Origin of the sequence: Enterococcus pallens ATCC BAA-351 (assembly GCF_000407485.1) — a bacterium.
Lineage (GTDB): Bacteria > Bacillota > Bacilli > Lactobacillales > Enterococcaceae > Enterococcus_A > Enterococcus_A pallens.
The window spans coordinates 57,672-115,342 of the sequence record NZ_ASWD01000006.1 but is presented as its reverse complement, the minus strand read 5'-3'; the positions used below and the strand labels follow the sequence as shown (position 1 = coordinate 115,342).

The 57,671-nt window shown below is 39.5% G+C and carries 56 protein-coding genes (1 of these 56 only partly in view); 49 read left to right on the top strand and 7 right to left on the bottom strand.

Annotated features, from left to right (window positions below; genetic code table 11):
- Nucleotides 1-556, top strand: partial view of an MATE family efflux transporter gene (locus I588_RS22135; protein WP_010756797.1) — the 3' end only. 821 nt of this gene lie to the left of the window's left edge; 556 of the gene's 1,377 nt are visible here — the last part of the coding sequence; the start codon falls outside the window, past its left edge; its stop codon occupies nucleotides 554-556.
- A 47-nt stretch (nucleotides 557-603) separates the two neighbouring features.
- Here I588_RS22135 and I588_RS22130 read toward each other — a convergent pair whose 3' ends face one another.
- Nucleotides 604-1,218 (bottom strand): hypothetical protein, encoded by a 615-nt coding sequence (locus I588_RS22130; protein ID WP_010756798.1) that lies wholly within the window; start codon nucleotides 1,216-1,218, stop codon nucleotides 604-606.
- A gap of 322 nt (nucleotides 1,219-1,540) precedes the next feature.
- Between I588_RS22130 and I588_RS22125 the strand changes: the two genes are divergently transcribed.
- From I588_RS22125 to I588_RS22090, 8 genes are all read left to right on the top strand, one after another.
- Nucleotides 1,541-2,317 (top strand): TatD family hydrolase, encoded by a 777-nt coding sequence (locus I588_RS22125; RefSeq protein ID WP_010756799.1) that lies wholly within the window; start codon nucleotides 1,541-1,543, stop codon nucleotides 2,315-2,317.
- The gene (gene rnmV, locus I588_RS22120; RefSeq protein ID WP_010756800.1) at nucleotides 2,310-2,876 is read left to right on the top strand and encodes a ribonuclease M5; all 567 of its coding nucleotides are present in this window, start codon (nucleotides 2,310-2,312) and stop codon (nucleotides 2,874-2,876) included. The genes I588_RS22125 and rnmV overlap by 8 nt, the downstream gene beginning before the upstream one ends.
- Complete coding sequence (gene rsmA / locus I588_RS22115; RefSeq protein WP_010756801.1) at nucleotides 2,873-3,760, top strand: 16S rRNA (adenine(1518)-N(6)/adenine(1519)-N(6))-dimethyltransferase RsmA; 888 nt, start codon at nucleotides 2,873-2,875, stop codon at nucleotides 3,758-3,760. The genes rnmV and rsmA overlap by 4 nt, the downstream gene beginning before the upstream one ends.
- 91 nt (nucleotides 3,761-3,851) lie before the next feature.
- A complete protein-coding gene (locus I588_RS22110) occupies nucleotides 3,852-4,973 on the top strand; it encodes a DUF3089 domain-containing protein (RefSeq protein WP_010756802.1) in 1,122 nt (373 codons plus the stop codon).
- 143 nt (nucleotides 4,974-5,116) lie between these two features.
- On the top strand, nucleotides 5,117-6,061 hold the full coding sequence (gene trhO, locus I588_RS22105; RefSeq protein ID WP_010756803.1) for an oxygen-dependent tRNA uridine(34) hydroxylase TrhO: 945 nt from the start codon (nucleotides 5,117-5,119) through the stop codon (nucleotides 6,059-6,061).
- 105 nt (nucleotides 6,062-6,166) lie between these two features.
- The gene (locus tag I588_RS22100; RefSeq protein ID WP_010756804.1) at nucleotides 6,167-6,778 is read left to right on the top strand and encodes a hypothetical protein; all 612 of its coding nucleotides are present in this window, start codon (nucleotides 6,167-6,169) and stop codon (nucleotides 6,776-6,778) included.
- A 241-nt stretch (nucleotides 6,779-7,019) separates the two neighbouring features.
- Entirely contained in the window at nucleotides 7,020-7,703 is a 684-nt protein-coding gene (locus tag I588_RS22095) for a helix-turn-helix domain-containing protein (protein ID WP_010756805.1), read from the top strand.
- 114 nt (nucleotides 7,704-7,817) lie between these two features.
- Nucleotides 7,818-8,966, top strand: a complete 1,149-nt coding sequence (locus I588_RS22090) for a glycoside hydrolase family 3 N-terminal domain-containing protein (RefSeq protein WP_010756806.1) — start codon at nucleotides 7,818-7,820, stop codon at nucleotides 8,964-8,966.
- Between the two features lie 46 nt (nucleotides 8,967-9,012).
- Here the strand turns inward: I588_RS22090 and I588_RS22085 are convergent, their stop codons facing one another.
- Together I588_RS22085 and I588_RS22080 are read right to left on the bottom strand one after the other, a co-directional pair.
- On the bottom strand, nucleotides 9,013-10,776 hold the full coding sequence (locus I588_RS22085) for an ABC transporter ATP-binding protein (RefSeq protein WP_010756807.1): 1,764 nt from the start codon (nucleotides 10,774-10,776) through the stop codon (nucleotides 9,013-9,015).
- Nucleotides 10,769-12,496, bottom strand: a complete 1,728-nt coding sequence (locus I588_RS22080; RefSeq protein WP_010756808.1) for an ABC transporter ATP-binding protein — start codon at nucleotides 12,494-12,496, stop codon at nucleotides 10,769-10,771. Before I588_RS22080 ends, I588_RS22085 begins: the two co-directional genes overlap by 8 nt.
- A 124-nt stretch (nucleotides 12,497-12,620) precedes the next feature.
- On the opposite strand from I588_RS22080, the gene I588_RS22075 reads away from it, so the two are divergent.
- The 19 genes from I588_RS22075 (at nucleotide 12,621) to I588_RS21985 (ending at nucleotide 31,600) form a co-directional block, all read left to right on the top strand.
- On the top strand, nucleotides 12,621-13,436 hold the full coding sequence (locus tag I588_RS22075; protein ID WP_010756809.1) for a putative ABC transporter permease: 816 nt from the start codon (nucleotides 12,621-12,623) through the stop codon (nucleotides 13,434-13,436).
- Between the two features lie 128 nt (nucleotides 13,437-13,564).
- On the top strand, nucleotides 13,565-14,743 hold the full coding sequence (locus I588_RS22070; protein ID WP_010756810.1) for a 3D domain-containing protein: 1,179 nt from the start codon (nucleotides 13,565-13,567) through the stop codon (nucleotides 14,741-14,743).
- Nucleotides 14,744-15,703: 960 nt separating this feature from the next.
- Nucleotides 15,704-16,312, top strand: a complete 609-nt coding sequence (locus tag I588_RS22065) for a hypothetical protein (protein ID WP_010756811.1) — start codon at nucleotides 15,704-15,706, stop codon at nucleotides 16,310-16,312.
- Nucleotides 16,313-16,388: 76 nt separating this feature from the next.
- On the top strand, nucleotides 16,389-17,000 hold the full coding sequence (locus I588_RS22060; protein ID WP_010756812.1) for a class D sortase: 612 nt from the start codon (nucleotides 16,389-16,391) through the stop codon (nucleotides 16,998-17,000).
- A gap of 9 nt (nucleotides 17,001-17,009) precedes the next feature.
- Nucleotides 17,010-17,858 carry an energy-coupling factor transporter transmembrane component T family protein gene (locus I588_RS22055; protein WP_010756813.1) on the top strand — a complete coding sequence of 283 codons (849 nt, stop codon included), beginning with the start codon at nucleotides 17,010-17,012 and terminating at the stop codon, nucleotides 17,856-17,858.
- Between the two features lies 1 nt (nucleotide 17,859).
- Nucleotides 17,860-18,651 carry a YveK family protein gene (locus tag I588_RS27405; protein WP_010756814.1) on the top strand — a complete coding sequence of 264 codons (792 nt, stop codon included), beginning with the start codon at nucleotides 17,860-17,862 and terminating at the stop codon, nucleotides 18,649-18,651.
- 9 nt (nucleotides 18,652-18,660) lie between these two features.
- The gene (locus tag I588_RS27400; protein ID WP_010756815.1) at nucleotides 18,661-19,347 is read left to right on the top strand and encodes a CpsD/CapB family tyrosine-protein kinase; all 687 of its coding nucleotides are present in this window, start codon (nucleotides 18,661-18,663) and stop codon (nucleotides 19,345-19,347) included.
- Between the two features lie 11 nt (nucleotides 19,348-19,358).
- Nucleotides 19,359-20,099, top strand: coding sequence for a tyrosine-protein phosphatase (locus I588_RS22040; RefSeq protein ID WP_010756816.1), 741 nt, complete (start codon nucleotides 19,359-19,361; stop codon nucleotides 20,097-20,099).
- Between the two features lie 13 nt (nucleotides 20,100-20,112).
- Nucleotides 20,113-20,805 (top strand): sugar transferase, encoded by a 693-nt coding sequence (locus tag I588_RS22035; protein ID WP_010756817.1) that lies wholly within the window; start codon nucleotides 20,113-20,115, stop codon nucleotides 20,803-20,805.
- Nucleotides 20,806-20,839: 34 nt separating this feature from the next.
- A complete protein-coding gene (locus I588_RS22030) occupies nucleotides 20,840-21,964 on the top strand; it encodes a glycosyltransferase family 4 protein (protein WP_010756818.1) in 1,125 nt (374 codons plus the stop codon).
- Nucleotides 21,951-22,853, top strand: a complete 903-nt coding sequence (locus I588_RS22025) for an ATP-grasp fold amidoligase family protein (RefSeq protein WP_010756819.1) — start codon at nucleotides 21,951-21,953, stop codon at nucleotides 22,851-22,853. Before I588_RS22030 ends, I588_RS22025 begins: the two co-directional genes overlap by 14 nt.
- Nucleotide 22,854: 1 nt before the next feature.
- Nucleotides 22,855-23,970 (top strand): glycosyltransferase, encoded by a 1,116-nt coding sequence (locus I588_RS22020; RefSeq protein ID WP_010756820.1) that lies wholly within the window; start codon nucleotides 22,855-22,857, stop codon nucleotides 23,968-23,970.
- Nucleotides 23,971-23,974: 4 nt separating this feature from the next.
- Nucleotides 23,975-24,877: a glycosyltransferase family A protein gene (locus I588_RS22015; RefSeq protein WP_010756821.1), complete on the top strand. Its 903-nt coding sequence runs from the start codon at nucleotides 23,975-23,977 to the stop codon at nucleotides 24,875-24,877.
- 129 nt (nucleotides 24,878-25,006) lie between these two features.
- On the top strand, nucleotides 25,007-26,104 hold the full coding sequence (locus tag I588_RS22010) for a hypothetical protein (RefSeq protein ID WP_034706228.1): 1,098 nt from the start codon (nucleotides 25,007-25,009) through the stop codon (nucleotides 26,102-26,104).
- A 10-nt stretch (nucleotides 26,105-26,114) separates the two neighbouring features.
- Nucleotides 26,115-27,221 (top strand): glycosyltransferase family 2 protein, encoded by a 1,107-nt coding sequence (locus I588_RS22005; protein WP_010756823.1) that lies wholly within the window; start codon nucleotides 26,115-26,117, stop codon nucleotides 27,219-27,221.
- Nucleotides 27,214-28,629 (top strand): oligosaccharide flippase family protein, encoded by a 1,416-nt coding sequence (locus I588_RS22000; RefSeq protein WP_010756824.1) that lies wholly within the window; start codon nucleotides 27,214-27,216, stop codon nucleotides 28,627-28,629. The genes I588_RS22005 and I588_RS22000 overlap by 8 nt, the downstream gene beginning before the upstream one ends.
- A 52-nt stretch (nucleotides 28,630-28,681) precedes the next feature.
- Entirely contained in the window at nucleotides 28,682-29,689 is a 1,008-nt protein-coding gene (locus I588_RS21995) for an NAD-dependent epimerase (RefSeq protein ID WP_010756825.1), read from the top strand.
- A gap of 70 nt (nucleotides 29,690-29,759) precedes the next feature.
- On the top strand, nucleotides 29,760-30,926 hold the full coding sequence (locus I588_RS21990) for a nucleotide sugar dehydrogenase (RefSeq protein WP_010756826.1): 1,167 nt from the start codon (nucleotides 29,760-29,762) through the stop codon (nucleotides 30,924-30,926).
- Between the two features lie 104 nt (nucleotides 30,927-31,030).
- A complete protein-coding gene (locus I588_RS21985; RefSeq protein ID WP_010756827.1) occupies nucleotides 31,031-31,600 on the top strand; it encodes a VanZ family protein in 570 nt (189 codons plus the stop codon).
- Nucleotides 31,601-31,625: 25 nt separating this feature from the next.
- Here I588_RS21985 and I588_RS21980 read toward each other — a convergent pair whose 3' ends face one another.
- Nucleotides 31,626-32,456, bottom strand: coding sequence for an AraC family transcriptional regulator (locus I588_RS21980; protein WP_010756828.1), 831 nt, complete (start codon nucleotides 32,454-32,456; stop codon nucleotides 31,626-31,628).
- Nucleotides 32,457-32,587: 131 nt separating this feature from the next.
- Between I588_RS21980 and I588_RS21975 the strand changes: the two genes are divergently transcribed.
- From I588_RS21975 to tnpA, 4 genes are all read left to right on the top strand, one after another.
- Nucleotides 32,588-34,066 (top strand): amino acid permease, encoded by a 1,479-nt coding sequence (locus I588_RS21975; RefSeq protein ID WP_211219414.1) that lies wholly within the window; start codon nucleotides 32,588-32,590, stop codon nucleotides 34,064-34,066.
- Nucleotides 34,059-37,031 (top strand): beta-galactosidase subunit alpha, encoded by a 2,973-nt coding sequence (gene ebgA / locus I588_RS21970; protein ID WP_034693098.1) that lies wholly within the window; start codon nucleotides 34,059-34,061, stop codon nucleotides 37,029-37,031. The genes I588_RS21975 and ebgA overlap by 8 nt, the downstream gene beginning before the upstream one ends.
- A gap of 63 nt (nucleotides 37,032-37,094) precedes the next feature.
- Nucleotides 37,095-37,433 carry a hypothetical protein gene (locus tag I588_RS21965; RefSeq protein WP_010756831.1) on the top strand — a complete coding sequence of 113 codons (339 nt, stop codon included), beginning with the start codon at nucleotides 37,095-37,097 and terminating at the stop codon, nucleotides 37,431-37,433.
- 149 nt (nucleotides 37,434-37,582) lie between these two features.
- Nucleotides 37,583-38,056 (top strand): IS200/IS605 family transposase, encoded by a 474-nt coding sequence (tnpA, locus tag I588_RS21960; protein WP_010755290.1) that lies wholly within the window; start codon nucleotides 37,583-37,585, stop codon nucleotides 38,054-38,056.
- 137 nt (nucleotides 38,057-38,193) lie between these two features.
- On the opposite strand, the gene I588_RS21955 is transcribed toward tnpA, so the two are convergent.
- Together I588_RS21955 and I588_RS21950 are read right to left on the bottom strand one after the other, a co-directional pair.
- Nucleotides 38,194-39,084: a GH25 family lysozyme gene (locus tag I588_RS21955; RefSeq protein WP_010756832.1), complete on the bottom strand. Its 891-nt coding sequence runs from the start codon at nucleotides 39,082-39,084 to the stop codon at nucleotides 38,194-38,196.
- A 170-nt stretch (nucleotides 39,085-39,254) separates the two neighbouring features.
- Nucleotides 39,255-40,721, bottom strand: a complete 1,467-nt coding sequence (locus I588_RS21950) for an AcpB/EbpR/MafR family transcriptional regulator (protein ID WP_034693101.1) — start codon at nucleotides 40,719-40,721, stop codon at nucleotides 39,255-39,257.
- A gap of 500 nt (nucleotides 40,722-41,221) precedes the next feature.
- Here I588_RS21950 and I588_RS21945 point away from each other — a divergent pair, with 500 nt between their 5' ends.
- From I588_RS21945 to I588_RS21930, 4 genes are all read left to right on the top strand, one after another.
- Nucleotides 41,222-41,971: a helix-turn-helix domain-containing protein gene (locus I588_RS21945; protein ID WP_010756834.1), complete on the top strand. Its 750-nt coding sequence runs from the start codon at nucleotides 41,222-41,224 to the stop codon at nucleotides 41,969-41,971.
- Nucleotides 41,972-42,351: 380 nt separating this feature from the next.
- Entirely contained in the window at nucleotides 42,352-42,672 is a 321-nt protein-coding gene (locus tag I588_RS21940) for a DsrE/DsrF/TusD sulfur relay family protein (protein ID WP_010756835.1), read from the top strand.
- An 83-nt stretch (nucleotides 42,673-42,755) separates the two neighbouring features.
- Complete coding sequence (locus I588_RS21935) at nucleotides 42,756-43,358, top strand: alpha/beta hydrolase (protein WP_010756836.1); 603 nt, start codon at nucleotides 42,756-42,758, stop codon at nucleotides 43,356-43,358.
- 61 nt (nucleotides 43,359-43,419) lie between these two features.
- Nucleotides 43,420-43,641: a hypothetical protein gene (locus tag I588_RS21930; RefSeq protein ID WP_010756837.1), complete on the top strand. Its 222-nt coding sequence runs from the start codon at nucleotides 43,420-43,422 to the stop codon at nucleotides 43,639-43,641.
- Between the two features lie 130 nt (nucleotides 43,642-43,771).
- On the opposite strand, the gene I588_RS21925 is transcribed toward I588_RS21930, so the two are convergent.
- Nucleotides 43,772-44,665: an LCP family protein gene (locus I588_RS21925; protein WP_010756838.1), complete on the bottom strand. Its 894-nt coding sequence runs from the start codon at nucleotides 44,663-44,665 to the stop codon at nucleotides 43,772-43,774.
- A gap of 196 nt (nucleotides 44,666-44,861) precedes the next feature.
- Here I588_RS21925 and I588_RS21920 point away from each other — a divergent pair, with 196 nt between their 5' ends.
- The 13 genes from I588_RS21920 (at nucleotide 44,862) to I588_RS21860 (ending at nucleotide 57,557) form a co-directional block, all read left to right on the top strand.
- Nucleotides 44,862-45,896, top strand: a complete 1,035-nt coding sequence (locus tag I588_RS21920) for an aspartate-semialdehyde dehydrogenase (RefSeq protein WP_010756839.1) — start codon at nucleotides 44,862-44,864, stop codon at nucleotides 45,894-45,896.
- Nucleotides 45,897-46,508: 612 nt separating this feature from the next.
- Nucleotides 46,509-47,123 (top strand): signal peptidase I, encoded by a 615-nt coding sequence (locus tag I588_RS21915; RefSeq protein ID WP_010756840.1) that lies wholly within the window; start codon nucleotides 46,509-46,511, stop codon nucleotides 47,121-47,123.
- A 33-nt stretch (nucleotides 47,124-47,156) separates the two neighbouring features.
- Complete coding sequence (locus tag I588_RS21910) at nucleotides 47,157-48,032, top strand: hypothetical protein (RefSeq protein WP_010756841.1); 876 nt, start codon at nucleotides 47,157-47,159, stop codon at nucleotides 48,030-48,032.
- Between the two features lie 89 nt (nucleotides 48,033-48,121).
- Nucleotides 48,122-48,925: a hypothetical protein gene (locus tag I588_RS21905; protein ID WP_034706225.1), complete on the top strand. Its 804-nt coding sequence runs from the start codon at nucleotides 48,122-48,124 to the stop codon at nucleotides 48,923-48,925.
- The gene (locus I588_RS21900; protein ID WP_010756843.1) at nucleotides 48,909-49,397 is read left to right on the top strand and encodes a signal peptidase I; all 489 of its coding nucleotides are present in this window, start codon (nucleotides 48,909-48,911) and stop codon (nucleotides 49,395-49,397) included. Before I588_RS21905 ends, I588_RS21900 begins: the two co-directional genes overlap by 17 nt.
- Nucleotides 49,398-49,563: 166 nt before the next feature.
- Nucleotides 49,564-50,079, top strand: a complete 516-nt coding sequence (locus tag I588_RS21895; protein WP_010756844.1) for a helix-turn-helix domain-containing protein — start codon at nucleotides 49,564-49,566, stop codon at nucleotides 50,077-50,079.
- Between the two features lie 127 nt (nucleotides 50,080-50,206).
- On the top strand, nucleotides 50,207-51,460 hold the full coding sequence (locus I588_RS21890) for a hypothetical protein (protein ID WP_010756845.1): 1,254 nt from the start codon (nucleotides 50,207-50,209) through the stop codon (nucleotides 51,458-51,460).
- Between the two features lie 135 nt (nucleotides 51,461-51,595).
- Nucleotides 51,596-52,198, top strand: a complete 603-nt coding sequence (locus I588_RS21885; RefSeq protein WP_010756846.1) for a GNAT family N-acetyltransferase — start codon at nucleotides 51,596-51,598, stop codon at nucleotides 52,196-52,198.
- A 248-nt stretch (nucleotides 52,199-52,446) separates the two neighbouring features.
- Nucleotides 52,447-54,126: a ribonuclease J gene (locus I588_RS21880; RefSeq protein ID WP_034693106.1), complete on the top strand. Its 1,680-nt coding sequence runs from the start codon at nucleotides 52,447-52,449 to the stop codon at nucleotides 54,124-54,126.
- Between the two features lie 248 nt (nucleotides 54,127-54,374).
- Nucleotides 54,375-55,415: an alcohol dehydrogenase catalytic domain-containing protein gene (locus I588_RS21875; RefSeq protein WP_010756848.1), complete on the top strand. Its 1,041-nt coding sequence runs from the start codon at nucleotides 54,375-54,377 to the stop codon at nucleotides 55,413-55,415.
- A 29-nt stretch (nucleotides 55,416-55,444) separates the two neighbouring features.
- Nucleotides 55,445-55,939: a PTS sugar transporter subunit IIA gene (locus I588_RS21870; RefSeq protein ID WP_010756849.1), complete on the top strand. Its 495-nt coding sequence runs from the start codon at nucleotides 55,445-55,447 to the stop codon at nucleotides 55,937-55,939.
- Nucleotides 55,940-55,961: 22 nt separating this feature from the next.
- Entirely contained in the window at nucleotides 55,962-56,255 is a 294-nt protein-coding gene (locus I588_RS21865; protein WP_010756850.1) for a PTS sugar transporter subunit IIB, read from the top strand.
- A 30-nt stretch (nucleotides 56,256-56,285) separates the two neighbouring features.
- Nucleotides 56,286-57,557 (top strand): PTS transporter subunit IIC, encoded by a 1,272-nt coding sequence (locus I588_RS21860; RefSeq protein ID WP_010756851.1) that lies wholly within the window; start codon nucleotides 56,286-56,288, stop codon nucleotides 57,555-57,557.
- The last annotated feature ends 114 nt before the right edge of the window (nucleotides 57,558-57,671 follow it).

The following is a 57,671-nucleotide window of genomic DNA, read 5'->3' as shown; positions in this document are numbered from 1 at the left end:
TGTTTCTGGTATGGGAATTGTTAATAGCATCCAAACGATTCTTTTAATGCCGATTACTGGTCTGGTGCAGGGAACGCAGCCAATCATCAGCTTTAACCATGGTGCGAAGAAATTTCAACGAGTCTGGCAAGCACAAAAGATTGCAATTACTTCGGCTACAGCGATTGTAGTCCTTGGCTGGATTATTACGCGCATAGCACCAGAACTGCTAGTTTCAATGTTTAACCGTGATCCTGAGCTGATGTCCTTTAGTGCCTTTGCCCTGCAGGCTTGGTTCTTCTGCCTGCCTGTTATCGGCTTTCAAATTGTTGCATCAAATTACTTTCAGGCAACTGGAAAAACCACTGTCGCGATTATTTTGACCTTAACTCGTCAGTTTTTAATGCTGTTGCCGGCAATCTTTATTTTTTCCAATATTTGGGGATTAGAAGGAATTCTGTATGCTGCACCGTTTTCTGATGCGGCTTCTGTTATACTAACAGGCAGCTTATACTTAATAGCAATGAAAAAGTTAAGACAGGAAATTCGACTGAATAACCAGCTGGATTTTGAATAATGCAAAAACATCCGTAAGCAAAAGGCCTGCGGATGTTTTTGTGTGGGTTAATAGCGAGTGGTTTTATTGATAGTCGGTCTTTTCTGATAGTCTGGTCCCTTAAAACGATTTTTGAAACGTTTAGGCAGCAGCAAGGACAGCAGCTCAAATGGTGTTGCCAGAATAGTCCAGGCAACTTGTCGAGCATTTGGGTGATAGCTGTAGACCTTTGTAAGACTGAAATGCAAAATGACTAAACCTGGAACCAGCAGTAAAGCGGTTTGCCAATGCTCGGTCCAGCCGGTAAAGTGCTGCAAAATACTCAGACCTAACGGATACAGGTAAAAAAGAGTGGTAATCATATTTACGCGCCAGCTTCTAGTCAACAACCGGATGTTTAACAGAAAAAAGATCGCGGACAACACGATTCCTAATGGCGGAAAGAGACTAACTAGAAAAGAATAAGCAATGCCCCAAATAAGCAATCCGGGACCTTTGATTAAAGCTGTTACTACTATCAATAAACCGATTGTCCATAATTGATTCGGAATTGTTGCGACACTTAAGAAACTAAAAAGCGCCAAAACCACCCAATGCCAGATACTGCTTAAGGGCGCCTTTTCAGGAAATTTTTGCTTCAAAGCTTTGGCCGCATTTGGATAGTCACGCTGAAAATTATGCATAAAAAGCCTCCAATTCAGATAGTTTAACTAAACTGCCAGTTTCTAAACAAACAGACTGGCAGGCTACCCCATTATAGAAGCTTTTCCTCCAATGTACATCCGTCTAAAGATGTACGACTGATATTTTTCTCAGGGATAAAGAGTCCTGAATAAAGAAAACAACCGAGCGCTCTTCATTTCTAATTCAGACGTTTAATCTCGCCATAAATTAAAACTACCTATAGAAATCGGCCATTTCTGCATTTACTAGAAGATTGTAGTAAAATGGTAGTTGGACAAGAATGACCTGGAGAATTAGATAAAGGTAAGGAGCGAATAAATCATGCTTTTTGATTCACATACCCATTTAAACGCTGAACAATTTAAAGATGAAATACCTGAGACCGTTGAACGAGCAAAAGAGCTTGGAGTCACTGAGATGGCGGTGGTGGGCTTTGAAACACCAACAATTGAAAAAAGCTTGGAGCTGAGCCAAACCTATCAAGGAATTTACTCGATTATCGGCTGGCATCCTACTGAAGCCGGCAGCTACACAAAAGCTGTAGAGGAAAAGCTGATCCAGCAATTAACCTTGCCCAAGGTCGTTGCTTTAGGTGAAATCGGTTTGGATTATCACTGGATGGAGGACCCGAAAGACGTACAGGACATAGTTTTCCGCCGTCAGATTGCTATCGCTAAGGAGATGAAGCTGCCAATCAGTATTCATACTCGTGAGGCCTTGGAAGACACCTATAAAGTGTTAAAGGAAGAAGATATCCGCTCTATCGGGGGGATCATGCACAGCTTCAGCGGTGATGATGAGTGGGCGAAGCGTTTCTTAGATTTAGGGATGCACGTATCGTTTTCTGGTGTGGTCACCTTTAAAAATGCACCGGAAGTTCAAGCGGCAGCCAAGGTAGTGCCTTTGGATAAGCTGTTGGTCGAAACAGATGCGCCGTATTTGGCACCGATGCCTTACCGCGGCAAACGCAACGAACCTGGCTACACTCGCTACGTGGCAGAGAAGATAGCCGAGCTGCGAGAAATGCCGTTCACAGAAATTGCTCAGCAGACAACCGAAAATGCTCATCGTCTATTTAGGATTGGTGCCTATGACTGAGCCGGTATTTGAAGAAATTATTGTAGTAGAAGGCAAAGATGATACCAAACGATTAAAAGAAGTCTTTGGAGACGTGGATACCATCGAAACCCGGGGATCAGCAATCAACCAAGATATTCTGGAACAAATCGAGCACGCGCAGGAAACCCGCGGAGTCATTGTCTTCACCGATCCAGATTTCTCAGGAGAAAAAATTCGTAAAACGATTATGGCGGAAATTCCAGATGCTAAGCATGCCTTTTTGTCACGACGAATGGCCGCACCTGCTAAACGGGGCGCAAGCTTAGGGGTTGAACATGCCAGCGATGAGGCTATTATTGAAGCTTTGCGACAGGTTGTTACTCCTACAGAAACAAAAGGGACAAATATCCCTAGACAAACCTTGATGGAGTATGGTTTAATAGCGGGAGCTCAAGCCCGCGAAAAACGGGAACGTCTAGGCGAGGAGCTGCGCATCGGCTATACCAACGCGAAGCAATTAGAAAAGCGATTAGCCATGTTTCGGATTACAGAAGAAGAATTGCACACGGCGATGAAGAAAGTCGAGGAAACCTTGTGAACAAAGATATTGCAACACCCTCACGTACGAGAGAAATTTTAAAAAAGCACGGCTTTTCATTTAAAAAAAGCTTAGGCCAGAACTTTTTAACTGAGCCAAATATTTTACAAAAGATTGTGGAAACAGCTGGGATTGATGCTCACACCAACGTAATTGAGGTGGGACCAGGTATTGGAGCTTTGACTGAACACTTGGCTAGAGCAGCTCATCAAGTATTAGCCTTTGAAATTGATGACCGACTGATTCCTGTACTAGCGGACACCCTGAGCCCCTATGATAATGTTAAAGTGGTTCACCAGGATGTTTTGAAAGCAAATCTAGTACAAGAAGCTGAATACTTTGATCAAGCGGGTCCGCTTAAAGTAGTGGCGAATCTGCCTTATTACATTACGACACCAATTATGATGCATTTGCTGGATTCCGCATTGCCGATTGATGAAATGGTCGTGATGATGCAGCGAGAGGTTGCTGATCGTATTTCGGCTGAACCAGGAACAAAGGCATATGGTTCCTTAACAATTGCGGTGCAATATTATATGGAAGCAACTACTGCTTTTATTGTGCCTAAAACTGTCTTTATTCCACAGCCAAATGTGGATTCGGCAATTCTGCGCCTAGTCCGCCGGGAACAGCCAGCAGTTACGGTAACCAATGAAAAAGAGTTTTTCCGTTTAACAAAGGCAGCCTTTGCGTTGCGTCGGAAAACCCTTTGGAATAATTTACTGCACAGCTATGGTAAGGATGAAGTGACACGTGCTTGGTTAGAGCAGAGCCTGGAGCAAGCCGGAATTGATCCGAAGCGACGAGGTGAAACGTTATCTTTAGAAGAGTTTGCGAAGCTTTCTAATGCGATAGAAACCAATAAACCGATACGAGAAGAATAATTCTTTTCGTATTTTTTATTAAAAAGCAGCCGCAGCTCTGCTATCTTACGCAGAAATTATTTATACTGTGTGCAAGGAGGCAACACATCACATGAAAAAATTAATTTACGGCTCCATGGTTGGGCTATTGGCATTAGGTTTGCTGTCAGCTTGCAGTCAAAAAGACAAGAAAGAAGACACCAAACAATCAGCAGCAGTAGAAACGCCAGCTAAAAAAGGAGATACCATTGAAGCATCTGATTACCACGATGTGGATAATTGGTTGGCAAAGACAACCGATCCTACTGAACCAGCTGATGTATTTATTTTATATCCAACGGCTTACCAAAAACAGGGAAATCAATCACCTGTTTCGAAAATTGACAACTTAAGCATGCGGGCAGGAGCACAGGTTTTCCTAGCTAATCAAGGGTCCGCCTTTGAAAGCAGCGGAAATGTTTTTGCGCCATATTATCGTCAATTGGATGCAAACTGGTTGTTAAGTCAATCGAAGGAAAAACAAGAAGAATACGTTAACGGTGTACCTAAAGCCGATGTTCTAGCAGCATTCCATTACTATATCGAAAATTACAATAATGGCCGTCCGTTTATTTTAGTCGGACATTCTCAAGGAGCAGCCATGGTCAAAGAAATCCTATTTGACTATTTGAAAAAGAATCCTGAGGTCAATGAACGTATGGTAGCGGCCTATGTTTTAGGTCAATCCGTTACACAAGCAGAACTAGAAGCCAATCCGCAAGCAAAATTCGCCAGCGGACCAGACGATACCGGGGTAATTATTTCTTACAATACAGTTTCGGCTAACTTTAGCGGAGAGCTGTCTACCAGTGCTCCTGGGGCGATTGCGATTAATCCTATCACCTGGACCAGAGATGATACTCCAGCGCCAGTAGAGGCCAATTTAGGCTCTTATGTGCGTAATGATGAAGGGAACTATGAAAAAGCGATGGGCATAGCTGATGCTCGGGTAGACACATCTCGTGGGTTAGTTATTTGTTCAACCGCTGATGTCTCTCGCTATGGCATGCCTGAAAGTGCCAGAAAGATTTTCCCTGAAGGCTCCTTCCACAACAATGATATTAGTTTCTATTATTACAATTTGCAGCAAAATGCTGAAAACCGGGTGGCTCAATATTTGGCAGCCCATCCGCAAACGCCAGAAGCACCTGCACCAGCAGAAGCAACAGAAACGACTGGCGAACCAGTCCAATAATTTAAAGAACCAATCGAAAGCCGCTTAATCGCCGCTTAGATTGGTTCTTTTTTTTTACTGCGCTTGTACATCAATAAACAAGCAAAGGAGTCGTCAATTTTCTGAACTTTTCGTATAGTAAATAAAGAAAGTGGGGAATTAGGATGGATTACCGTGTTTTACTTTATTACCAATACACACCAATTACCGATCCGAAGCAGTTTGCTAAGGAACATTTGGCATTTTGCCGCTCCTTAGATTTAAAGGGACGTATTCTGGTGGCTGAAGAAGGGATCAACGGAACCTTATCAGGAACCAAAGAAGCGACAGATCAATATATGGACTTTATGCACCAAGACGAACGCTTTAAGGATACCTTTTTTAAGGTGGACGAGAGTGAAGAGCATGCGTTCAAAAAGATGTTTGTTCGTCCTCGTAAAGAATTAGTTTCTTTGAATTTAGAAGATGATATAGATCCTACGACGTTAACGGGAAATTACTTAGAGCCTGAAGAATTTAAAGCTGCTCTATTAGATGAAAATACTGTCGTCATTGATGCCAGAAATGATTACGAATACGATTTAGGGCATTTTCGTGGAGCCGTTCGCCCAGATATCCGAGCGTTTCGCGAATTACCAGAATGGATTCGTGCCAATAAAGAGAAATTTATGGATAAAAAGGTTGTAACTTATTGTACCGGTGGCATTCGCTGTGAAAAGTTTTCTGGCTGGATGCTGCGAGAAGGCTTTGAGGATGTCGCGCAGCTTCATGGAGGCATTGCTAATTACGGCAAAAATCCAGCCACCAAAGGAGAGCTTTGGGATGGAAAAATGTATGTCTTTGACGAGCGAATCAGTGTCGAAATCAATCAAGTAGACAAACAGGTAGTGGGAAAAGAATGGTTTGACGGAACGCCCTGTGAACGCTATATCAACTGCAGCAATCCGGAATGCAACCGCCAAATTCTAGTTTCAGAGGAAAATGAAGCTCGCTATTTAGGTGCATGCTCATACGATTGTGCCTGTCACGAACACAATCGCTATGCAGCTGAACATGGATTAACACAGGCTGAAAGACAACGTCGTTTAGCAAAAATAGTACAGATGTAGAAGCATGAAATTCATGCTTCTGTTTTTATGTCTTGACACATCGGATAGTTTGGACTAAACTGGAAAACAGTTACTTATGTCAAGACACATAAACAGGAGGAAATAATGAAAAATAATTCTGTGAAACATTTAACGATTTCAGCTTTATTAATTGGGTTAGGGGTATTGATCCCGATGGTCATGCCCAAAGTGGTAATTCCACCAGCATCCTTTACACTAGCTAGCCATGTACCCGTCTTTATCGCTATGTTTTTCTCGCCGGGGATGGCAGTAGCCGTTGTATTAGGAACTGCTTTTGGCTTTTTCATTTCTACCTCGCCAATTATTGCTTTACGGGCATTGTCTCATTTAGTTTTTGCTATATTAGGCGCTCGCTATTTACAAAAGCATCCAGAGCTGGTTTTCAAAAATGGGCAATTCACTTTGGCTAACGGCAAATTTCAACTATTCAATCTGATTATCGGTATTATTCATTCGGCAGTTGAAATGGTAGTTGTCAGTGTCTTTTACTTCATGGGGAACATGCCGGATACTTATTACTCACAAGGATATATATATACAGTCTTTATCCTGATGGGAATCGGCGGGGTAATTCACAGCTTGGTGGATTACAATATTGCCTACTTTATTGCTGGCACATTATACAAACACTTTAACTTACCAATTTTCGACAAGGCACTTAAACAAGAAAAGAAATTGAAAAAGATCATCGCCTAAATCGCAGTTTTTACTGCGATTTTTCTTTTCCTATTATTTGCAAAAAAACAAATTTTTTATGATTCTGTAAAAAATGTGGGAAAAGAAGGTATAAAGCTTATACTTAAAGGGATTCTGTCTCTTTAACAACAGCAATTGAACAAAAAAGAATTTTCTAAAAACACGAGACTATAATATTATTTTATTGTATAGTAATAGAAAGTTTAATTTTTACAAAATTAATAATCAAAAGAGGGGAAACATGATTAGAATACTATTACTAACCAAGAACGTGTTGTCTGAACAAGAATTGTTGCAAAAATTACAACGTTTGAACTTTGAGGTGTTCGCATCTTCAAGCACATTAGAGTTACTGTTAGCAGGAGATGAAGGTGCCGAATTGGCTGAATACTTTTCGGTCATAATTTTGAGTGAAACTATTTCCTGTCACGAAGTAGAAAGCATATTGCCGCGCCTTGTAAATGATGGACGTTTAATTTTCCGGAAAGCTGATCGTTCCTTTGTGGAGGAAGAAAAATCGATACTGAACCAAGAGCAGATTACAGGCTGGCTGCATTCTGATGCCTCAACTGAAGAAATCCGTGAATTAATTTCCCTGCCTTATTACAATTTGGGTGTAGAAAATCAAGGAAATCATTCATTTGCTTCAGGTCAGTTCTCAAAACTCGACAGCAAGCACATGGAAAATGTCTTGGCCTCCTTCTCCGCAAGTGAGTTCAAAGTCTTCCAAAAGCTTAAACAAGAACGAGGTCATACGGTATCAAGAGAAGAATTGTGCCAATTGTTATGGACAGAGTCCACGCAATCAAGAATGGTTCAACTATCTTCCCTGATCAAAAATATGCGTATGAAGTTTGAATCCAACGATATCGATGGAGAAATCATCCAAACTGTTTGGCGTAAAGGGTATATTTTAAAGCAATAAGCAACCAGGTCCGGCTTTAGCAGCTGGACTTTTTTTATTCCAATTATAGAGGAGCCTTTTTTTCGGAAAAGATAAAACGTTCATGGTAAAATGAAACGATTGAAGGAGGCACTCATGGGAAAAAAAGGATTTTATTTATTCGTCGTTGTGTTACTTGGAATGATCTTAAGTGCATGCAGCGCAGATTCTGAGACAGATACTACTAAAGAAAAGCAACAATCATCATCTGCATCTACAGCTGAAGAACCCAAAGCAGGTGAAAAAGGACAGGTGAAGAGGATGCTGGAGCAAATGACGATAGAAGAAAAAGTCGGTCAGCTCTTTTTGGTTCGCGTTCCATTGGAAAATCAACTAGACGATATCCAAACCTATCATTTAGGAGGCTATTTACTATTTGATCGTGACATGGAAGGAGAATCACCAGACTCTCTGAAGCAGAAAATCGCTAGCTATCAAGCAGTAAGCAAATACCCGATGTTAATCGGCTCTGATGAAGAAGGGGGAGTGGTTAGTCGACTAAGCCGTAATCAACTAGTGAACCCACCGTTTCTTAGTCCTCAAGAGTTGTATCAAAGGGACGGTTGGCAGGGAATAGTAGATGACATCGCCCGTAAAGGAACTATTTTTCATGAATTAGGGATACAGGTAGGAATGGCACCTGATGCGGATGTTTCCACGGATCCAGAATCATTTATCTACAATCGTACGATAGGGATGGATGCGGCTAGCACCAGTGAATATGTCACTAAAAGTGTAGAGGCAATGAAGCAAGCAAAAATCGGTTCTACCTTAAAGCATTTTCCTGGGTATGGCAATAACCGAGATTCTCACGTTGAAATCGTAACCGACGATCGTCCAATCGAGGAATTACGAAACAATGATTTTCTGCCTTTCCAAGCAGGCATTCAAGCAGGGGCAGACAGTCTGATGGTTTCGCATAATATTAGTAATGCTATTGACCCTGATCGTCCCGCATCAATCTCACCTAAGGTTCATGAGGTGATTCGTCAAGAATTGGGCTTTAATGGTGTTGTAATGACTGATGACATGGACATGGCTGGCTTGGCTGCCTTCACTTCTCAAGAAGAGGCTGGACTGCAAGCATTACAAGCAGGCAATGATCTTATCCTATCGTCTAGCTATGGCAGTCAAATCCCTTATATTTTGCAGGCCATTCAAGAGGGAAAATATAGCGAAGATCAGCTGAATCAATCTGTTGAACGAGTGCTGAACTGGAAGGCTGAACTTGGGTTGTTGAAATAAAAAATCTGCTCCTTTGCAAATAAGCTTGCAAACAGGAGCAGATTTTTTATATCCCTTGATTCGAAAATTGTGCTTCATACAGACGTTTGTAATAACCGCCCTTTTGCAGCAATTCATCATGCGTTCCGACTTCTACGATTTGTCCTTGATCCAGCACTAAGATCTGATCAGCATTTTGAATCGTTGATAAACGGTGGGCGATGACGAAGCTGGTGTGTCCAGTCATCATTTTTAAGAAAGCATTTTGAATATTTTTCTCAGTTAAAGTATCGACGGAGCTGGTAGCTTCATCTAAAATCAGCATAGGTGGCCGACTAATCATCGTTCGAGCAATCGTCAATAACTGTCGTTGCCCATCTGAAAGCTTCAAACCAGCTTCGCCGATTACGGTATCCAGTTTTTTCGGTAGCCGCATGACAAATTCATACATGTACGCATCCTTTAATGCTGCATAAATTTCTTCGTCTGTTGCTTCCTTGCGACCATAACGTAAATTAGCTCGCAAACTGCTGTCCATCAGCCAAGTTTCCTGCAACACCATACCAAAATGTTTTCGCAGACTTTCTCGTTGAATGTTACGAATATCAGTCCCATCAATGTTAATACTACCTTGATCCACTTCGTAAAAACGCATCAACAAGTTTACTAAGGTCGATTTTCCGGCACCGGTTTTACCAACAATCGCAATTGTTTCCCCAGGATTTACCTTCAAGTTAAAATCTTCAATTAGCTTTTGACCAGGTCGATAACTGAAGTACACATGATCAAATTCCACTTCGCCTTTTACCTGATCCAGGGCAATAGAATCAGCGGAGTCCGGTTTTTCAACGGGTTGATTTAATAGATCAAAGGAACGATCCAAACCAGCAACCGCTGTTTGCAGCTGAATCGTAATTCCTGACAATTCGATAAATGGTTTGGTGAATTGACTGGAATAAATGGTGAAGCTGGAAATCATCCCAATCGTAATTCCATGAGAACTTTGCAAGGCCAACAAGCCACCGACTAACCCTACCATTAAATAGCCTAGATGATCCACAAAGCGAGAAGATGGATTAGTCAAAGAAGAGGCGAACTGTGCCTTTTGTCCCCGGACATACAACTCTTGATTAATGGTTTCGAAATTTTGCTGGTTCACGTCTTCTCGTTGAAAAGCCTTCACGATTTTTTGATTGCCGACCATTTCAGTAATAAAACCTGAAATTTGTCCAACGATCCGTTGCTGACTAGTAAAGTATTTTTGTGAAGTTCGGGCTACGATATAAGTGATCAAGAAGATGATTGGCGTTGCCACTAATACAACCAGCGTCAGCAATGGACTAAGATAAAGCATGAAAATCAATGCAACCAATACAACTGACATGCCGGAAAACACTTGATTAAACACTGCCGAGACAGCTGTAGAAATGTTGTCCATATCATTGGTAAAACGACTGACGATATCTCCTTGCGAGGATTGATCGTAATAGCTTAAGGGCAGCTTGTTTAAATGCCGAAAGGTTTTATCCCGCAGGCTGGCGACTGAATCAAAGGCTACTTTGTTTCCGAGCCGTTGAATCAAGTATTGACTGACAACTGTTACTAAAAACAATCCAATAAAGAGCGACAAAATGTGGAAAAGACGACTAAAGTCAACCTGTCCAGCCGCTACCATTTGGTCCACACCAACACCAATATAATAAGTCATCATGACGGAGGTAACGCCGCTAGCAATACCTAAGACAACTGCAGCAGTCAATTCTTTTGGATAGGCAGCTAAGTAAGGGCCAAATAATTTAAGCGAACGAAAGAAATTCTTCTTTTTATTCATGCGCTGCACCTCCCTCTGCTTGTGACGCAGCCAGCTCCTGATACATTTCAGAATCTCGCATCAGCTGTTCATGGCTGCCCTTAGCTACTAATTTTCCATTGTCTAAAAGCAGAATTGTGGGTGCATCCTGGATTGAACGCAAACGTTGGGAAATAATAATGACCGAAGCATTCAAATCCTTCTTCAGAGCAGTTCGTAAATCCAAATCGGTTTGATAGTCCAAGGCAGAAAGCGAATCATCCAAAATTAATAGCTTAGGCTTGCGAATTAACGCTCTGGCAATGGTTAAACGTTGTCGCTGTCCACCAGAGAAGTTTTTCCCATTTTCGAAAATCGCTGTATCCAAGCCCTCAGGCAAACCTTTTACAAACTCTGTTGCTTGAGCAGTATCCAATGCCTGCCAGCAGTCTTCATCGGTGGCATCCGGTTTTCCCCACTGCAAGTTTTCCCGAATTGTACCAGTGAACAAAACAGCCGTTTGAGGAACCATCGCGATTTCATAGCGCAATTGCCTTAAAGGCCAAACTGTTACATCATTGCCTTCAACCAATACATGACCATCTGAAGCGTCATAAAATCGGGGAATTAACTGAATCAAGGTCGATTTTCCACTACCGGTTGCTCCAGTGATTCCTAAGATTTCATTTTCCGGCAAATCAAAGGTAATATCCTCTAAAGCCAAGCCGGAATCTTCTGTGTAACGGAAGTCAACATGGTCAAAGCGAACCAAAGGAGCTTTGACATCAGGCAGCACATCTTTTGACTCTTCAACTAATGAAGGTTTCGTGTCAAAAACTTCATTGATTCGATTGGCTGAGGCAGCAGCTCGTGTAAATAGAACAACTAAGTTAGAAACCACGATCAAAGCCAACAGCATCTGATTCATGTAATTAATTAAAGCCAATACCTGACCTTGCTCTAAATGACCAACATTTACCTTAAATCCGCCAAAATATAGCAATGCCACGACACCAATGTTCATAATCAAGGTTGTGCTAGGCGACAGCAAAGCAGAAATATTCGCAACTTTTTGGTTTAAGTCCGACAGCTCCACCGTCTTTTCGCCAAAATGATCTGTTTCTGTTTTGGTTCGAGCAAAGGCCCGAATAACTCTGACTCCGCTTAAGTTTTGCGTAACCAGCTGATTCAATTGATCCAGCTGATGCTGCACCTTGCGATACAAAGGAACCGAATAATGAATGATTAAATACAAAATCAAACAGAAAAAAGGCAGCAAAATCAAAAAGATCAAGCCCATCTGCCAATCGATGTAGAAGGCCATAATGACTGATCCGATACTTAAGAAAGGTGCTCGTACGACTAAGCGAATCAGCATGGCCAAGGCCTGCTGCATTTGATTAATATCATTGGTCATTCGTGTAATCAACGTATCTGTCCCAAAACGATTCAACTCTTTATGAGCAAAGCTGTTGATATGTTTCATCATTTGATTTCTTAATACGGTTCCAAAGCCTTGAGAGGCGATAGAGGCATAATATTGGCACACCAAAGCACAAAGCAACCCAAGGATGGATAAGCCGAACATCCACAAAGCCATTTCAATAACCTTCTCCGGATTATTCTTAGCGATCCCTTCATCCACTAGCCGCGCCATAAATAAGGGCAGAACTAGTTCAAAAACAGCTTCTAAAAATTTAAAAAATGGCCCAAGAATAACCTGTTTTCGGTATTCTTTGGCATAACGTAATAGCCGAACCATAGAAAAACTCCCTCCTTAAAAAATAGGGTTCCCTCCCATTGTAGCTCATTTTGTTAGAAAACGAACGAATTTTGATACGTGATTTGAAAGAAATCTGGTAGAATCAAACAAAAGGAGGGGGACGATGGAACGAGAATTTACAATTGTTGTGCTTTTATTTTTTTGTTATTCCTTGATTGGCTGGATATGGGAAACTATTTACTGTTCGATTAAAGCTAAGAAATTTGTGTATCGTGGTTTTCTATTGGGACCAATTACGCCTATTTACGGTTTTGGCGTGCTGGGGGTTTTATACTTTATAGCGCCGTATCAGAACAATGAACTGGTGGTTTTCTGTTTAGCATTTATTTTAGTAACCACATTAGAATATATTACCAGCCTTTTATTAGAGAAATTATTTCATGCCAGTCTTTGGGATTACAAAACTGTTCCCCTTAATATTAATGGAAGAGTAGCCGTTCCGGTTTCGATTTTTTGGGGACTTTGCTGCTTAGTGATTGTTGAAGTATTAAATCCGCGGCTAATGCTGCTGGTAGCAAGCTGGGGTGATCGCTTCGGTATTTTTCTACCAATTGGTTTATTAATGTTAATTAGCTTTGACTTAGGTTTTACCCTAAGCAGCGTTCCATCCTTCCGTCGTGGAATTAATGAATTGAATGCAGCAATTCAAGAGAAGAAGGACCAGCTGCAGCAAACAGTGGAGGAAAACAAGGATCTTTCCAGTCAGCGACTGTCAGAAATCAAACAACAGGTTTCCGATCGCTATGATTGGCTGACTGAGCTTCGCCAAAAAGACGAGGGAAGACGCTTGCCCCGTTTGAATTTGCAGGAACGCCGTTTCTTGTCAGGATTCCCTAATATGCAATCCAAAGAATTCACTACTTCAATAGAAGAAATCCGCAAGTTAGTAAAAGAACTGCGTAAAGACAAAAACGACTAGAAAGGTTAGTTACCGCTAATTTTTTATGAAATTTCATCTTTTTGTAACAAACTGTAACCTGCATGCAACATCACTGTTCCTTTCTTTGCGTATAATGACCAAAGGGAAGATAGAAAGGTGGAAATGCAGTGAAGGGGAAGACATTTGGTATCTTTGCGACAGTTTTGTTAAGCGCAAGTATGCTGACGCCAATATTCGCACAAGCCGAATCATTGGATAAGCTAGATGAAAAAGCCACAACTATCGCACGCCAAAGTGACAAAATCAGTGCAGAACTACAGTTGGCATTAAATGATGTAAACGAAACCTATCAAGAGGTAAACGGAATCCGCAGCGAGATTGAAGCCAATCAGCAAACAATCGAACAGACTAAGTCAGAGATTGCGGAAACGGAAAAGAATATAGAGCAGCGTAAAGAAGTTATCGCAGAACGAATGAAGGAAGTGCAGCTAAACAGCACGACCGATCGTACCATTACCGCTCTGCTTGAAGCAAAAGACTTCAATGACTTTTTGAATCGTGCGTATGCTATGTCGGTTATTCAAAAGGCTGAAAAAGAAAAAGTCATCAGTCTAAATGAAGCAAAAGCTAAGCTAGACGAATTGAAGGCAACACAAGAAGCAGCTCAGGCTAAACTGGTAGCTAACGAAAAAAGCTTGAAAACAGAATCTTCTCAGCTAGATAATAAAATGGCGAACCTGAAGACTGAACTGGCAGATAAGAAGTCCAGCCTAGAAGAAATTAGCCAGGCCAAAGAAGTAGAGCAAGCGCGTCTAACGGCAGAAAAGGCCCAAAAAGAAAAAGCTGAAAAAGAAGCGAAAGAAGCTGCTGAGAAAGCCGAAGCCCAAAAAACGGCCGAGACCAAAGCGCAGCAAGAACAAGCCGCTGCTTCACAAGCACAGCAAAGTTCTGCAGCATCCAGCACAACTTCAGAAACACAAACACAAGAATCAACGCAGCAATCTGCTGCTCCAGAGCAACCAGCTGCACCTGCTCCAGCACCAAGTACACCGACAACATCTGGGCGCACTATTCAGATGCAGTCAACAGCCTACTCTTGTGCTGAGTCAGTTAATACCTTCTACACTGCTTTAGGAATTGACCTTCGTCAAAATCCGCAGGTAGTTGCAGTTGATCCTTCAGTGGTTCCACTAGGGTCAATGGTAGAAGTTTCCGGCTACGGAATTGCGATTGCTGGTGATACCGGCGGAGCAATCAAAGGAAATATCGTGGACGTCCACTTCCCAACCGTCGAGCAATGTATTCAATGGGGACGTCGATCAGTAACACTAACTATCATCAGCTAAATACTAGAAGACTGAAAAGAAAACTCTTTTCGGTCTTTTTTTTATTGTTTAGAAATTGGAAACGAAAGAACATAAATGAGTTAAGCTGTCTAAGTTTCAAATGGCGTAGCGAATACGTTAGTTAAAAAATCAAGGAGCGAGTGTTAAGTAAATAAGTCTTCACTCGCTTGTTTCGAAATAATCTTGTAAATAGCAGAAAAAGTACTTCATGGTCCTCATAACTTTCGTTCTGGTAAACAAATTCTTTACCAAATCCTGTAAATGTAAAAGCAAACTCCTGCGTGCCAAGCTGATAACGTACACGTAAGTAAGTAATTTATTAAAAAGCCTAAGTATTGCCGTGAAAAGAAATTTTTTTATGATGCGTTAAAAAAAGTAATCTATTAGTTTAGTTTCTATGTAGTTTGTTTGATGAAATGAACCAAATTCCTTCATTTTGAGTGTTGACAAGCTTTTAGCAGCATAAATGTAAGGCAAATATGAGAGGCAGATTAGATGACAGATATTACAAAACACTTCACGAAAGAGAATTCTCTTTCGTTTTTTTGTTTTTTTATGAAAGGGCGCCTGAATTTTCAGAAAAAATAAAAAAGTTACTCAATTGAAATTGTTGTTATTTTCCAGGATTTCAAGGGGTAAAAGAAATATTTTTTCTTATTAGAATACATTTATCGCTTAAAAACCAGTAAACAAAGATAAACAATGTATAAAATAATAGATACAATGAAATTAACCAAATCGACTTACGATTATACAGCGTTTTTTAATCTGAAAGTTATAATAGTGTTGTTGTATTTTGAGCTAGATGAAAGTATAATGTGAACAGTGATTAATTAAAATGGCATAGTTTGGCCTGTGTACAATTTGGTCAGGGGGTTATTTTTACTTAATTGCGCATTAAATCACGGGATTCAGAGTCTAACTCTTTTCCAAATAAAACTAAAAAAGGAGGTCTGTCGAATGAAAAAACTTGTTAGTGTTGTTTTAGCAGTAATGGCAGTGTTCTTATTAGCTGCTCCTTCTGCACACGCGGATGGCGCGATCACAGCAGACGAGCAACGTATTTTAACAGAGATGGACAAAGGCGTTACTGTAAGTGGCAAGAATTTTGCTTTTGCAAGTTCAGATCGTGCACAAGCAGAAAACTACTTGAAGCAACACGATGTCTCTACTGCACAGGTTGATGCGGTTGTTGGTTACATTCAACAAGCACGCGCAATTGCAGCTGCTCAAAACGTGAATGTTTCAAATGTTAACTCATTACCTGAGTTAATCAAATTGTTCCCACGTAATGTGATCAATGATTTGAAGAACATTGTTTCTTCAGCAGCGAATGCGTTGGGTCTAACTGCAACTTTTGCTCCAGGTTCAGTAACTATTTCTGAAAGAACTGGAAACAACGGTGCAGCTAATGTTAAAACTGTAACTCCAGGCAAAAACACTGTTTATGCTTCTGGTGGCGCAGTGAAACAAACTGGCGCTAATTACGCGGTTAGTTTTGCATCATTCGGAAGTTTATTGGTACTCGCAGCAGGTGCGTTTGTCGTAGCTAAAAAGCGTGTTGCCTAAGAAAACTTCTTGGCTAAAGAGACTTGGGGCGGCAATCGTTGCCCCAGTTGTTTTTTTAGTAATCGGATACTCTCTCATGTACGTAATCGGAAAACCTGTCATTCAATTTGTGACATCAACCATACAATTATTCTTGCTAACAGATGCACCGACATTTGACGCTCAAGCTGCTGAAGATTTTACAGTTGTTAAAGAAGAAGAAGTTCAAGCAAAGGTTAATGAAAACAACGAACTTCCATCTAGTGAACTGACTTATCCAGTTGGCGGACAGCAGTATGGTAAGGTAGTTGTTTCACCCATCGATTTGAATGTTCCGTTGTATTTTGGAGATACTGATGAAATTTTACGTTTAGGTGCCGGACAATTTATGGGCTCGGTTTATCCTGGTGAACAGGGAACTAGCTTAATTGGCGGCCACAATGTTGATGGCTTTGGAAAATTAGCGATGATTAACGTCGGTGATGAGATCCAGATCCAGACAACCTATGGCAATTATGTATTTACTGTTTCCAATAAAGAAGTCGCAAATAAAGACGATAAAGCAATCAACGATTTGATCTATCAACGAGACAAACGGGTTGCACTTTTATATACCTGCTATCCAATTGATAGCTTAGGGATGACTGATGAGCGGTTGTTTATCACTGCAGACTACACATCAGGACCAATGATTAATGAGAATGAATAGGAGAGAAGCATGAGCACATCGAAAAAATTTGCCCGTTGGCTGTTAGCCTTCATCAGTTCTCTGTTACTATTCTCGTTGCTGGCCCTGACCTGTGTTAAGTCCACATTGTTCAACCAAGAGTTCATGGTTGATCAAATTCATCAAGCAGATTATGTAACACGAGTACAAAAAGACGTTACCCAACGCATTCAAGACTATGGACGAGGAAGTAATATTCCTCCAGATGAATTAGCTGAAGTGGTTCCCAGAGAAGTTGTCGAAGAGAATGTGGATAACTATATTCGCGGAATTTACACAGGTGTTCCATTTAACATAGTTGGTAAAGATAAGCTTAGTAAGAACATTCAAACAGCTGTTGATCGTTACGCAGCAGAAAAAGGAATCGATATTGACGAAGCAACCCAAGCGAATATTGATCAATTGAACGATACCGCTGCCGGAGCTTTCGAATCCTACGTCGCAATTCCTTACCTATTAGAATACGGACAAAAAGTGATGGCCTACAATCAAACATTGACGCTGTTAATGATCATTGTTGGGGTGGCCTTTTTACTTGTCTTTATAGGCTTAATGATTACGACTAAATGGCTGCATCGTCGTCTCCGTTTTGCCGGAGCTGTTATCGGTGGTGCGGGCTTAATGTTAACAGCTTTACCACTGTACATTTACTTTAGTGGGGTCATTGATCGTTTAGGGATCACATCTGAAGGAATGTATCATTTTATCACTAATTACTTGAAGGCTTTTGATCTCACTTTTGTTAAAGCTGGAATCATTAGTTTAGTCTTAGCAGTGATCTTAGTGCTGGTTAGTGAAGTTTTACGTCGCAAAAATGTTAGTCGGGTAAAGGGAGAATAAAATGGAAGAAACAATTAGCTTAGGGGAAATCTTTGACATCTTAAAGAAACGCATCGGCATGATACTTGTTAGTACGCTAGCAGGTATCTTAATCGCAGGTGCCGTTACTTTTTTCATTATTACCCCTAAATACAGTGCCTCAACACAGATGATTGTGCAATCGAGTGCCGCTGAAAATCCAAATACTAATCTACAAAATGATATCAATGGTAATGTTCTGCTGATTAATACATATAAAGATATGATTACCGGTGATTTAGTCATTGACACTGCTCGGGATCAACTCCAGGCAGAGAACAATTATAGCCTAACCAGTGAAGATCTAAGAGACATGATTGCTGTAGAGCAATCTCAAAACTCGCAAATGTTCCAAGTAATTGCGACTGCTCAACATCCACAAGAAGCAGCTGTTATTGCTAACAAAGTTTCACAAATTTTCCAAGATAAAGCTCAGGAAGTATTGGGTGTTAGTAAAGTAACAATTACGTCAAACGCTCAGACACCTACTAAGCCCGTTTCGCCCAACAATAAGCTGAATCTAGTAATTGGAGCTGCTTTAGGTATTATGTTAGGCATCGGTATTGCTTTCTTATTGGAGCTATTGGACAAAACAGTTAAAGACGAACGCTTTGTAATTGAAACATTGGACTTACCAATTTTAGGTCAAGTAACTGAAATGAACAAAAAAGAATTAAGTTACAGTCGAAATGCTCAAGGACCGCAAACAACGCACAAAGCACCAGCAAAAGCAGCCACAGCAGCTGGCAGACGACAATCAAGGAAACGTGTGTAGGAGGAAGTCATGGCAAAGAAAAAAACTGAAATATTACCGGTTGCCTTAGTAGCAGCCACCGATAACTTCTCAACTACCACCGAACAATATCGGACTATTCGAACCAATATCAGCTTTTCATCAGCGGATAAAGAAATTAAAACCCTAGTGGTTACTTCTTCTGGACCATCAGAAGGAAAATCAACTACTTCTGCAAATTTGGCAATCGTTTTTGCGAATGCTGGTAGTAAAGTTTTGTTAGTTGATGCCGACTTAAGAAAACCGAGTGTGGCGATTAGTTTCCGCTTACCGAATGCAACGGGGCTAAGCAACTTATTGACCAATCGAGAGGCTTCAATTGATCGTTATTATCAAGCAAGCTCAGTGGATAATTTATACGTAATGACCAGTGGGCCAAAGCCACCAAATCCATCTGAACTATTAGGATCACAAAGAATGCTGGACATTATGAATGTAATGAGCGAAGAGTTTGATGTAATTATTTTCGATATGCCGCCAGTAGCGACAGTAACAGATGCACAGATCTTAGCAGCTCACACGGATGGAACACTGTTGGTCGTTCGTGAGCGCAAGACAAAGAAACAAGATGTTATTAAAGCAAAAGAATTATTAACCAGAGCAAAAGCCAATATTCTAGGTGTAATTTACAACGGTAAGAAAAAAGGCGATTCAGCTGGTTATTATTATTACGGCTAGGAGGAACAAGGATGTTGGATTTACATTGTCATATATTACCGGGAGTCGATGACGGCGCTCAGACAATTGACGATAGTATAAAAATGGCGAAAAAAGCCGTTAAGCAAGGAATTACCCACATCCTTTGTACTCCACACCACAATAGACATTATCAAAATCCAAAGGACGAAGTGATTCCTGCAGTTGAGGAATTGCAAGCAGTTTTTGATGATAAGGGAATTCCAATAACTTTGTTTGAAGGACAAGAAGTACGTATACATGATCAACTCGTTCGAGAGATAGAAGAAGATCGTATCCTTTTCGCGGATGTATACGATCAATACGTATTAATCGAGTTTCCCACAGCAGAGATTCCACATTATGCAGAAACGGTGCTTTATGATTTACGACAAATGGATAAGATACCGATTATTGTGCACCCAGAGAGAAATCTTGGTTTTCAAGAAGAACCCAATCAATTATTGAACTTTTTAAATATGGGGTGTTTGGCTCAACTAACTGCGCCAAGTATTGTGGGTATTTTTGGAAAACCAGTTCAAAAGCTGAGTCACCGATTAGTCGAAAATGGGTTAGTACAAATGGTAGCATCGGATGCTCATCGCTTGAAGCAGCGGGACTTCTACTTGAAGGAAGCTTCGGAGTACATAGTAAAACATTTTGGGGAAAAACGTTGGGAACAAATGGATCAAATGTGCCGTGATATTATCAACGGCGATCCAGTAGCACCTTTTAATTACCAGGAGTTAATGTGAAGGAGCGGGGAAGATGGACAAGCATGTAGTTAAAGACGAAGTTCCGCCTGTTGAGAAGGTAGAAACAGTTTGGTTGGACGCAGATGAAATTAGTAGCCGCATTGGATTCCAATGTGTGAAACGAATAATAGATATTGTATTAAGTGCAGTGGGACTAGTTTGTCTAATACCTGTCTTCATTGTTGTTGCTATCTTGATGAAGAAGGAAGAGCCTAAGGGACCAATCTTTTTTAAACAGACACGGGTTGGGAGAAATGGTAAAGAATTTACTATGTACAAATTCCGTTCAATGTGTGTGGATGCAGAAGAAAAATTGGCCGAGCTATTAGCTGAAAATGAGATAAAGGGTGCCATGTTCAAGATGAAAGATGACCCTCGAGTAACGAAAATTGGGAAAGCTATTCGCCGTAATAGTATTGATGAGCTGCCACAATTACTTAATGTGCTTAAGGGAGATATGAGTCTGATTGGACCACGTCCGCCTTTACCAAGAGAGGTTAAGGAATACAGTCGGTATGATCTGCAAAGATTGTTAGTTAAACCAGGTTGCTCTGGACCTTGGCAAATTAGTGGTCGAAATGAAGTTAACTTTGCGGAAATGGTTGAACTGGATATTCAATATATTAGAGAGCAGAGTTTGATGAATGATATTAAGATTATTTGGAAGACTGTAAGGATTATGATTATTCCAAATGGAGCTTATTGATTACCAATTTTTTATAGATATGAAGAGGTAGCAGATGAAGATTGCAATGATTGGTCACAAACAAGTCCCTAACAGGAGTGGTGGAGTAGAGGTTGTCGTTGAAGAATTATCTCGAGAAATAAGTTCAATGGGGCACCAAGTTGTCATCTATAATAGAGGGAAACTTAATAAAATTATAGTGAATAATTTTTGTATTGAGAATAATATTAGAATAGTTGCCATCCCGACTCCTAAAAGAAGTAGTCTGAACGCATTAATTTATTCTATACTTGCAACTTTCCATGCAATCACTCAAAATTATGATGTTATTCATTATCATGCAGAAGGACCATCCGCAATGTGTTGGTTACCCAAGCTTTTTGGGATAAGAGTAATTGTAACAAATCATGGATTAGATTGGCAACGATCCAAATGGGGGGGACTTGCTAGGAAGTATCTTTTATTTGGTGAAAAAATTTCTGCACAGTTTTCGGATGAATTAATAGTGCTTTCGAAAAAAATTGCTGAATATTTTTTTGAGGAATATGAAAAAAAAACTATATTTATTCCTAACGGAGTCCGAGAAACGGAATATATGAAAGCAAGTTTAATTAAAAATGAATGGGGCTTAGAAAAAGATGAGTATATACTATTTCTAGCAAGACTAGTACCTGAAAAGGGGCTCCATTATTTGATTAATGCTTATAAAAATTTAAAAACTAAAAAAAAACTTGTGATTGCTGGTGAAGGAATAAAGAATGATGGCTATAGTGATTCTCTAAAAGATAGATATAAACATGACCCTCAAATAATATTTGTGGGTCATGTTAGTGGACAATTATATAATGAACTTTTTAGTAACTCGTATCTTTATGTTTTACCTAGTGAAGTTGAGGGAATGCCATTGAGCTTGTTAGAAGCTATGAGTTTTGGTAATGCAGTTCTCGTTAGTGACATTGCTGAAAATTTGGATGTTGTAAGAGATAGTGGATTAAGTTTCAAATGTGGGGACATAGAGGATTTGAACGATAAGCTAGAACATCTTATAGAAAATAGAAGTTTAGTAAATGAAATGAAGAAGAAAAGCAGAGACTCTGTTAAAAAAAGATATAACTGGAAAAAAATAGCGACTAAAACTTTGCAAGTTTATAAAGGAGAAACTTTAGTTGAAAAAAATTGAGTATCTATTTAAAAAGCCTGGTGGTCTATGGTTCATACCAGCAAGGGTTGGTTTACTAAATTTTATGACTGATAAAAGATATTTGGCATTCATGTACAAAAAAATATTCAAAAGAAAACTGGATTTGGATAATCCTAGGGCCTTTACCGAGAAACTTGCATGGTTGAAAATCTTTTGGAAAGATGAATTAGCAAAAAAATGTGCTGACAAAATAGATGTTCGAGATTATGTCATCCATAAAATTGGGATCGATTATTTAATTCCTGAAGTTGGTGAATGGAACTCAATAGATGAAGTCAACTTTGACACTCTGCCATCTAGTTTTGTTTTAAAACCAAGCAATGGTTCAGGGGATGTGGTAATCTGTAAAGACAAAAAGAATTTGGATGTAAACTGCATTATTAAAAGAATTAGGAATAGTCATGCTCAAAGTTATTTTCGATTTACCAAGGAATGGGTGTACTATGATATGCCTAAGCGTATCTTAGTTGAGGAGTTAATCATGGGAGAAGATGGAGGAGTTCCTAATGATTACAAATTATTCTGTTTTAATGGAAGTGTAAAAATTATTTTAGTTGTATCTGAAAGGGGTACTGAAACAAAGGAAAACTGGTATTCAGTTAAATGGGAAGAACTAGATATTTATAATGGTAAAACAAGAGGTAAAGAAATTTCCAAACCTTTTAATTTACGGAAGTTAATTGAAGTAGCTGAGAAATTAGCTGAGGATTTTCCATTTGTGAGAGTAGATCTTTTTACAGAGAATGAAAAGATATATTTTGGGGAACTTACTTTTTTTCCGAATGGAGGTTTCGTTCCGTTTAATCCAGAAGAAGTTGATTATGAATTGGGAAAATGGTTAATCCTCCCAAACAAGGAGGAAAATTAACGTGAAAAGTTTAGTATTAGTAATCCCAGCTATGAGGTATGGTGGAGCTGAAAGGGTTATGGCCAATTTGGCTAATTCCTTCTCCCGGAAAGGATATAAGGTTTCCTTAATATCTTTACAAAAGTCGGTTTCTCCATACGCACTAGATGATAAGGTGAACTATATATGTAGTGATTTACAAATTAATAGATCCAATAAATTTTTCAAGTCGATATCTTTAATTTTGATGGGTATCAGAAGTTTTTTCTTTTACTCTAAATTGATTAAAAAATTGAATCCTGACGTAGTTTTGTCTTTTCTGGATAATGCAACTTTTATTACATCTCTTTACAAAAAAATGCACCCAAAATTATTTACAGTTGTTTCTGAAAGAAATGATGTAACAAGAAATCCAAGAATTTTATTAGTGTTAAAAAAATTTTTTTATAGAGATGTAGATAAATTAATCTGCCAATCACGTGTCATTGCAAGTTATTATAATAAAGAATTGAAAATCCCCCTTAAAAAATTAGCAGTAATAGAAAATCCGTTGAGTTTGGATTCTTACGAGGAAGAGGTAACCCCACTAACTCAAAGAAAAAGTGAGATTATTTCAGTTGGAAGATTGGCCCCACAAAAAAACTTTGACCTTCTTATAGACTGTTTCAAGAAAGTTCACGATGTTTTACCCTATTATAATCTGAAAATTATTGGAGAAGGTGAACTTAGAAATTCACTACAAAAAAAAATTGATGATCTAGAATTGAAGGATTATATTTCTATGGTAGGTCATGAGGAATACCCTCTCAAAAAAAATAGAAAAGCAAAATTATTTGTGATGACGTCTAGATATGAAGGTTTTCCCAATGTATTAATTGAAGCTATGGCAAATGCATTCCCTATAGTCACAACCAATTTTTCTCCGGGAGTAGCAAAAGAGATTATAAAAGACGAAAAGTATGGGAGCATAGTAAATTCCTTCGATCCTGAAGAAATGTCAAATAAAATAATTAATACTTTGACCGATGATAAAATTTTGGAGCATCAGATCAGTAATAATATATATGTAAGAGATAGATTCGATGAATCTCTAATAACAAAAAAATGGGAGCAAGTCTTGTTTAGAAAGGATGAATAATTCCATGCTTGAACACTGTGAGTATGACCTTACAATATTTACAGCTACTTATAATCGAGATCACTTATTATCTAGGGTATACCAAAGTATTATAGATCAAGAATTTACAAATATTGAATGGCTTATAATAGATGACGGATCTTCTGACAATACTGCTCAATTGGTAAAACAATGGAAAGCTCAAAAAAAAATCCCCATTAATTATTATTACCAAAAAAACGGTGGAAAATCTAGAGCATATAATTTAGGAATTGAAAAAGCTAAAGGTAAATTCTTTTTGACTTTAGACTCTGATGACTATCTTCTTGATAATTCTAAGGAAAAAATATATAGACAAATATCCCTGATAAGAGATAAGAAAAATGTGATAGGAGCTTTCTCAACAAGAGATTTTGGTTATGATAGATCTGTTCGAGATAGAGTTCCTAATATGAAATTACTAAATATTATGGATTTGAAGTTTCAATATGGACTGAATGTTGAAAATACAGCATTACAGAAAACAGACATTCTAAAACAATATAGATTTCCTACATTTGAGGGTGAAAAATTTTCTAGTCCAGAGATGCACATGCATGAAGTAGCACAAAAATACACATTTATTTATACAAATGAAGTTATAGTCGGTGGGACTTATCAAGCTGATGGTGAAACATCTTCTGTTTTTAAAAGCTGGATTGATAATCCTCGTGGGACATATTGTTTATTAAATAGTCGATACTCATACCTAACTAAAGTGAAGTATATTCAAAAATACAAAGAATTGTTGAAATGTTTGATGAACTTAGGGGCATACAACATTAAATTGAACAAGGTAATTACATATCGTTCTCCAAACAAATTAATGTCTTTAATACTAATTTTCCCTAGTTATTTATGGTATTTAAAAAGATTTAAAAAAATATGATAGGTTGTGTATATTTTGTATAACTTTTTGAATAGAAAAGTTACTTTAAAAAGTATAGTGGCTGTTTTGATATTAGTGATGTTTATCTTTTATCCCTTCTTAAATCAATACTTTGATGAAGTAATTGCAATGATTGCAACATTGTATCTTGTAATTCAATTACTTTTTTCAATCAAAAAATTTGATAAGTTTGATTTTAGGATAATCGGTTTATTGTTAGCTTATTTTGTGATTGGGTTTATCTCAAACATATTTAGTAGTATAGATAGAAGTCTTTTTATGGTACTAACCGATTATTTTCTATTCTCTAAGGTTTTTATCTTGCTTTTAGGTTCTAAAATTTTTCTATCAAGCATTGGATACTTAGAAGTTATTGAAATTCTTAGGGTACCAGCTAAACTGTTTACTGTACTCGTAGCTATTTCAGGAATTGCTGAACAATTTATTGATTTGGGGATGTCTAACGGCCAACGATACGGTATCAAAAGTTTTGCATTTATATATGGATACGGTGGAGCATTAGGTTTGATTTTATTTTTTGTCTTCGGAATATTATTACTAGATAAAAAGAGTACCAATACATTTTTTTTGTCCCTGAATATACTATCTATTCTATTAACAACAAAAATTTCTGTTATAATATTGCCGGTATCTTTCATAGGCTTATATGTTATTTTGACGTGGTCACAAAAGTTTAAGTTATGGCAACTCATCCCTTTAGCTATAATAGCTTACCCATTTGCTGATTGGAGTATTAAAGCCTATCTTTTGAATGAAAATTATAGTGCAAGATCAGTTCTATACAAAGGTTCCTTTCAGATTTTTAATCAATTTTTTCCGTTAGGTAGCGGTTTTGGAACATATGGAGGGGAAATGGCAGCAAGGTATTACAGTCCAATATATTTAAAACTACAGTTTTATAACTATGATGGGCTAGAGATGCTTGGCTTGAAAGACTATAACTATTTAAATGATAATTATTTATCGATGATCATAGCACAAACGGGATTTCTAGGTATTGGTGTATTTTTATCCATAGTCTTGGTGTTGATTCAGTCCGCAAACGATGCGAAATATAGCTTTTTGGAAAGAGTATTTACTATTTCGACAATTATAGGTCTATTTGCTAGCTCAGTAGGATCGTCAATGCTTAAAACTAGCCCAGGTTGTTTACTATTTATCTTTTTAGGAATAGTATTGGCCAATAAGAAAAAAGGTATAGAGTAGGAGAAATAATATGGATTTTTTTCCAGTTAAAAGTCGTTTAACCCTGTATGGGCACAGAATAAAATATTTTAAAGAAGTAATGAAAGCTAAGAAAATGTTAGATAATGAGATTGAGCATTTCAAAATAGACGATGCTTCAAGAGATAAATTATACCGAAGTTTGGTAACTTACATCACGTATAAACCTAAATCGTCTTTAGAGTATATATCTGCTTTTTTCAAAAGTGATATTACAAAAGTTAAAGATGGTAAAGTCAAATTGAACGAGGTTATAACTATTGTGCCTGTTAAGGATGATCTTGTTAAAATAAAAGAATTTATTAAATACCATAATAGAATAGGCTTAACTAATTTTGTATTTATTGATAATAATTCAAGTGATGGGACCTTTGAATACCTTATCTCACTTGAAAATGTTGAAGTCTTTCGTGTAACTGAAATGTTCTCTTCTGTAAAATGTCAAGCGTGGTTTAATCGCGTTATTCTCGATTATGGGTATGATAAATGGTATCTTTGTTTAGATTCTGATGAATTTTTCTCGTCCAAGTATGATTTTTGTGACATACATAAGTTAGTTGAGTTTTTAGAATCAAGAAAACAATATAGGTTTAGAACTATGCTACTAGACATGTATGCTTCAAATGAATGGTATAAAAATGGAAATCCACAAGATTTTATGAAAGAGTGTATCTATTATGATTACAAAGGGTATTCTATTTATAAAACGTATCAAGGATATGATGTCCTAGGTGGTGTACGTAAAAGAATTTTTGACATTAATCCTACTTTAACAAAATACCCCCTGTTCAAATTTCAAGATGGTGATGTTTTTTTACAGCATCTTCCTTTAATATATGAAAAGAACGATATCGCTAGCTTAGACGGCGTAATATTGCATTATAAGTTTTTACCAAATGATATAATTAAATATGAACAATATGCACTTTCAGAAATACATGCAAATAATAGTTATGAATATAAAAAATACGTTGATAAGATGAACACGAATTTTATTGGATTTTATGACGAAAATTCTTCAGCAAAATTTATAAGAGCTGATGAAGCAATACGATTGATTGAAAAAGGCATAAGGAAGAAAGAAAAAAATAATGATTAAAAAAATAATATCTAATCTCTTTTATCAGGCTTCTTACCAGGTTTTGTTGATCTTACTTCCAATAGTAACAGTTCCCATTGTATCTAATGCCTTAGGCTCTCAAGGAATTGGCATATACAATTTTATAAACTCTATTACAAATTATTTTGTATTGTTTGCGGGGCTAGGGATTGCTAATTATGGGGTAAGAGAAATATCATTAGCTAAAGATGATCCTAATAAACTTAGTAAAACATTTTGGGAAATTGAAATTTTGAATGCCGGAATAGCCTTTATAGTTTTTCTGTTTTATTTATTTTTTGCTTTTTTTCAGGACATGTCATTGTATTACTATTTTCAGTCTTTGGTTATACTAGGTACTTTGTTAGATATTTCTTGGTACTATCAGGGAATTGAAGATTTTAAGCATATTACTATGGCTAACTTTATTGTGAAAATAGTTAGCTTTATGTTGATTTTGTTTTTTGTGAATTCTTATAGTGACTTATGGATATATATATTGATTCAGTCGGCTAATATATTAGTTTCACAAATTATATTATGGTTGTTTGTTTTTAAAAAGATATTTTTCGTAAATATTGACTTTAAAGGGGTTTTTTCACATCTGTATCCTGCGTGCAATTATTTTATAAGTAAAATCGCTACTACAATATATTTAAATGTAAATAAAACAACTCTTGGATTAATGGTTTCTTCTTCAGCAGTAGGGATATTTACTAATACAACTGTTATTCCTGTTATGGTGAATTCTATAATTGGTGCAGCGGACATGGTATTACTACCTAGAATGACAGATATCTTCAAAACTAACGAGGATAAAGGAATCAGATTGTTAGATCTTTCATTACATATTCAACTTTTTTTGACTATTCCTATTTACTTCGGATTTTTAACGATTAATGAAAAATTTATCAACTGGTTCTTGGGACCTAGCTTTTCAGATGTAAGTAAGTATCTACCTCTGGCAAGCACAATTGTTATAATAATACCTCTAGGTGCTTCTATAGTTAGGCAATATTTAGTACCAAAGAATGAAATACGATTCGTGAATGTTACATCGATTTTGGCAGCTATCATCAATGTAATTACAGGTTTTGCTCTAATTTATAAATTTAGTGTTTTAGGTGCGGTTGTTTCGAATGTCATCACAGAATTTTTTGTAACTATATCAAGAATAAGTTTTCTTAGAAAAAAAACAAGTTTTAAATTTAATTTGAGTGAGATAGTGAAATTTTCTGTATCAGGATTTATTATGTTTTTTTCTGTAAGCCTTATTACTTCAAGCTTAGAAGCTAACATGCTCACTACATTTATTCAAATAATATTAGGAGTTGTTATCTATTTGATATTTTGTTATGTACTAAAAAGTAAAACAATTATACAGTTGGTGAGTACTTTGAAAAAATAGCTACTAATTATAATTAAAATGATCTAAACATTACTGAATAGAGGTATAGAATATGAAGATGCTAGTAACTGGTGCTGCTGGGTTTATAGGTTCGAGACTAATTGAACTATACGATGAAGATTGTGAAATTTTGGGAATCGATAATCTAAATGATTACTATGATGTCAATTTGAAACTCTCCCGCTTGAAGCGGCTAGAGAAAAAAGGTAACTTTAATTTTCTTAAAGTGGATTTAGCGGATAAATTAACTGTAATGAATCTTTTTAAAGATAAAGGTTTTGATATTGTCATTAACTTAGGTGCTCAAGCAGGTGTTAGATATTCAATTGAAAATCCTTATGCATATATTGACTCAAACATTATGGGAATGATGAACATTCTTGAAGGGTGTAGAAATTACCCGGTTAAACACTTGTTATATGCTTCATCAAGTTCAGTATATGGGGGAAATAAAAAGATACCCTTCTCAACTAATGACAATGTAGACCATCCCGTTTCTTTATATGCTGCCACTAAGAAATCTAATGAATTGATGGCACACACTTACTCCAGTTTATATGGAATTCCAACAACGGGTCTTCGTTTTTTTACAGTATATGGACCTATGGGAAGACCGGACATGGCTTATTTTAGTTTTACCGATAAAATAATCAAAGGCGAACCTATCGAAATTTTTAACAACGGAGACATGATGAGAGATTTTACTTTTGTAGATGATATTGTTGAGGGAATAATTCGATTGATAGAAAAGGTCCCTGAGGAAAATAGTAGATGGTCAGAAGAAAAAATATCTGAAAGTTGGGCTCCATATAAGATATACAATATTGGTAACAATCAGCCAGTAAAATTACTAGAATTTATTGAAACAATAGAAAAGCATCTAGGAATTAGGGCTAAAAAAATTTTTAAACCGATGCAATTGGGAGATGTTCAATCAACTTATGCTGACACTGCAGATCTAGAAAAAACTATAGATTTCAAACCAAATACTACCTTGGACGAAGGATTAAAAAAATTTGTAATTTGGTACAAAGATTACTACGGAATTAATATGAAATAAGAATAATATAGTTGCTTTCTAACGGTTTTGTTGACGTAATAAGTTAAATTGGGAAAGGAGCAGTGATGTCATGAATATATCTATTTTAGGATTGGGCTACGTAGGTCTAGCAAATGCACTACTATTATCACAAAACGAAAGAATAAAAGCTTACGATATAGTATCGGAAAAGATAGATATGCTGCAAAAAAGACAATCTCCTCTTGAAGACAAAGAGATTCATGAATTTTTGGAACGTAGTGATCTGAAAGTTGAGTTTACTAGAAGTTTTGAAGAAACAGTTCTTTTTGGTGATTATCTAATAATCGCAACACCAACTGATTATGATGAGAAGAAAAACTATTTCAATACATCTACTGTCGAAGAAGTGATCGAAAAAGCGTTGGCTATTCGTCCTGATGCAACATTTATCATCAAATCCACTGTTCCAGTAGGATATACAGAAGAGCTGAAGATCAAATATCAAACCGAAAATATTATCTTTTCTCCTGAGTTTTTACGTGAAGGTCGTGCACTATATGACAACCTGCACCCATCTCGCATTATTGTTGGTGAATGTTCTGATCGAGGTCAAGAAATCGCAGACATGTTCAAACGTAACGCAGAGGATGAAGATACTCCAGTTTTACTGACTCATTCTACCGAAGCTGAAGCAATTAAACTATTTTCCAACACTTACCTAGCTCTACGTGTGGCGTACTTTAATGAACTTGATACTTATGCTGAATCACGTGGACTTAATACGAAACAAATTATTGAAGGTGTGGGACTTGATCCACGAATAGGTTCTCACTACAATAATCCTTCATTTGGATACGGTGGTTATTGTCTGCCTAAAGACACTAAGCAACTAAGAGCAAACTATGACGAAGTTCCAAGTAATATCATTGGTGCCATTGTTGATGCGAATACAACCAGAAAAGACTTTATCGCGAATCAAATTTTAGAAAGAGAACCTAAAATTGTGGGTGTGTATCGTTTAACAATGAAAGCTCATTCTGATAACTTTAGATACTCTTCTATTCAAGGTGTAATGAAGCGCATTAAGGCTAAGGGAATCGAAGTAGTTGTTTATGAGCCGACTTTAGAAGACAATACTTTTTATAATTCTCGTGTAGTTAAAGACTTGGATGAGTTTAAGAAAATTTCCGATGTTATTGTTTCAAATCGTTATGAAGAAGAATTGCAAGATGTGGAAGAGAAAGTCTACACTCGAGATATCTTCGGAAGAGATTAATTTTTATATGAGTTATAAGAAAGCTTTGTTTCCAATGGATTTTCTACTGAAGGCAAAGTTTTTCTGCTATAATAACCAAAAACCAGAAAGGCTTCACTTCCATCATGAAAAAAATCATCGCAGGAATTTTATCATTGATTGCCAGCTATGGCATTATATATTATTTGGTTATGCCGACATTGATGCATTATCCGCGTTTGGCGGGGATGATGCATCGTTTTGTTTATACAGATGAGGCGTTGTGGGCGTTTTTGTTTTTGAGTTTGTGGTTGTTCTATGTTCAGTGGGAGCGGCGGCAGCTGTGGACGGTTTATTTGTATTTGTTTTATAGTGTGTATGCGTTGTTGATGTTTATTGTGTTATTTACGAAGGCGGAGCATTATCATGCGTTGAATTTGGATATTCGGCAGGTGCCGTTGGAGTCGGGGGCGGCTGTGATTGAGTTTGTGTTGAATATTGGGTACTTTATTCCGTTGGGGATTTTGTATGGGATGCGGGCGCGGTTGGTTGAGGCGGTTGTTTTGTCTTTGGTGACGATTCTTGGTATTGAGACGTTGCAGTATGTTTTTTATTTGGGGACGTTTGATATTTGGGATGTGTTGACGAATTTTGCTGGTTGTATGATTGGGTATGGCTTATGTAATCAATTGAAGAAGCAGTTTAGAAAAGGTTAAGTCCGTGTGGCTTAACCTTTTCTTTTTAATGGACGCGATAGCGTAAGCGGAATTTATGGGGTGAGTAGCCTTTGTATTTGCTGAAGATTTTGGAGAAGTGGGAGTAGCTGGAGAAGCCGGTGAGTTGGGCGACTTCTTCGATGGAATAATTGGTTTTGCGGAGTAGCTCGCTGGCTTTGTTTAGGCGAAATTGGATCAGGTACTGCTGCGGGCTGGTGGTGACGTAACGTTTGAATAGCTTGTAAAGATAGCTGCGTTCGATTTTGATTTGGTCGCAGATGTTGGTAATTTGTAGTTCGTTATTGGCGTAATGTTGCTTGATAATGTCCAAAGCGGCGAGGACATATTGTTCGCCTTCGCTGGTGGAAAAGCGTAGAAGTTCTTCGTTTTGGACTATCAGGCAATTGAAAAATTCATAGATTTTGGCGATGGAGCCGTAGAGTTGACCGCTTTCGGCATAGTCATAAATGGCTTTAAACAACGTGTCGATGGTTTCTAATTTTTTGTATTTGTAGATGAAGGTGCCATCTAGCAGTCCGGCTTTTTTTAGAATGGCTTCGCATTGGCTGCCGCGGATGCCGATCCAGCGGTAGCTCCAGGGATTGCCGGATAGTGGGTAGTAATTATTTTTGGTGTCTGGTGGAATGACGAAGCCTTCGCCAGCAGAAAGTCGATGGACTTCGTCGTTAATAAAAAACAGGCCTTCGCCTTCTAAAATATAGTGAATCAGGTAATAATCGATTTTTTCGTATTGATAGGGTTCGCGTGGTTTGACGTCTTCAAAGCCGCATTCGAAGAGGGTCAGCTCTTGGCTGAGCACTTCTTGGGTTTGAAAGGTTCCGACAGAGTTAAACATTTTTTCTCCCTTCATTCAACATAATGACATATAGTAGCAACAAAATCCCCTTGGAAGTAGTTCCATTATAATTTAAGATGAAAGCGTAATCAATGGGTCCGGATCCCGATTATCGAATCATAGTTAGGAGAATGAATATGGAGACACGGAAGAAAATAAGTCCGGCTGCGTTGCTGTTAATGACGTTTACGGCAGTCTTTGCTTTCAACAATATTATTAACAACAGCATCAGCATTGGATTGGCATCAATTCCAGCATATATCTTTGCGACCCTGTGCTATTTCTTTCCTTTTGGATTGATGATCGGGGAGTTCGCTTCAGCTAACAGTGAGTCTGAGTCGGGTGTGCATAGCTGGATTAAGTCATCATTAGGTGAGAAGTGGGCGTTTTTAGGAGCGTGGTCATACTTTTTTGTTAATTTGTTTTACTTTACTTCTTTATTGCCGCAGATTTTGATTTATGCTTCGTATACGTTTTTGGGGCGTAATGTATTTGCGGGCAATCAGGCAACATTAGTGATTTCGTTAGTATCGATCGTGCTTTTTTGGCTGGCGACCTATGTCTCGATTAAAGGGGTTAGCTGGATTTCGATCATTACTAGTGTGTCGGGTGTGGCGCGGCTATTATTGGGAATTGGTTTTATTGTCTTAGCCTTTATTGTGGTGACCTTTTTAGGGGAGCCGGCTGCCCAGACTTTTACTGCTCAGTCAGTGACACCGAAGTTTAACTGGACCTTCTTTATGACGATGGCTTGGATTCTGCAGGCGGTCGGTGGCGCGGAAAGTGTGGGTGTCTACATTAAGGATGTTCGTGGCGGCAACAAAGTATTTGTGCGGACGATGCTGATTACTACTTTGTCGATTGGTTTGATCTATTGTTTAGGCTGTGTGGCAGTGGGGTTGGTTGTGCCGCAGGAAACATTAGCTAATAACTATTCGAATGGGTTGTTTGAGGCGTTCACGATTTTAGGGAATCATTTTGGGGTTGGCAACATTGTGACTAATATTGTTGGCTTAATTATGTTGTTTAGTGCGTTAGGTTCGTTGGTGTTATGGACGGCTGCGCCGGTAAAAGTGTTGTTCTCAGAAATTCCTGAGGGGATCTTTGGTAAATGGATGACTAAAACCAATGAGGAAGGAAATCCGACAAATGCGTTGCTGGTTCAAGCGATTGTGGTGACGATTCTGTTGATTATTCCGGCATTGGGCATTGGTTCGGTGGATACGCTGCTGCAAACATTGATTAATATGACGGCGGCGACTTCTTTGATTCCGGTATTGTTCTTGTTGATTGCGTACATTGTGCTGCGCTTGAAAAAAGAAGACATGCCCCGTAGTTTTAAGATGGGTAGTCGTAAGCTGGGGATTGTGGTGGGAACGTTGATTTTGGGCTTTTTCTTAGTGGCGTTCTTTATTTCGACTTTCCCATCACCTTTTGAAATTATGGCCTATTTGCAAACGGGGGTAGTGGCTGAGGGAGCAGCGAATCCGTTGTTTGTTTTAGCCTACAATGTTTTGGGAATTGTTATCTTCCTTGGATTTGCCTGGATTTGTTACCAACGCTATGAGAAAAAGAATAAAGCCTTAGAGGGGGGCAATGGACATGCATAAATTAAAACGCTGGGAAAATCATCAAATGAATCATATCAATCGTTTGCCGGAACGGGCACATTATTATAGTTACTTTAGCCAAGAGGATGGGCAGCAGGGGCAAATCCAAGCGCGCAATTTTCAGAGCTTAAATGGGGAATGGCGTTTCTTGTTTTTAGCAGCGCCGGAATATTCGCCAGAGGATTTTTATCAGGTGGATTGTCAGGAGGAGCAGTGGGATACGATTCCAGTACCGAGTAATTGGCAGCTGCAAGGCTATGGCAAGATGCACTATTCGGATTTGTGGTACAATTTCCCGATTATTCCGCCGAAAGTACCGACCGAGAATCCAACAGGAATTTATCGTCGAACGTTTGAGTTGGCAGAGGTGGATGCGAATGAACGCTATTTGCTGAAATTTAATGGCGTGGATTCAGCTTTTGAGATTTATGTAAATGGGGAGTTTGTTGGGTACAGTAAAGGGGCGCGTTTGCAAAGTGAATTTGATCTTTCGGACTTTGTGCAGGCTGGCAGTAATCAGTTAACGGTTCGGGTATTTCAGTGGTCAGATGGAACCTATTTGGAAGATCAGGACATGTGGTGGCTGAGCGGGATTTTTCGTGATGTGGAATTTTATTCGATTCCTCGTGCTGGTTTGTATGATGTAACAGTTGTAGCGACGACGGATGACAGCTATCAAACGGGTCAGCTAATGGTTACCCCTCAGCTATCGGCTTGGGCAGAACAAACGATTCGTTATCGGTTAAGCTTAGCTGGTGAAGTGGTAATGGAGAAGACGCTGGCGGCTGATGAAGTGCTGCAGGAAGAAGTTATGGATGTGCAGCTGTGGTCGGCTGAGTCGCCAACCTTGTATTTGCTGGAAATGGAAGTGTGGCAGGAGGAATTGGTTGAATATATTCCAGTGAGCATTGGTTTCCGCCGAGTTGAAGTTCAGGGCAAGCAGTTCTTGTTCAACGGCCAGCCGATTGTTTTAAAAGGGGTCAATCGCCACGATTATAGTCCTAAGAACGGTCGGGTTGTCACTCGTGAAAGTATTGAAAGTGATATCCAATTGATGAAGCAGCACAACATTAATGCGATTCGCACGTCTCATTATCCAAATGCGCCTTATTTTTATGAGTTGTGTGATGAATACGGCATGTATGTGATTGATGAAACGGACTTGGAATGTCACGGTTTTGAGTTGACCAATGACTACAACTGGATTTCTGATAATCCTCAATGGGAAGCAGCGTATGTCAATCGTTTGTCCCGCATGATTCACCGGGATAAAAATCATCCGTCGATTATTATGTGGTCGCTGGGCAATGAATCTGGTTTTGGCAACAATTTTCGGGCGATGGCGGCCTTTGCTAAGAAAACTGATCCAACCCGTTTGGTTCATTACGAAGGAGACTTTGAAGCTGAAGTTACCGATGTGTATTCCACAATGTACACTTGGCTGGAGCATGATGAAAAATTAACGATGACCGAAGTGATTGAAAAGACCCAAAAGCCGCATATTCTTTGCGAGTATGGGCATGCGATGGGGAATGGTCCAGGGAACTTGAAGGAATATCAGGAGCTGTTTTATGGTCATGACCAATTGCAGGGGGGCTTTATTTGGGAATGGTTTGATCAAGGGATTCAGGCAGTGGATGATCAGGGCCAGACCTATTATAAATACGGCGGCGACTTTGGCGATGTACCGAACAACAGCAACTTCTGTATTGATGGTTTGCTGCAGCCGGATCGGACGGTTTCTACCAGCTTAACGGAGTTGAAGAAAATTTTTGAGCCTTTTGAATTGCAGATGGTTAATCGTCAGGCTGGTGTGTACCAGCTGGTGAATCATTTGGAATTTACCACCACCGATGCCTATGATTTCCGTTATGAGGTGCAGGTTGAAGGGAAGGTGGTTGACAAAGGGTCTGTAACGATACCGACCATTCAGCCCCAGCAACAGGGAACCTTTATTTGCTCAGCTAAAGCAGCCGAAAAACCAGATCAGCTGGTTACCTTGCATTTAATTACGCAAGCTAAAGAAACGACTAATTGGTGTGAAGCTGGGTTTGAATTGAGTCGCGCGGTTGTTACTCTGCAGGAACCACAGCTTTCAATTACACACGGTGAGGTACCGATAAAAGTAGAGAATCAACGGACAGAGCTGAAGGTGTCCACTGAAAATGGCATTTTCACCTTTGATAAAGTTTTCGGTGAGTTGACGATTCAAAAGGGTGAGCAGCAGCTGATCGGGCCGAAGATGAATTTCTGGCGGGCGCCGATTGATAACGATATGTATCTGATCGAGGATTACTACAATAAATACTTCATGAATTTGTGGCATGAAACGCTGGTGGGCTTTGCCTATGAAGAGCAGCCAACTCAGTGTGTCGTCACGATTCAAAAATATTTGGGCACCACTAACAGCTCGTGGTATTTTGATATCAGTCAAACCTATACGATTTCTGGTGATGGCAAAATGACGGTGGCAATCGCTGGCCTGGCGACTGGCCGCAAAGATCAGGCACCGGCGATGCTTCCACGGATTGGGGTTAAGCTGGTTCTGCCAAAATCCTATGAAGCGGTAACCTATCGCGGCTTAGGCCCACATGAAAACTATTGCGATTCTCGTGAATCGGTGTATCCGGGAGTTTTCGAGGACACGGTGGCTGGAATGTATGTGCCTTACGTATATCCGCAGGAACATGGCAACCGCATGGAGGTAGATTATTTGGCATTGAGCAATGGGGATCATCGTGTAACGATTCAAGCACCAGATAAATTGAATTTTAGTGTCTCTCATTTTGCTGATGAAACCTTGGAAAAAGCCAAGCATACGAATGAATTAGTGGAAGACGAGGCAACTTACCTGTATCTGGATTACAAACAAAATGGTCTTGGCAGTAATGCCTGCGGGCAGGATCAGCTGCAGAAATATCGGTGCACCTTCGACGATTTCTCATTTGCTTTTACCTTAGAATAAACACTCAAACCTCCGTCAACTGTGATAAAATAAAACTGGAAGCATGTGATAGGGGGAGTACAGATGGCGGAGGGATTTTCCTTTCGAGAGTTGGAGTTGTTACCGGTGAGTGTGACCTTGAGTCCTGAAGAATTAAGGTCAAGGATGACATTTGATGGTGCGATTAGTCATGAACGATTGAAGGATTCAGATTTTGTCTACTTTATGATGACAAAGCACGATTTGGAAGAATTGCTGGAGAAGCTGGGTCCGCTTGATCCGGAGAAGCCGGCATTGTATCAGATCAAGGGTTCATTGATTTCCAGCCGGTTAAAGAATGAAGCGGTGGATGGTTATTATTTGCCAACGCAATGGGGCTTTATGCGAGTAAATTTATTTAATGAAGAGGAGACGTCGGAATAGACGCTCCTCTTTTTGTTGTATGCTTTGAAAACCACCTGCTATGCAGGTGGTTCCGGAGAGCTTCCAGCGTGGTAGTGAAAAAACCTCCTAGAATGTTAAACTGATGCTGGTTTCCCGACCGCATCGCAAACAAATTAGGAGGTACCCTTATGAAAAAGGACAAAGAAAGTTTATCACATACCAGTTGGAGATGTAAGTACCACGTTGTATTTGCCCCAAAGTATAGAAGGCAGATTATCTATGGAAAATACAAACAAAGCATCGGCGAGATTATTCGAGAATTATGCGAACGAAAAGGAGTAGAAATTCTCGAAGCAAATGCCTGTAAAGACCACATTCACCTACTTGTTAGCGTCCCGCCCAAAATAAGTATTTCTCAATTCATGGGTTACTTGAAAGGAAAAAGTAGTTTGATGATATTCGATCGTCATTCCAATCTAAAATATCGTTATGGGAATCGAAAATTTTGGTGTCGTGGCTATTACGTGGATACAGTCGGACGAAACAAGGAGAAGATAGCAGAATATATTCGTAATCAATTACAAGATGATTATGCAGCAGATCAGTTAACATTATTTGAAGAATATGATCCGTTTACAGGAGAAAAAAACAAAAAGAAATAACCCGAGATTCTTTTAGAATCAGTGGGTAATAGTGGTGCGGGAGGAAGCTCCTTCAGAAGGCCTTTTAGGCCAAGGCCGGTAAAAGAGGCTTTCAGCCGAAGAGCAAACCACCCGTTACCACGGGTGGTTTTGATTTGTTAACGAAAAGTCCCCCAGGCTGTGCCGGTTCTTACCGTACCATTTGATGGTCCTGTCGCTAAATAGGCGACGGTGCCGTCTCCTCGGGGTTGACGAATCCAGACATACCCATTTTGATGAGCAAAGGCATTGTAATGGACCTCGGAACCTGCGGGCAGCACAGCTAAGCTTTGAGCACTGGCAGAAGGCTCAGTTCGTAAATGAATGGCTGTGTTTAAAGTGAAAATGCCTTTCTCAGCAGTTCCCCAGCTCGGTGTCGGTGAGGGGGCGGCTGTGGAAGCACCATCGGTAAAATAGCTAAGAGGTTTTGTCCCTGCTAAACGATTCAAATCCAATGCGCCGGCATAACCGGCCAGCCGTCCGACAGAGGTATACTGATGCAAATCATACTGGTTGGAAGCAGTTGGGTTAGCTCCTTGGTAGCTGCCGGTATTCGCACCATAGGTTGGCAGCCAAATCGCATCGAAATTTTCGGTAACCAGATTGAAGGTGCTATAAAGATGGTTGGCGATATAAGCACCGACTTTTTTGCCAGAAAGTTCCTTGAGCTTGCGGCGGTAGCATTCTACACCGCCCCGCATGTCAGCCATCGATTGTTCTTCAACGTCCAGCCAGTAAAAGGTGGGGTTGTATTGTTTAGCTCGTTCGTAAAAGCTGCGAGCTTCTTCTTCCATATCGTGATGATTGACACCGCGAACCCAAGCATAGACGGCGACAGGTACGCCTAGCGCCTGGAAGTTTTCAATATGGGTTCGGTAATGTTTGTCTTCATAGGCAGAACCGTATTGTACGCGGACAATTACGTGAGCCACCTGTTGAGCCAGTTGCTGGTAATTAATTTGCGAAGGCACCTGCCATTCGCTGATATCTAAAATAATTGGTTGGGTCATGTTATCCCTTCTTTTCTTCAGGTATTTGGCAAGCTTGCTACCCTTATCATGCCTGAAGGAACTGGTAGAAAACAATGGCCGAAATTATACTTTAAGGGTAAAACATTTCTTAAAAATATAAGGTAAAATACGTTCATCATGTATCGGCTGACACAAGCTTATCCATCAGTTTAGGGTTGAACATTGGGGAGCGGATTGGTCAACGCATGCTTCAAGCCATTTTCAAACTTTTTTCGAATTGCAAAATCAGCGAGTTCATTTAAATATTTAATGTCAGAAATGGTTGGATAGATATCAGTGACAATACAGTTGTCCAGCTTCAAGGTGGTCAAACTAGTCATAATAAAGTCATAGCCTGCCAGCTCCGCCTCACTATACTGAGCATTGCAGTAATCCTCGTAGTCAATCACTTCAAACGCCAAATTATTGGTAAAGGAATTGTTCAATTGATAAGCAAACAGCTCACTATGCTCCTTATCATAGGTATACAAAACCCCCACCCGTTTTTTCACTTGGTGCTCCTTGATTAATCTAGTCAAGGTAGTTTCATTAATCAACAGAGAATACATTATTTCAAAAAACAGCCCATCTGCACCAATTATGGTTCTCAAATGTAGAATTTCGTGATAGAGCTTTTCGGAGATTTCCTTTGAAAAGCAGCTGTTTTGTTCAAAGAAGTTTAAAACAAAGCGATGTCTTCTCTTATTTAAAATATAGTTAGGTCCGATGTAAAGCAAAAGAGCTACATCGATAAGACGCTTGTCATCAAAGGTTTCGGTACAGTTAAACAGGGAATACAACGTTTGGAAAAAGGAAACAAACGACTCCTTTTTTCTTACCAGTTCAGGAACGGTAATTTTTTCCTCCAAAAATAAGTACAGCTGGGAGAAAACATGGTTGATATGACCAGAGAAACTTACAGAGAAGGTTTCCTCGAAATCCTGATAGCTGAAGACGGATTTGAACGTTTCTACGTTGTCGAATTCTTGATTCAAGTGTTCAGGGAAATGCTTGCTTAATTTGATGATGACCCATAACCAAGTCTTAATGCGATGTCTATTTTGCAGACCACCTACCAGTGGAAGATTCGCAAAGCTAGGGATTAATTGATCCAGCAATTGGTTTTCTTTTGGAGATATGTATTCGTCAGCAAAGTCATATTTTTCGAACATATAAGCAATAAAGAAAGCACAAATTTTGTAATCGTCTCCTTGAAATCTAAAGGGTGAATCGCTTAGGGAAAAGCCATAGGATTCGCAAACCTTTTTTAACGTATGCCGCAGCTGGTTGCACTGGGAACGGCTGATACCAAATCGTTGAACAATCTCCTTCGTCTGGATAAAAGGATTCAGGAAAATAATCTCCAATAGCTGCAGCTGAATCGAATGCTGATAAAAGTAACGATAAATCGTGCTGTAGGTTGTGCGATTATTCCGCTTAAGAAAATAAGTTCCTTTTCCCTTTTGGATATGGAAGAAGTCGGTGGACTGCTTCACTTCATCAATATAGGTGCGAATTGTCTGTTTTGAAGCACCAGTTAATGTCTCCAGCTCCTCAATTGTAATCTCATTCTTTTCTAAAAAAGCCTCCATGATAATCAGCTGAGTTTGATGTTTTGTGGATAATAGTTGCTTCATAGGCCCACTTCCTTCAATAATATGTGTATTAGATGAATATTCGTTTAAAACAAGGATATAAGAATCGGTCATAATTTTAATCTCTATTATAACAAAAAAATAACGGAATCCAATAGATAGAATATTCTTTTTGATTTTCACTAGTATGTGGTTGAAAAATTATTTCTATACAATAGAAAAAAAATCAGTAAATTAGAATAAGGTAATAAAAGGTTCGTTAGCATATGAAAAACTAGTTTTTGCTGTTAAAAATAAAATAATGAAGAAAATTGAGTTGAATAGAACTAATTTTATATTGCTAGATGTTGTTTGTCTTGACAATCCATCACTTATTAACAGAAAGTTATAATTAATGTTTTCCAGTTTTTAATGCTCTTAGAATAAACCCACATTATGCCTTCGAGCAAAAAGTGAGCACAACACTTGATGTTTTTTTAAAATAAGTATGGAAAAGTTAAGAGAGTCAGCAGCTAGATATTCAAAGAAATGGGGATTTTTTAATGCAAAAAATTTTAGTGTTGACCAGAAATATTTTAAACGAGAAAAGTCTGCAGGAGAATATTCAACGACTGAGTCATGAAGTATATTGTACTTTCTGTGATTTTGACCAATTAAACAATAAAGTTTTCTTGATGAATGTCATCAATTTTTTCCCAATTGTGATCATTAGTGAAACAATTTCCGATCATCAGATGGTTGAAATCTTGAAGGTTTTAAATACGAAAGATATCAAAGTCTTTAGAAAGGTTGAAAGTCTGCCAGATAAACAGGATCGCGAGAAATACGCAGATCTAGAAATAGATGGCTGGATCGAAGCAGCTGATACATTTGAAATCTTGCGTGAAAAGTTAGAACGTACCAACACAAGCAGCGCGACACAAGCGGAAGCGATGAACAGTTCATCAACGATCAATACTCCTAATCAATTTTTCTTGGCGGAAGGGGATCAATTCCTACGGGCGTTACGCAAGCTTTCCAGCAACGAAAGAAAAGTGTTCTACTATTTAGTTTCGGTAGATAATCAAACCATTTCGCGTAAAGCGATTTGCGAACATATTTGGTCAGAGGAATTAACCAACTCTCAGCTTTCTTCATTATCAAACATTGTGAAAAAAATCCGTGGAAAATTCCAGGATGTGGGCATTCATGACGAAATTATTAAGAATCACTGGAAAAAAGGCTATGCCTTTACTGACAAGTTCTGGCAATTAATCCAACTGGCTAAATCAGAAGGCCAATTGGCTGGATAAAAAATAGTGAATAAGAAGCAGCGCAGGGGAGAATGATATACATACCTGCGCTGCTTTTCTGTAAGAAGTGGGAAAGCTTGGTGAGGAGTTATTGATTAGTGGCAAAAGCCATGGCTAAAAAGTAGACAGCTGAATTGAAATAGTTAATCAAGCTATGCGAAAAAATCCGCTCATAGCCAAGTGTTTTCCAGAGAAAAGAAGATAAGTTGAATTAAATAGATTGCGTGCATTTCAACGATCAGCTATTTTAGATGACAGCAAAGAACAGAAGAATATCCGTCTGGTTTTCAGAGATCAGAAGCTCTTGTCTAAATTCTAGAAACTACTATACTTATAACTAATGAGACAATTAATTAACTAGAGTTGAAGGAGCGAAAACCATGAAATTAGCGATTATTTTAGAAACGAAGGAACACGAAAAAGCCTGGAATGCTTTTCGTTTTGGCGTAGCCAGTTTGAAAAAGCAGCACGAGGTTAAATTCTTTTTGATGGGAGAAGCGGTTGAAGTGGAAGCCATCGTGGATGAAGAATACGACGTCCCAGCCCAAATGAAAAAGCTGGAGGAAAATGGTGGGGAGCTGTTGGCTTGCGGTACTTGTCTGAAGTCTCGGCAATTAGAAGACAAAACCAGCTGTCCGGTTTCTACCATGTTTGATTGTGTAGAAATGGTGGAATGGGCGGATAAAGTGGTCACTTTCTAATCAAGTCGCAAACAGATTCTTTGCTATCTATTGTCGAACATGCTACCTTTAACTTATAAAAAGTAAGTAACGGAGGATGAGCGATGAAAACTTTATACGATGCTGGGCAAGCGGGCGGCAAGAATTTATTGCTGCTGCATGGAACTGGCGGCGACGAAACCTCACTCGTAGATATTGCCCGTTTTTTAGATGGCAGCTGCCGGATTCTGTCTTTTCGAGGGGAAATTCAAGAAGAGGGCATGAATCGCTTTTTTAAACGGAATGGGTTGAATCAATTTGACGTTGAAAGCTTGGAAGAGGAAACGGATAAGCTGTTAGCGGCGATCGAAAAAGAAAGCAAGGAGAAAGGCGTAGCGATGGAGGATTGGGTACTGGTTGGCTATTCTAACGGTGCGAACATTGCTGCTCACTTATTGCTGGAACGAGAAACGCCTTTGCGTAAGGGCTTGTTTTTCCATCCTATGTCGTTAGAAGTTCATACGAAAACCTTTGATTTGTCGGATAAGAAGGTATGGTTGTCTTATGGCGGCGATCGTGATCCGATTGTTAGCCAAGAATCCTTTGATGAATTAGTCACCGCCTTCCAAAAGCGCAACGGGAACGTATTTGTTGAAGAGACAAGCACGGGTCATCAGATTAATATGGAAGAGCTGCAGTCTGCCCGTAATTGGCTGGAAGGCTTGTAAGCAGATTAGTTGCAAAAAGCGCTGACAATGCCTACTCTTAAGGAAAGAGGAGGTCATGATTATGACAGACACAAGCAAAGAATTAAAAGATGCGAAGGACAAAACAAAAGGCAAAGCTAATGAAGCTGCTGGTAAAGTCAAAGGCGACAAAAGCCAAGAGCTAAAAGGCAAAGGCCAATCACTTGGTGCAGACCTTAAGAATGATGCTCGTCATTTAGGTGATGAGATTAAAGAAGAAGGCCACAAGCTGAAAGAAAAATTCAGTAAGAAAAAAGAAGACTAACAATACTGACTGACGATCCTGATGGGTTGTCAGTTTTTTGCGGGTAAATAAAAATGCTGCAGCTAACGACTTCTTCAGGAGAAGTTGCTATCTGCAGCTTACTGGTCTGGTTAGGCGAGACCATTTTAGGTTATTCAGTTAGAAATTTCTCAACTGCTTCAGCGTTTTGCTGAGCATCTAATTCAATGACACTGCCGCTTTCTGTATAATCATTGAATTGCCAAGAGCCGTCCACTGGTACTGCTAAGGTTTCGATTTTTTCCGTTTCGCCTAGAGCGAAATCTTTTCCGACACTTAACATCGTACTTTCTGGAACGTTGGTTTCGACATATCCCAGCAGCTTACCGGTTGTTTTAGGTAGCTTGGTTAAGCTGGTTACATTAGTAATTTGGCTGGCGATTGCCCCCATCACTTGCTGCTGGCGTCGCACGCGGCCAAAGTCGCCTTCTTCGTCTTCACGGAAGCGCGAGTATTGCAGTAGGGTATTTCCATCCATTTTTTGTTTGCCCTTTTTAATAAAAACACCGTCTAAGTCTAAATCCTTTTCAGCGTTAATCGTTACGCCTTTAGGAAATAAGGTGTCCACAGCATCTTTGAAATGATCGAAATCAATTACTACATAGTATTGAATAGGCAGGTTGAAGTTTTCCTCTAAGGTTTTTCGCACCAGTTCAATGCCGCCATAAGAATAAGCAGCGTTGATTTTGTCCATCCCATATCCTGGAATATCTACGTAGCTGTCTCGCATGATCGATACCAGCTTAGGAACTTTCTTGGATTGGTCGTAATGAGCCACCATCAGTGAATCGGAGCGTCCCCGGTCCTCGCCGCGGGAATCTGAACCGATAATCAGTACATTCAAGTCGTTCACATCAGGGGCTTCAGTTCCATTAAACTCAATGGATGCCTCAGTCGTTTTATTCTTAGATGATTCATAGCCGTTAATAAAAGAAAAAGCGAAGTAACCTTCAACAAGCACAATAACGCCTAGCAGGATCAACAGTCCGCGTTTGACAGCTTTCATAAATAGACCTCATTTCTAATCTTGTACGTGCTTATTATGAACTTTTTTCACCAGATGGGTAGTCTAATCAGTAAGAGAATGCGAAAACTTAGAAAAAAATAAAAAAATGTTCGCTAATGTTCGGAAAACAATGGTTGTCTTTTAGGCAGTATATGATAGAATGATAAAAATACTATGAAGTGAAAGAGTGATTGAAATGAGAAAAGTCAATGTGGCTGTCGTAGGTGCCTCTGGTGCTGTTGGTACACAAATGATCAAAATGTTAGAAGAAACATCCATGTCTTTAGGGGAAGTGAAGTTCCTTGCTTCCATCCGTTCAGCAGGTAAAGAATTAACCTTTAATGGAGAAACCAAGATCATTGAAGAATTAGTGCCTGAATCCTTTGAAGGCGTTGATTTGGCTTTGTTCTCAGCAGGCGGCGGTATTTCTGCTAAATTCGCTCCTGAAGCAGTAAAACGTGGAGCAGTCGTGGTAGACAACACTAGTCACTTCCGGATGGATAAAGAAGTTCCTTTAGTTGTGCCTGAAGTAAATCCTGAAGCATTACGAGATCATAAAGGAATTATTGCCAACCCTAACTGCTCAACCATTCAAATGATGGTGGCTTTAGAACCTGTTCGTAAAGCGTTCGGACTGAAACGAATCATTGTTTCAACCTATCAAGCTGTATCAGGTGCTGGCAATCAAGCAATGGAAGAATTAAAGACCCAAACGCAAGCTTTCTTAAACGATGAACCCATGACAGCTGAAATCCTGCCATGTGGGGGAGATAAGAAGCATTATCCATTGGCCTTCAATGCCTTGCCGCAAATCGATGTATTCGCCAAAGAAGGCTATACCTACGAAGAGTGGAAAATGGTAAACGAAACTAAGAAAATTATGTCAGACGATAGCATCCAGGTCTCAGCAACCTGCGTGCGAATTCCAGTCCTGTCGGGTCATTCTGAATCTATTTATATCGAAACAGAAAAACCAGCAACCGTGAAAGAAATCCAAGACGTGATAGCTAATTTCCCTGGAGCTGTTTTAGAAGATGATCCAAGTCAACAAATTTATCCACAAGCTTTAAACAGCGTTGGCAAAAAGGAAACCTTCGTAGGACGGATTCGTAAAGACTTAGATGTAGATACTGGCGTGCACATGTGGGTAGTCTCAGACAACCTATTAAAAGGTGCCGCTTGGAACTCTGTTCAAATCGCAGAGAAAATGGTAGAAATGGATTTACTGTAAACAGAATCGAAAAAAGGCATTCTCTATTCAGAGGATGCTTTTTTGTTATTTAAAATTGTAAAAAAGGAACTTAAAAAAACGATAGTTGTTTTTTGGATAAATAGTAAGATTAGTAGTTTAATCAGTGGATTCAAGGTAAATAAAGGGCTTAGATAGATTGAAATGAGTGAAAGGTGAGAATAAATAGCAAAAAGTTACATCTATTGGTAGTCGAAGCTAGTTATAATTCCTGTTATACTTAAAAACTTTAAAAAATATAAATTAAAAGAATATATGACTTAAAATAATAGCATTTACTGCTTGCTAAATGTCTATTAGCGAAAAAAAGACCTTTCTAAACTAGAAGAGATTGGTATTTGTCATAAGGATATTCAAAATAGATTTTTATAATAACCTAATGATGCCTTCTTATTATAGAAATGGAATATTCAAATGTTTTAAAATTCGATAAACATCTTGTTTTTTAAAAATTGTTATATTATTATTATTATTGTATAAGAATAAGTAGTCAATTAGATCTTTACTGGGGAAGTTGAGACAGATAATACTTATTAGATAAGGTACTTTTGTTTTGTAAGAAGGGGGTGCTCGCTTTTGTTGGAGGAAGGTGAAATGGAAATTCACAAAGAGAACAACGTCGAGGTAACGGAAAGTAAAGAAAAGCGAAAGAAATCACAAAAATCGCTGCCACAAAGGATTACAGGATGGATAGCCATTGTTATATGCCTGTTGTTGTTACCGATTTTGATTGCGAACTTAGTGATTATCGTAAAAGGAAGCTTGAATCCAGATGAAATTCCAACGGTGATGGGCTATGCACCGATGGCGGTTGTGACGAATTCCATGAATACTGGGGAGCCAGATGCTATTCGAGCAGGTGATATGGTAATTACCAAGCAAACCAATCCAGACACTTTAGAGGTTGGCGATGTGATCATGTTTAAGAATAATCAAACAGCGGTCATTCACCGAATCGTTGGCTACAACGAGGAAACCGATACATTCACCACTAAAGGAGATGCCAATGATACTGAGGATTTAGATCCGGTTCAAAAGAAAAATATCATTGGTAAGTTTATGCAGCGTGTGCCCAAGGTTGGAGATTTCATTTTATTCTCACGAACACCATTAGGCATGCTGATATGTATTGGAATTCCAATACTATTATTTTGGGGGTATGACTTTGTCGCGAAGCGTCTCACGCGCCGCAAGGAAGTCAGATCATAAATTAAAGGGGAAGTAAGGAAAGGAAGAAAAGAAATGAGTAAGGAAAAAGAAACAACTACACAGCGTAAAAGCAACAAGTCTGTGAAAACCGCTGTTTTATTGTTTGGGGCAGTTTTGCTGACAACGAGTCTTTTGGGCGGCACGTTGGCGAAGTATACTGGGACGATTGGTGAGGCTAGTGATAGTGCACGCGTAGCGAGATGGGGATTAACAGAAGAAACACAGGAATTGGATATGTTTGATACAGCGTACTTAAATGATGAACAACAGACTACAGTCAAAAATGTTACAGATCCTTCTGATGGTCAAAATGTAATTGCACCTGGTACTAAAGGGGAGGTTCTAGTTTTACCAAGTATTTCAGAAGCCAAGTTAAAAAATGTTGAAGCTGCTTTTGAGGTAAGTTATGCTTACGGAGAATATGCTGGTGATAATGTTTTTGGTAAATATCTTGGAAACTGGAACGACGCAGAGGATGGTACTTCTGGAGACAATTGGTTACCTCTACGTTTTTCTGTGTACAAATACAACGCTGCTGAAGCTGGTGCTGATAAATATACAACCAAAATTTATGATGGTGTTGTTGAGAAAGGAAGTTCGGCTTCAACTGAATCGGCTGTAGATAATGGAATTGCTCAACTTAATGGTCTGAATGATGCAATAAAAAATGCAGCCAGCTCTGAGACTATTTATCCAGGAGATTCTTTGACCACTAAACAAGATAAGTTAGCTAGAATGGGGTTAAAAATTGTATGGGAATGGCCTTTTGAACGTGCGAATGTAACCTTAATTCCAGTGGATAAAAACGATACGGTTGTTGGAAATAGAGCAGCTAGTATCGCAACTGATCATGTTGATATGCCACGTTTCAAAATGAGTATGAAATATACGGTAGTCCAAGTCGACTAACCCACACTCTATCTTGAGAAGCTGCTTTCAGCTTCTCAAAAGGTTGTCTAAACTAGACAGCCTTTTGAGAGATTGAAAGGAGGGGAGAAATGATGGGAAAGCCAATCAATTATCCCTTAGCTAAGTTTCAGTTGCTTATCTTCTTTTTCACAGCATTTGTCCTCTGTTTGATTGTTCAATCATCCTATAGCTATGCGGCAGTTGAAGACTTTGTTTATGTGGAAGACCAATATGGTGAACGTTGGCGGCCTGGGGAAATGACCAACACCAATATTTTCGCTACTATTATAGAAGATACGGTTGCCAGTCCAGCATTAGATGGTGAGAAATTGATTGCTCCGGGCACTAGCGGCAAGTATTCTTTTACGATTCATAATACATATGAGCATCCGATTGAATACACGGTTATTGGACAGGATCAGAATATTGATGCGCTGCCCTTGGACTTTAAGCTGCGAGTAGCTAATGGTCCTTGGATTACTCAAGGGAATGACCACTGGAATTTATGGTCTAGTACATTTCCTTTAAGCTATACCAGAAAACTGGAGTCTGGGATGAGCGAGACCATTAACTTGCAATGGCAATGGCCCTTTGAACGCAATCGGGATCCTGATGATACGGATTATGGAGAAATAGCAGAAACCAGAGCGTTAATTTACAAACTAACGTTAAATGTAATTGTAGAAACTGATGAAGGCCAGGGGAAACTTGCAGATGCCAATCCAAATGATAAAAAAGTCTCAGGTTTCTTTTCGGATAAGAAATGGCGGGCTTATCCGCAAACGGGTGAATCCTTAGCGAAAGCCAGCATTGTCATCGGATTTTTGATTCTATTTTTTGTCTTTATCATTTGGCGGTTGCGTAAAGGACAGCAAAATGAAAATAATCATTAATGGACTGAAAAACCTCGTGATTGTTTTGTTAGTCCTGATTTTAGGCTTTAATCTGTACAGCTTATACCAAAGAAATATAAACGACAGCCGTTTTCCGATGGTTCTGGGATACGGTTATGCTGTTGTGGCCTCTGGAAGCATGGAGCCGACTTTGTCACGAGGAGATTTAGTGATTGTCCATGCAGAGTCTACTTATGAGAAGAACGATATTCTTACTTTTATTCAAGCAGGAGACAACCGAACAACCACGCACCGTCTGATTGCACACGAAAATAACCAATTTATTACTCAAGGAGATGCCAACAATACGGCTGACCCGCCGATTACCGATGAACAAATCTTTGGAAAAGTGGTGTTTACATTACCTCTGATCGGATACATGATTCAAGTTGCGAGTACACCATTGGGATTATTAGTGATCATTAGTTTGTTTTTACTCATGCTTTATTTGGATAGTCACCGTAAACGATAAAGCAAAAAATACCCTTGCAAGAGATCAGAAAAGCTCAATCGCTTTTTGGTCTCTTTTTTTATAAACCTTGTAGCAGCAACACCGGAAAGACCTTTCTACCTGAAATATCTAGACAAATCCTTCATTTATCCTTACGATAAAAGCAGTAAATGAATGGAGAAAAAACATGAAGATCGGTGAACAACTAAAACAGAAACGTTTGGAAAAGGAATGGACACAGGCAGAGGTGGCAGAAGAGCTATTTGTTTCAGCACGTTCCATTTCCAATTGGGAGAATGGACGAAATATGCCAGACATCGAAAGCTTGATTCGTTTGGCGAAGCTCTATCAGCTATCACTGGATGAATTACTAATGGAGGGGTCGGATATGGTGGAAGATTTAAAGAAAAAGGAACAAGCAGCTCAATTGAGCCGGCTTCAATTTTTTGGACCAATAATGACTAGTGGGCTGTTACTGATTCTGCTGTTTATGTTGCCAAACAGTACGGATCGAAGCTTTAAATTTCTAATTCTGGCAGCAGCAGCCACTAATCTTGTTCCAATGATTTATTTTCAAACAAAAATTGATCGCTTAAAGGGACGTACCTATGATTGGGAAAAACAAGTCAAATACGGCAAAATTGTCTCTTTGGCAATGTTAATCCTTATTTTGCTGTTTATTGCTTACCTGTATATCCTGTAATTTTTAAAAAAGTACTTGTCAAAATCTAAAAAAGAGAGAGAATTATACCTTTTTCACAATTTACTCTATATTTTTTATACACTTTACATTAAAATTATGTATGAAAGTTCTTTGTTGGAGGATTATGATGAAAAAAGGTCAAATGATTGTTGTTTGTGGGTTGGTCCTAGCAATCCTGTTGGCTACAGGAGTTAGTATAAAAATAGGGTTAAGCAATCGCAGTGAAGGGCAAAGCCAAGAGCCAAAGCAAGCTACTGTTAATCCTTTAACTGAAAAGGAAGAGGAACAGTTGAAGCAGGCGGATACGTTGGCGATGCAGTATGACTATGATGGAGCGATTAGGCTGCTTCAGGGGAAAGAGTTTAAAGAAGCAGAAGAACGGGTACTTGATTATAAGCTGCGAAAGAGTGAAACGATTATGTGGTCTGATCCTGCATTGTTTTCACACTTGTCGTTTCAGCCGTTAGTTGCTTTACCAGAAAAAGCCTTTAGTTCAGCTGCTTTAATGAATTATCAGGCGAATCATTTAACGACGGAGGAGTTTACTCGTCTATTGAATGAATTATATGAAAGAAATTATGTATTGGTGCGTTTGTCTGATATTGTCAAAAAAAAGGAAGACGGGACCTGGCAATTTGTCGGGGTGGCTTTGCCTGAAGGAAAAAAACCGTTGATTCTGTCACAGGAAAATATTTCTTACAATGATGAGATGGCGGAAGCAGGGCTGTCCACCAAATTAGTGGTAGACCGAGACAAGCGAGTGAAAAGCTGTTACCGCGTAGGGGATAATGAGCTCGCTGGGAATTATGACCTGGTACCGATCGTGGATCAATTTGTCTGGAAGCACCCGGATTTTTCTTATCAGGGATCAAAAGGTGCCCTAGCGGTAACCGGAGCAGAAGGTGTCTTTGGCTATGATGTTTCGTCAAAGAAAACCACTAAGGAAAAGGAGCGGGCAAAAGCCGTTGCCGATCGCTTAAAGGAAACGGGCTGGACGTTGGCCTCTTATTCATGGGCACCCATCAATTTTAACCATTCTACTTTAGCGATGATTCAAGCAGACACGATAAAGTACCAAGAAGAAGTGGAGCCGATTATCGGCGAGACACCCCTGCTTATGTTTCCGGAGGGCTCGGATATCGGTACATGGCAACCCTACGATGAAACCAACCAATCCTATCTATATGTGCAGGAGGCAGGTTTTTCGGTCTTTAGTCAGCAGGATGCTGCGCAGGAATCCTGGGGCGAATTCACCCCAGACTATTATCGCAATTCGCGTATTATGGTGACCGGTGCCGCCTTGGAGGCTGGAAATGCTAGCTTAACACCTTTCATGGATGTCGCAGACGTGATTGACAAAGAAGCGCGAGGATTACCGTAGAAAAGAAGGCCTAGTGCCTTCTTTTTTTGAGCAACAGTCAGGGGAAAGGATACTTAAACTATAATAGTAGACAAATCCTATTTTCCTTCGATAAGCTGATATAAAATAAGAGGTGCAAGATAAGGAGGCTGGAGCATGGGCACGAATATAGTAAATACTCCCACACTAGAAACAAAGCGATTGATCCTTCGCCGATTTAAGGAAAGTGATATTGAAGCCTTACTGGCGATTTACAGCGACGAGGAAGTCAATGCTTATTTACCTTGGTTTCCTTTGCAAACATTGGATGAGGCAGCAGCACTTTATCAGGAAAAATACGCCAAAGCCTATGAGAAACCACAAGGATATAACTATGCGATTTGTTTGAAATCCGATAATGTCCCGATTGGCTATGTCCATGTTGGTGACAGCGATAGTTATGACTTTGGTTACGGATTAAGAAAGGAATACTGGCACCAGGGCATTGTGACAGGGGCAGGTAAAGCGGTCATTGAACAGCTGCGAATAGATGGTATCCCTTATATTACGGCTACGCATGACCGCAACAATCCGAGAAGCGGTGGTGTAATGGTTAATCTGGGGATGTCTTACTGCTATTCCTATGAAGAACAATGGCAGCCCAAGGACTTTTTAGTGGTTTTTCGTATGTACCAGTTGAACCTGGATGGGCAAAAGGACCGGATGTATAAAAAGTATTGGGAGAATTCACAGGTGCATTTTGTCGAAGCAGGGGTATAAAAGAGGGATAGATTTTTTCTAGGATATGAAAATCTTCATTTTGAGGGCCAATAAATTTTTGCAAAATAGCTCGGCTGACTTTTTCAGCGGTTAAATCTTTTAAGGCTTCCTTGCTTTATAACTCCTTCCATGGTTTTTCAGTAAAAATCATGTATAATAGCTAATGAGTGTATAAGCACAGACCGAACTGTTACGGGGTCTGAGGAAGCTGAAACCAATAGATAAAAAAATATAAGAGGTGGCTATTTTTGAGTACAATCAAAATGATCCCCTTCAGCGGAGTACGTGAAAATGGTAAAAACATGTACGTGGTTGAAGTGGATAACGATATTTTTGTCCTAGATTGCGGACTGAAGTATCCAGAAAACGAACTGTTGGGAATTGATATTGTCATTCCCGATTTTACCTATTTAATTGAAAATGCTGATCGAGTGGCCGGGGTATTCTTGACCCACGGACATGCCGATGCGATCGGTGCTTTGCCTTATTTAGTATCTGAAGTGAATGTTCCAGTCTTTGGGACTGAGCTGACGATCGAATTGGCGAAGCTGAATGTAAAAGAAAATGAAGACAGCAAGAAGTTCAAGGATTTCCATGTGATTGATGAGCACACGGAAATTGACTTTGGGACTGCCAGCGTCAGCTTCTTCCGGACAACGCACACAATTCCTGATTCCGTTGGGATAAGCTTGAAAACCGATGAAGGAAGCATTGTTTATACTGGCGACTTCAAGTTCGATCCAACTGCTATTCCAATGTATGCAACGGATTATCGTCGCTTGGCAGAGATTGGTTCTGAAGGTGTGTTGGCCTTGTTAAGCTCTTCTTCCAATGCAGAAAATGCCATCCAAGTGGCTTCCGAACGCGAAATTTCAGCCGAAGTTTTCGATACCATCAAATACTGGGAAGGCCGAATTATTGTCGCTTGTGTTGCCAGCAACCTGCAACGCGTTCAGCAAGTCTTAAATGCAGTTGAAAAAGCGCACCGTAAAGTGGTTCTAACGGGTCAAGATTTTGAACGGATTATCCGTACCGCCATGCGCTTAGGAAAATTGGAAGTTCCTGAGGATTTGTTTATCACCTTGAAGGAAATGAAAAAGTACAAGCCTGAAGAGTTGATCATCTTAGAAACCGGCCGCATGGGGGAACCGATTAAGTCATTGCAAAAGATGGCTAATGGCTCTCACCGCAACCTGCGTATTGAAGCTGGGGACTTGGTATACATTACGACGACACCAACTACCGCAATGGAAACCACCGTTGCGAAAACCGAAGACATGATTTATCGTGCCGGTGGAATCGTGAAGAACATTTCAGAAGACCTGCGCGTTTCCGGTCATGCCAATCCTCGTGATTTGCAGCTGATGTTAAACTTCATGTCGCCGAAATACTTTATTCCTGTTCAAGGGGAGTATCGTCAATTGGCCGCTCATGCCGATTTGGCTCATGAATTAGGGATGGCCTATAAGCATATCTTCATCACCGGTCGAGGCGATGTACTAGAATACAAGAACAAACAATTAAGCTCAGCCGGCAGTGTTCCAGCTGATAATGTCATGATTGACGGAATCGGCGTCGGTGATATCGGCAATATTGTGCTGCGGGATCGTAAGGTTCTGTCAGAGGACGGTATTTTTGTTATCGTGGTAACGATTGATCGTAAAGGTCAAAAGATTGTTTCCTCTCCGCAAATTACGTCACGAGGCTTTGTTTATGTAAAAGCCAGCCGCGACCTAATTAAAGAAAGCGGCGAGATAACGGAAGAAATCGTGATGAAGCATTTGCATTCCGATGATTTTGAATGGGCTAAACTAAAACAAGATATTCGCGACAAGCTAAGCCGCTACCTGTTTGAACAAACCAAACGCCGTCCGGTAATTCTTCCGGTTATTATGGAAGCTAACCAACGCCGTGGTCGTCGCAAATAGACAATTCAATTAAGAGGCAGACACAGTCGAACGTCAAAAGCGTTCGACTGTGTCTTTTTTTATTAACCAAACTGAACAGGTCAAAAACCAAACTGAAAGGTCAGGAAGTGTTCAGTTTTGCTCAGGCTGTCAAATAATATGATACCGCTTTCTTAAGTTTAGTAGGCTTCGACCAAGTTGAATAGAAGTTGGCACAGGACTTGCTTTATAAAAAGTGAAAGCAAATAAAGAGATGAGGATGTGATCCAATGAAAGCAGAAGTTTTGTATGGACCAGATGATGTACGCTACGAAGAGGTAGAAGAGCCCGTTTGTCCTGCAGATGGTATAAAAGTAAAGGTGATTGCCTGTGGTATTTGCGGCTCAGACTTGCGCACATATGGCGGAGGATCGAAAAATTCGATTCTACCAGCGATTTCCGGTCATGAGATTGCCGCTGAGGTAGTGGAGAGCAATTACGAAAGATTTCCGGTAGGGACCAACTTATCAATTGCTCCGGTAATCGTTTGTGGTGAATGCTGGTATTGTCAAAATGGGATTCAAAATCTTTGTGACAATATTCGGATGATTGGCACGGCAGAGGGCATCAATGGCGGCTTTGCTGAATACATTGCCTTTCCGAAAGAAACGATTGATCATGGCTGCTTCAATACAATTCCTGATGACATTGATCCAGTGGACACGGTAATCGCTGAAACAGCATCTTCCGTGTTGTGTGCCCAAATCAATACCAACATTGTCATGGATGATTTGGTGGTAGTAATTGGTGCAGGAACCATCGGCTGCTTGCACAGTGAAATTGCTAAAATTCGCGGTGTAAAAGAAGTCCTAATCGTGGAAATGAATGAAGAGAAAGCTAATCTTGCCCGTAAGCAAGGCTTTGACAATGTCGTGAACATGAGCAGTTCTGATCCGCGCTTAATGGAAATGGTCTTAGAGAAAAGCAACGGTCGCGGCGCAGATGTGGTGATTAGTGCCTGTCCAGCTGGTCAAGCCCAAGCGGATGCAGTGGATTTAGCCCGAAAACGCGGCAAGGTCATCTTATTCGGCGGGATTCATCCATCCAGCGCAAAGCTGTTAGATACCAATGCTATTCATTATAAGGAAATTATGGTTTATGGTGCTTCCGCGTATTCACCAGAAGTGAATCGCAAGGCCTTGAATTTAGTGTTAAACCGTCAGCTGGATGCCCGTAAGTTCATTACTCATAAATATGAGCTAAAGGACTTGGCACAGGGCTTTGCGGATATGCGAGCTGGCAAAATGATTAAAGGTGTCATCATTCCATGAGAATGTAAAAAGTGAAGGAGGTGACTCATTTGGATAAATCATTCATTGAGGACCAGATGTTAAGCAAGAATGAAATCCATGCCATTATCACGGAGGAAACCGACCGTGATCAACTGATTTATCAGCTAGCCGGTGAAATGGCCGCTCATGGGATGGTAGAAGAATGTTACGGAAAGTCTGTTTTAGAAAGAGAGCTGGAGTTTCCTACGGGAGTTCCTACACCAGTCCCGATAGCGATCCCTCACAGTGAGCGTTCGCAGGTATTCAAAGCAGGGATTGGTGTTGCCGTACTGAAAAATAGTGCAAAGTTTGCCAGTATGGAAGATCCCAATTTATACCTTGATGTCAAAGTAGTCTTTATGCTGGCAGCCAGCTTGAACGATGAGCACTTGTACATGATTAAGGACATCATGGAAATTATTCAGGATACACAAGTAGTCACACAATTGTTAGCGGCAAAATCAACAGAAGAAGTAGAGAGCATTATGCATTATGAATTCTCTAAAAGAGAAAATGAACGGTAATTAAAGAAAGGGGAGAATAAAAATGGCAGAAGAAAAAATCGTGGTTGTTGTTTGTGGAGCGGGGTTTGCTACCTCCACTGCTGGGGAAAATGAGGTTAAAAAAGTAGCCAAAGAGCTAGGCATTAAAGTCAAATTGAACAAGCGCCGGGCAACAGAATTGAAAACGGTATTGAGCACGATGCAGCCGGACATGTATTTGTTAATGACACCAGTAACAACCGAACTAAATGCACCTAAGGTTAATGGAGTACCGTTTATTTCAGGAATCGGTAAAGAAGAAGCGATGGAAGAGATGCGTCAGATTCTAAAGGGGTAAAAGGATAAAAAAAAGAATGGGGGTAAATCCATGTTTGAAGCAGTAAACAAAGGGTTCCAGTGGTTTACGGGATTAGGTAGTAATGGGATTTTATGTGTTGCCTTGCTGATTATTGGACTGGTTCTAGGGCTAAAGGTTGGAGATGCTGTCCGCTCGGCATTAACTGCAACAGTTGGTTTCATTGGACTGAACTTAACCGTAGATATGCTGATTGCGCAAATGTCGCCGGCAACCATGTCAATGGTTGAACGGATGAACTGGAACTTGGATATTGTGGATGTTGGCTGGGGCCTGATGGGGATGGCCTGGGGACAGCCAGGATCAGGAATGGTTATTATTGCACTAATTGCGACGAATATTGCACTGATTTTCTTAAACTTTACAAAGACACTGATGGTAGACTTTTGGAATTACTGGTCCTTTGCCGCAAGTGCTGCCTTGATTTATGGGGCAACCGGCAATATGATTTTCACCGTTTTAGCCGCTTGTATTTACATGGCCGTTTCCTTGAAATGGGCAGACAAAATGGCACCAACTTATCAAGAATTCTACGGGATCCCTGGCTGTACTTGGCCAACAGGTGCTATTATTGCGCCAGCCATGATTGGGATTCCAGTGGTAAAATTGATTCAAAAAATTCCTGGAATCAAAAATGTTAAGGCCGATCCAGAAACGATGCAGGAAAAAATGGGGATCTTTGGAGAACCGATTGTTATCGGAGCTATTTTAGGGATGCTGATTGGTTTTATTGCCGGCTATGATATTCGTCAAATCTTGTTACTTGGTTTCAACATGGCAGCGGTGATGATCTTGCTGCCACGGATGATTCAGATCATGATGGAAGGCTTAATCTCAATTTCTGACCAAGCCAAAATCTTTACAGCGAAATACATGAAAGGCCGCGAAGTTTGGATTGGAATTGATGCGTCAACGATCATGGGGAATCCAGCAACGATGTCTGCGATCTTGATTATGACACCAATCGTGACCTTTATGTCAATTATTCCTGGAAATAGAATGCTGGCGACTGCTTCATTAGTAGCCGTTCCATGGTTCATTATTGGGATTACCGCCTTTGCTAAGGAAAATATTTTGCACATTTGTATGTCGGTATTTGTCGTCTTTGCCATTTATTTCTGGTGTGCCACTGCGATGGCCGGCGCGCATACCCACATTGCTGAAATTGTTGGCTTTGAATTTCCAGAGGGCACTAATTTGATTAGTAGTTTGTCAGAAGGAGGTAACCCGATTACCTTCATAATGTATAAAATTCTTGATCTCCTAGGCTTTGTCAGTTATTAGCGAACGTCTAGACGCAAGAATACACATGTTCAGTTAAGCCAGTTTTTATAGTAGGATAATAAGTGAATAGATATGTCATTTATGATCAACACTAAAATCTGTTGAGGAGGTAAA

Bases quoted from the DNA above. Each gene is read 5' to 3' on its own strand.
- I588_RS22130 (WP_010756798.1), bottom strand. From the start codon at position 1,218: ATGCATAATTTTCAGCGTGACTATCCAAATGCGGCCAAAGCTTTGAAG.
- I588_RS22125 (WP_010756799.1), top strand. From the start codon at position 1,541: ATGCTTTTTGATTCACATACCCATTTAAACGCTGAACAATTTAAAGAT.
- rnmV (WP_010756800.1), top strand. From the start codon at position 2,310: ATGACTGAGCCGGTATTTGAAGAAATTATTGTAGTAGAAGGCAAAGAT.
- I588_RS22110 (WP_010756802.1), top strand. From the start codon at position 3,852: ATGAAAAAATTAATTTACGGCTCCATGGTTGGGCTATTGGCATTAGGT.
- trhO (WP_010756803.1), top strand. From the start codon at position 5,117: ATGGATTACCGTGTTTTACTTTATTACCAATACACACCAATTACCGAT.
- I588_RS22100 (WP_010756804.1), top strand. From the start codon at position 6,167: ATGAAAAATAATTCTGTGAAACATTTAACGATTTCAGCTTTATTAATT.
- I588_RS22095 (WP_010756805.1), top strand. From the start codon at position 7,020: ATGATTAGAATACTATTACTAACCAAGAACGTGTTGTCTGAACAAGAA.
- I588_RS22090 (WP_010756806.1), top strand. From the start codon at position 7,818: ATGGGAAAAAAAGGATTTTATTTATTCGTCGTTGTGTTACTTGGAATG.
- I588_RS22085 (WP_010756807.1), bottom strand. From the start codon at position 10,776: ATGAATAAAAAGAAGAATTTCTTTCGTTCGCTTAAATTATTTGGCCCT.
- I588_RS22080 (WP_010756808.1), bottom strand. From the start codon at position 12,496: ATGGTTCGGCTATTACGTTATGCCAAAGAATACCGAAAACAGGTTATT.
- I588_RS22075 (WP_010756809.1), top strand. From the start codon at position 12,621: ATGGAACGAGAATTTACAATTGTTGTGCTTTTATTTTTTTGTTATTCC.
- I588_RS22065 (WP_010756811.1), top strand. From the start codon at position 15,704: ATGAAAAAACTTGTTAGTGTTGTTTTAGCAGTAATGGCAGTGTTCTTA.
- I588_RS22060 (WP_010756812.1), top strand. From the start codon at position 16,389: ATGTACGTAATCGGAAAACCTGTCATTCAATTTGTGACATCAACCATA.
- I588_RS22055 (WP_010756813.1), top strand. From the start codon at position 17,010: ATGAGCACATCGAAAAAATTTGCCCGTTGGCTGTTAGCCTTCATCAGT.
- I588_RS27405 (WP_010756814.1), top strand. From the start codon at position 17,860: ATGGAAGAAACAATTAGCTTAGGGGAAATCTTTGACATCTTAAAGAAA.
- I588_RS27400 (WP_010756815.1), top strand. From the start codon at position 18,661: ATGGCAAAGAAAAAAACTGAAATATTACCGGTTGCCTTAGTAGCAGCC.
- I588_RS22040 (WP_010756816.1), top strand. From the start codon at position 19,359: ATGTTGGATTTACATTGTCATATATTACCGGGAGTCGATGACGGCGCT.
- I588_RS22035 (WP_010756817.1), top strand. From the start codon at position 20,113: ATGGACAAGCATGTAGTTAAAGACGAAGTTCCGCCTGTTGAGAAGGTA.
- I588_RS22030 (WP_010756818.1), top strand. From the start codon at position 20,840: ATGAAGATTGCAATGATTGGTCACAAACAAGTCCCTAACAGGAGTGGT.
- I588_RS22015 (WP_010756821.1), top strand. From the start codon at position 23,975: ATGCTTGAACACTGTGAGTATGACCTTACAATATTTACAGCTACTTAT.
- I588_RS22010 (WP_034706228.1), top strand. From the start codon at position 25,007: ATGATTGCAACATTGTATCTTGTAATTCAATTACTTTTTTCAATCAAA.
- I588_RS22005 (WP_010756823.1), top strand. From the start codon at position 26,115: ATGGATTTTTTTCCAGTTAAAAGTCGTTTAACCCTGTATGGGCACAGA.
- I588_RS22000 (WP_010756824.1), top strand. From the start codon at position 27,214: ATGATTAAAAAAATAATATCTAATCTCTTTTATCAGGCTTCTTACCAG.
- I588_RS21995 (WP_010756825.1), top strand. From the start codon at position 28,682: ATGAAGATGCTAGTAACTGGTGCTGCTGGGTTTATAGGTTCGAGACTA.
- I588_RS21990 (WP_010756826.1), top strand. From the start codon at position 29,760: ATGAATATATCTATTTTAGGATTGGGCTACGTAGGTCTAGCAAATGCA.
- I588_RS21985 (WP_010756827.1), top strand. From the start codon at position 31,031: ATGAAAAAAATCATCGCAGGAATTTTATCATTGATTGCCAGCTATGGC.
- I588_RS21980 (WP_010756828.1), bottom strand. From the start codon at position 32,456: ATGTTTAACTCTGTCGGAACCTTTCAAACCCAAGAAGTGCTCAGCCAA.
- I588_RS21975 (WP_211219414.1), top strand. From the start codon at position 32,588: ATGAATATGGAGACACGGAAGAAAATAAGTCCGGCTGCGTTGCTGTTA.
- ebgA (WP_034693098.1), top strand. From the start codon at position 34,059: ATGCATAAATTAAAACGCTGGGAAAATCATCAAATGAATCATATCAAT.
- I588_RS21965 (WP_010756831.1), top strand. From the start codon at position 37,095: ATGGCGGAGGGATTTTCCTTTCGAGAGTTGGAGTTGTTACCGGTGAGT.
- tnpA (WP_010755290.1), top strand. From the start codon at position 37,583: ATGAAAAAGGACAAAGAAAGTTTATCACATACCAGTTGGAGATGTAAG.
- I588_RS21955 (WP_010756832.1), bottom strand. From the start codon at position 39,084: ATGACCCAACCAATTATTTTAGATATCAGCGAATGGCAGGTGCCTTCG.
- I588_RS21950 (WP_034693101.1), bottom strand. From the start codon at position 40,721: ATGAAGCAACTATTATCCACAAAACATCAAACTCAGCTGATTATCATG.
- I588_RS21945 (WP_010756834.1), top strand. From the start codon at position 41,222: ATGCAAAAAATTTTAGTGTTGACCAGAAATATTTTAAACGAGAAAAGT.
- I588_RS21940 (WP_010756835.1), top strand. From the start codon at position 42,352: ATGAAATTAGCGATTATTTTAGAAACGAAGGAACACGAAAAAGCCTGG.
- I588_RS21935 (WP_010756836.1), top strand. From the start codon at position 42,756: ATGAAAACTTTATACGATGCTGGGCAAGCGGGCGGCAAGAATTTATTG.
- I588_RS21930 (WP_010756837.1), top strand. From the start codon at position 43,420: ATGACAGACACAAGCAAAGAATTAAAAGATGCGAAGGACAAAACAAAA.
- I588_RS21925 (WP_010756838.1), bottom strand. From the start codon at position 44,665: ATGAAAGCTGTCAAACGCGGACTGTTGATCCTGCTAGGCGTTATTGTG.
- I588_RS21920 (WP_010756839.1), top strand. From the start codon at position 44,862: ATGAGAAAAGTCAATGTGGCTGTCGTAGGTGCCTCTGGTGCTGTTGGT.
- I588_RS21915 (WP_010756840.1), top strand. From the start codon at position 46,509: ATGGAAATTCACAAAGAGAACAACGTCGAGGTAACGGAAAGTAAAGAA.
- I588_RS21910 (WP_010756841.1), top strand. From the start codon at position 47,157: ATGAGTAAGGAAAAAGAAACAACTACACAGCGTAAAAGCAACAAGTCT.
- I588_RS21905 (WP_034706225.1), top strand. From the start codon at position 48,122: ATGATGGGAAAGCCAATCAATTATCCCTTAGCTAAGTTTCAGTTGCTT.
- I588_RS21900 (WP_010756843.1), top strand. From the start codon at position 48,909: ATGAAAATAATCATTAATGGACTGAAAAACCTCGTGATTGTTTTGTTA.
- I588_RS21895 (WP_010756844.1), top strand. From the start codon at position 49,564: ATGAAGATCGGTGAACAACTAAAACAGAAACGTTTGGAAAAGGAATGG.
- I588_RS21890 (WP_010756845.1), top strand. From the start codon at position 50,207: ATGAAAAAAGGTCAAATGATTGTTGTTTGTGGGTTGGTCCTAGCAATC.
- I588_RS21885 (WP_010756846.1), top strand. From the start codon at position 51,596: ATGGGCACGAATATAGTAAATACTCCCACACTAGAAACAAAGCGATTG.
- I588_RS21875 (WP_010756848.1), top strand. From the start codon at position 54,375: ATGAAAGCAGAAGTTTTGTATGGACCAGATGATGTACGCTACGAAGAG.
- I588_RS21865 (WP_010756850.1), top strand. From the start codon at position 55,962: ATGGCAGAAGAAAAAATCGTGGTTGTTGTTTGTGGAGCGGGGTTTGCT.
- I588_RS21860 (WP_010756851.1), top strand. From the start codon at position 56,286: ATGTTTGAAGCAGTAAACAAAGGGTTCCAGTGGTTTACGGGATTAGGT.